The sequence below is a fragment of the Streptomyces sp. NPDC056486 genome (genome assembly GCF_042795295.1).
Classification (GTDB): Bacteria; Actinomycetota; Actinomycetes; order Streptomycetales; family Streptomycetaceae; genus Streptomyces.
Map to the genome: position 1 here is coordinate 1 of NZ_JBHTSF010000033.1, position 55987 is coordinate 55987.

At 69.5% G+C, this 55987-nt stretch carries 51 protein-coding genes, 2 pseudogenes and 1 riboswitch (1 of these 54 cut by a window edge); of the genes and pseudogenes, 14 read left to right on the forward strand and 39 right to left on the reverse strand.

Features of this window, described 5'->3' with window-relative positions; genetic code table 11:
- Positions 1 to 102: 102 nt before the first annotated feature.
- The 4 genes from ACFQ7F_RS15830 (at position 103) to ACFQ7F_RS15845 (ending at position 3929) form a co-directional block, all read left to right on the forward strand.
- Positions 103 to 933 carry an ABC transporter ATP-binding protein gene (locus ACFQ7F_RS15830; protein ID WP_383270723.1) on the forward strand — a complete coding sequence of 277 codons (831 nt, stop codon included), beginning with the start codon at positions 103 to 105 and terminating at the stop codon, positions 931 to 933.
- Positions 915 to 2081: a hypothetical protein gene (locus tag ACFQ7F_RS15835; RefSeq protein ID WP_383270724.1), complete on the forward strand. Its 1167-nt coding sequence runs from the start codon at positions 915 to 917 to the stop codon at positions 2079 to 2081. Before ACFQ7F_RS15830 ends, ACFQ7F_RS15835 begins: the two co-directional genes overlap by 19 nt.
- A 180-nt stretch (positions 2082 to 2261) precedes the next feature.
- Complete coding sequence (locus ACFQ7F_RS15840) at positions 2262 to 2666, forward strand: VOC family protein (RefSeq protein WP_383270725.1); 405 nt, start codon at positions 2262 to 2264, stop codon at positions 2664 to 2666.
- A gap of 78 nt (positions 2667 to 2744) precedes the next feature.
- Entirely contained in the window at positions 2745 to 3929 is a 1185-nt protein-coding gene (locus ACFQ7F_RS15845) for an LOG family protein (protein ID WP_383270727.1), read from the forward strand.
- 160 nt (positions 3930 to 4089) lie between these two features.
- On the opposite strand, the gene ACFQ7F_RS15850 is transcribed toward ACFQ7F_RS15845, so the two are convergent.
- From ACFQ7F_RS15850 to rlmN, 4 genes are all read right to left on the reverse strand, one after another.
- Positions 4090 to 5148, reverse strand: coding sequence for an ABC transporter ATP-binding protein (locus tag ACFQ7F_RS15850; RefSeq protein WP_383270729.1), 1059 nt, complete (start codon positions 5146 to 5148; stop codon positions 4090 to 4092).
- Positions 5148 to 6833 carry an ABC transporter permease gene (locus ACFQ7F_RS15855; RefSeq protein WP_383270810.1) on the reverse strand — a complete coding sequence of 562 codons (1686 nt, stop codon included), beginning with the start codon at positions 6831 to 6833 and terminating at the stop codon, positions 5148 to 5150. Before ACFQ7F_RS15855 ends, ACFQ7F_RS15850 begins: the two co-directional genes overlap by 1 nt.
- Positions 6809 to 7924 (reverse strand): thiamine ABC transporter substrate binding subunit, encoded by a 1116-nt coding sequence (locus ACFQ7F_RS15860; protein WP_383270731.1) that lies wholly within the window; start codon positions 7922 to 7924, stop codon positions 6809 to 6811. The genes ACFQ7F_RS15855 and ACFQ7F_RS15860 overlap by 25 nt, the downstream gene beginning before the upstream one ends.
- An 82-nt stretch (positions 7925 to 8006) precedes the next feature.
- Positions 8007 to 8123, reverse strand: a riboswitch (TPP riboswitch).
- Positions 8124 to 8143: 20 nt separating this feature from the next.
- Positions 8144 to 9250, reverse strand: coding sequence for a 23S rRNA (adenine(2503)-C(2))-methyltransferase RlmN (gene rlmN, locus ACFQ7F_RS15865; protein ID WP_383270732.1), 1107 nt, complete (start codon positions 9248 to 9250; stop codon positions 8144 to 8146).
- A gap of 123 nt (positions 9251 to 9373) precedes the next feature.
- Between rlmN and ACFQ7F_RS15870 the strand changes: the two genes are divergently transcribed.
- From ACFQ7F_RS15870 to ACFQ7F_RS15880, 3 genes and pseudogenes are all read left to right on the forward strand, one after another.
- Positions 9374 to 9613, forward strand: coding sequence for a hypothetical protein (locus ACFQ7F_RS15870; RefSeq protein WP_383270734.1), 240 nt, complete (start codon positions 9374 to 9376; stop codon positions 9611 to 9613).
- Between the two features lie 64 nt (positions 9614 to 9677).
- A pseudogene (locus ACFQ7F_RS15875) lies at positions 9678 to 9887 on the forward strand (hypothetical protein); the annotation flags it as partial.
- The gene (locus ACFQ7F_RS15880) at positions 9884 to 10330 is read left to right on the forward strand and encodes a hypothetical protein (protein ID WP_383270736.1); all 447 of its coding nucleotides are present in this window, start codon (positions 9884 to 9886) and stop codon (positions 10328 to 10330) included. The pseudogene ACFQ7F_RS15875 and the gene ACFQ7F_RS15880, both read left to right, overlap by 4 nt.
- Before the next feature lie 234 nt (positions 10331 to 10564).
- Here ACFQ7F_RS15880 and ACFQ7F_RS15885 read toward each other — a convergent pair whose 3' ends face one another.
- The 5 genes from ACFQ7F_RS15885 to rpsB form a co-directional block, all read right to left on the reverse strand.
- Positions 10565 to 11632, reverse strand: coding sequence for a phosphatidate cytidylyltransferase (locus ACFQ7F_RS15885; RefSeq protein ID WP_383270738.1), 1068 nt, complete (start codon positions 11630 to 11632; stop codon positions 10565 to 10567).
- 34 nt (positions 11633 to 11666) lie between these two features.
- The gene (gene frr, locus ACFQ7F_RS15890; protein WP_351165429.1) at positions 11667 to 12224 is read right to left on the reverse strand and encodes a ribosome recycling factor; all 558 of its coding nucleotides are present in this window, start codon (positions 12222 to 12224) and stop codon (positions 11667 to 11669) included.
- 149 nt (positions 12225 to 12373) lie between these two features.
- Entirely contained in the window at positions 12374 to 13135 is a 762-nt protein-coding gene (gene pyrH / locus ACFQ7F_RS15895) for a UMP kinase (RefSeq protein ID WP_383270740.1), read from the reverse strand.
- 185 nt (positions 13136 to 13320) lie between these two features.
- Complete coding sequence (gene tsf / locus ACFQ7F_RS15900) at positions 13321 to 14157, reverse strand: translation elongation factor Ts (RefSeq protein WP_383270741.1); 837 nt, start codon at positions 14155 to 14157, stop codon at positions 13321 to 13323.
- Positions 14158 to 14251: 94 nt separating this feature from the next.
- A complete protein-coding gene (gene rpsB / locus ACFQ7F_RS15905) occupies positions 14252 to 15214 on the reverse strand; it encodes a 30S ribosomal protein S2 (RefSeq protein ID WP_383270742.1) in 963 nt (320 codons plus the stop codon).
- A gap of 291 nt (positions 15215 to 15505) precedes the next feature.
- On the opposite strand from rpsB, the pseudogene ACFQ7F_RS15910 reads away from it, so the two are divergent.
- A pseudogene (locus ACFQ7F_RS15910) lies at positions 15506 to 16138 on the forward strand (peptidoglycan DD-metalloendopeptidase family protein); the annotation flags it as partial.
- A 190-nt stretch (positions 16139 to 16328) separates the two neighbouring features.
- Here the strand turns inward: ACFQ7F_RS15910 and ACFQ7F_RS15915 are convergent.
- The 18 genes from ACFQ7F_RS15915 to proS all read right to left on the reverse strand — a co-directional run bounded on the left by ACFQ7F_RS15915 (position 16329) and on the right by proS (position 31053).
- The gene (locus ACFQ7F_RS15915; RefSeq protein WP_383270812.1) at positions 16329 to 16886 is read right to left on the reverse strand and encodes a TetR/AcrR family transcriptional regulator; all 558 of its coding nucleotides are present in this window, start codon (positions 16884 to 16886) and stop codon (positions 16329 to 16331) included.
- 132 nt (positions 16887 to 17018) lie between these two features.
- A complete protein-coding gene (gene whiG, locus ACFQ7F_RS15920) occupies positions 17019 to 17861 on the reverse strand; it encodes an RNA polymerase sigma factor WhiG (protein ID WP_383270743.1) in 843 nt (280 codons plus the stop codon).
- A gap of 328 nt (positions 17862 to 18189) precedes the next feature.
- A complete protein-coding gene (dprA, locus tag ACFQ7F_RS15925; protein ID WP_383270744.1) occupies positions 18190 to 19362 on the reverse strand; it encodes a DNA-processing protein DprA in 1173 nt (390 codons plus the stop codon).
- Positions 19359 to 20978, reverse strand: a complete 1620-nt coding sequence (locus ACFQ7F_RS15930; protein WP_383270746.1) for a YifB family Mg chelatase-like AAA ATPase — start codon at positions 20976 to 20978, stop codon at positions 19359 to 19361. Before ACFQ7F_RS15930 ends, dprA begins: the two co-directional genes overlap by 4 nt.
- Positions 20978 to 21355: a YraN family protein gene (locus tag ACFQ7F_RS15935; protein WP_383270747.1), complete on the reverse strand. Its 378-nt coding sequence runs from the start codon at positions 21353 to 21355 to the stop codon at positions 20978 to 20980. Before ACFQ7F_RS15935 ends, ACFQ7F_RS15930 begins: the two co-directional genes overlap by 1 nt.
- Positions 21356 to 21477: 122 nt before the next feature.
- Entirely contained in the window at positions 21478 to 21786 is a 309-nt protein-coding gene (locus tag ACFQ7F_RS15940; RefSeq protein ID WP_003965949.1) for a DUF2469 domain-containing protein, read from the reverse strand.
- Between the two features lie 55 nt (positions 21787 to 21841).
- Entirely contained in the window at positions 21842 to 22339 is a 498-nt protein-coding gene (locus ACFQ7F_RS15945) for an NUDIX hydrolase (protein ID WP_383270749.1), read from the reverse strand.
- Complete coding sequence (gene lepB, locus ACFQ7F_RS15950) at positions 22329 to 23096, reverse strand: signal peptidase I (protein ID WP_383270750.1); 768 nt, start codon at positions 23094 to 23096, stop codon at positions 22329 to 22331. Before lepB (ACFQ7F_RS15950) ends, ACFQ7F_RS15945 begins: the two co-directional genes overlap by 11 nt.
- An 80-nt stretch (positions 23097 to 23176) precedes the next feature.
- Positions 23177 to 24148, reverse strand: coding sequence for a signal peptidase I (gene lepB, locus ACFQ7F_RS15955; protein WP_383270751.1), 972 nt, complete (start codon positions 24146 to 24148; stop codon positions 23177 to 23179).
- Entirely contained in the window at positions 24033 to 25118 is a 1086-nt protein-coding gene (gene lepB, locus ACFQ7F_RS15960; protein ID WP_383270753.1) for a signal peptidase I, read from the reverse strand. Before lepB (ACFQ7F_RS15960) ends, lepB (ACFQ7F_RS15955) begins: the two co-directional genes overlap by 116 nt.
- On the reverse strand, positions 25111 to 25830 hold the full coding sequence (lepB, locus tag ACFQ7F_RS15965) for a signal peptidase I (protein ID WP_383270755.1): 720 nt from the start codon (positions 25828 to 25830) through the stop codon (positions 25111 to 25113). Before lepB (ACFQ7F_RS15965) ends, lepB (ACFQ7F_RS15960) begins: the two co-directional genes overlap by 8 nt.
- 45 nt (positions 25831 to 25875) lie before the next feature.
- Complete coding sequence (rplS, locus tag ACFQ7F_RS15970) at positions 25876 to 26226, reverse strand: 50S ribosomal protein L19 (protein ID WP_160507458.1); 351 nt, start codon at positions 26224 to 26226, stop codon at positions 25876 to 25878.
- Positions 26227 to 26358: 132 nt separating this feature from the next.
- Positions 26359 to 27180, reverse strand: a complete 822-nt coding sequence (gene trmD / locus ACFQ7F_RS15975) for a tRNA (guanosine(37)-N1)-methyltransferase TrmD (RefSeq protein WP_383270757.1) — start codon at positions 27178 to 27180, stop codon at positions 26359 to 26361.
- Positions 27180 to 27743, reverse strand: a complete 564-nt coding sequence (gene rimM, locus ACFQ7F_RS15980; RefSeq protein ID WP_383270759.1) for a ribosome maturation factor RimM — start codon at positions 27741 to 27743, stop codon at positions 27180 to 27182. Before rimM ends, trmD begins: the two co-directional genes overlap by 1 nt.
- 132 nt (positions 27744 to 27875) lie before the next feature.
- A complete protein-coding gene (locus ACFQ7F_RS15985) occupies positions 27876 to 28115 on the reverse strand; it encodes an RNA-binding protein (protein ID WP_030361979.1) in 240 nt (79 codons plus the stop codon).
- A gap of 2 nt (positions 28116 to 28117) precedes the next feature.
- Positions 28118 to 28555, reverse strand: coding sequence for a 30S ribosomal protein S16 (gene rpsP / locus ACFQ7F_RS15990; RefSeq protein ID WP_344525346.1), 438 nt, complete (start codon positions 28553 to 28555; stop codon positions 28118 to 28120).
- 209 nt (positions 28556 to 28764) lie between these two features.
- On the reverse strand, positions 28765 to 29361 hold the full coding sequence (locus ACFQ7F_RS15995) for a hypothetical protein (RefSeq protein ID WP_365864749.1): 597 nt from the start codon (positions 29359 to 29361) through the stop codon (positions 28765 to 28767).
- A 261-nt stretch (positions 29362 to 29622) separates the two neighbouring features.
- A complete protein-coding gene (gene proS / locus ACFQ7F_RS16000) occupies positions 29623 to 31053 on the reverse strand; it encodes a proline--tRNA ligase (RefSeq protein ID WP_383270760.1) in 1431 nt (476 codons plus the stop codon).
- A gap of 216 nt (positions 31054 to 31269) precedes the next feature.
- Here proS and ACFQ7F_RS16005 point away from each other — a divergent pair, with 216 nt between their 5' ends.
- On the forward strand, positions 31270 to 32133 hold the full coding sequence (locus ACFQ7F_RS16005; protein WP_383270762.1) for a class I SAM-dependent methyltransferase: 864 nt from the start codon (positions 31270 to 31272) through the stop codon (positions 32131 to 32133).
- Positions 32134 to 32318: 185 nt separating this feature from the next.
- On the opposite strand, the gene ftsH is transcribed toward ACFQ7F_RS16005, so the two are convergent.
- From ftsH to ACFQ7F_RS16035, 6 genes are all read right to left on the reverse strand, one after another.
- Positions 32319 to 34253, reverse strand: coding sequence for an ATP-dependent zinc metalloprotease FtsH (gene ftsH, locus ACFQ7F_RS16010; RefSeq protein WP_383270764.1), 1935 nt, complete (start codon positions 34251 to 34253; stop codon positions 32319 to 32321).
- A gap of 116 nt (positions 34254 to 34369) precedes the next feature.
- A complete protein-coding gene (gene ffh, locus ACFQ7F_RS16015; RefSeq protein ID WP_383270765.1) occupies positions 34370 to 35935 on the reverse strand; it encodes a signal recognition particle protein in 1566 nt (521 codons plus the stop codon).
- A gap of 223 nt (positions 35936 to 36158) precedes the next feature.
- A complete protein-coding gene (locus ACFQ7F_RS16020) occupies positions 36159 to 38657 on the reverse strand; it encodes a [protein-PII] uridylyltransferase (RefSeq protein ID WP_383270767.1) in 2499 nt (832 codons plus the stop codon).
- Positions 38658 to 38731: 74 nt separating this feature from the next.
- On the reverse strand, positions 38732 to 39070 hold the full coding sequence (locus tag ACFQ7F_RS16025; protein WP_249587501.1) for a P-II family nitrogen regulator: 339 nt from the start codon (positions 39068 to 39070) through the stop codon (positions 38732 to 38734).
- On the reverse strand, positions 39067 to 40434 hold the full coding sequence (locus ACFQ7F_RS16030; protein ID WP_383270769.1) for an ammonium transporter: 1368 nt from the start codon (positions 40432 to 40434) through the stop codon (positions 39067 to 39069). Before ACFQ7F_RS16030 ends, ACFQ7F_RS16025 begins: the two co-directional genes overlap by 4 nt.
- 300 nt (positions 40435 to 40734) lie before the next feature.
- Positions 40735 to 42210: a hypothetical protein gene (locus ACFQ7F_RS16035; RefSeq protein ID WP_383270770.1), complete on the reverse strand. Its 1476-nt coding sequence runs from the start codon at positions 42208 to 42210 to the stop codon at positions 40735 to 40737.
- 422 nt (positions 42211 to 42632) lie between these two features.
- On the opposite strand from ACFQ7F_RS16035, the gene ACFQ7F_RS16040 reads away from it, so the two are divergent.
- A complete protein-coding gene (locus ACFQ7F_RS16040) occupies positions 42633 to 43295 on the forward strand; it encodes a bifunctional DNA primase/polymerase (protein ID WP_383270772.1) in 663 nt (220 codons plus the stop codon).
- A 107-nt stretch (positions 43296 to 43402) separates the two neighbouring features.
- Here ACFQ7F_RS16040 and ftsY read toward each other — a convergent pair whose 3' ends face one another.
- The gene (gene ftsY, locus ACFQ7F_RS16045; protein ID WP_383270774.1) at positions 43403 to 44611 is read right to left on the reverse strand and encodes a signal recognition particle-docking protein FtsY; all 1209 of its coding nucleotides are present in this window, start codon (positions 44609 to 44611) and stop codon (positions 43403 to 43405) included.
- A 211-nt stretch (positions 44612 to 44822) separates the two neighbouring features.
- On the opposite strand from ftsY, the gene ACFQ7F_RS16050 reads away from it, so the two are divergent.
- A complete protein-coding gene (locus ACFQ7F_RS16050; protein WP_383270776.1) occupies positions 44823 to 46280 on the forward strand; it encodes a purine-cytosine permease family protein in 1458 nt (485 codons plus the stop codon).
- A 123-nt stretch (positions 46281 to 46403) separates the two neighbouring features.
- A complete protein-coding gene (locus ACFQ7F_RS16055) occupies positions 46404 to 47384 on the forward strand; it encodes an LLM class flavin-dependent oxidoreductase (RefSeq protein ID WP_383270778.1) in 981 nt (326 codons plus the stop codon).
- 44 nt (positions 47385 to 47428) lie between these two features.
- Here ACFQ7F_RS16055 and ACFQ7F_RS16060 read toward each other — a convergent pair whose 3' ends face one another.
- From ACFQ7F_RS16060 to ACFQ7F_RS16075, 4 genes are all read right to left on the reverse strand, one after another.
- A complete protein-coding gene (locus tag ACFQ7F_RS16060; RefSeq protein ID WP_383270780.1) occupies positions 47429 to 48853 on the reverse strand; it encodes a sugar porter family MFS transporter in 1425 nt (474 codons plus the stop codon).
- A 230-nt stretch (positions 48854 to 49083) separates the two neighbouring features.
- Positions 49084 to 52656 carry a chromosome segregation protein SMC gene (gene smc, locus ACFQ7F_RS16065; RefSeq protein WP_383270781.1) on the reverse strand — a complete coding sequence of 1191 codons (3573 nt, stop codon included), beginning with the start codon at positions 52654 to 52656 and terminating at the stop codon, positions 49084 to 49086.
- A 336-nt stretch (positions 52657 to 52992) separates the two neighbouring features.
- Complete coding sequence (locus ACFQ7F_RS16070; RefSeq protein ID WP_383270783.1) at positions 52993 to 53196, reverse strand: hypothetical protein; 204 nt, start codon at positions 53194 to 53196, stop codon at positions 52993 to 52995.
- Positions 53197 to 53578: 382 nt separating this feature from the next.
- Entirely contained in the window at positions 53579 to 53860 is a 282-nt protein-coding gene (locus tag ACFQ7F_RS16075) for an acylphosphatase (protein ID WP_383270784.1), read from the reverse strand.
- A 131-nt stretch (positions 53861 to 53991) separates the two neighbouring features.
- Between ACFQ7F_RS16075 and ACFQ7F_RS16080 the strand changes: the two genes are divergently transcribed.
- Complete coding sequence (locus ACFQ7F_RS16080) at positions 53992 to 54930, forward strand: CAP domain-containing protein (RefSeq protein WP_383270813.1); 939 nt, start codon at positions 53992 to 53994, stop codon at positions 54928 to 54930.
- A gap of 36 nt (positions 54931 to 54966) precedes the next feature.
- Here the strand turns inward: ACFQ7F_RS16080 and ACFQ7F_RS16085 are convergent, their stop codons facing one another.
- Positions 54967 to 55566 carry a flavodoxin family protein gene (locus ACFQ7F_RS16085; protein WP_383270786.1) on the reverse strand — a complete coding sequence of 200 codons (600 nt, stop codon included), beginning with the start codon at positions 55564 to 55566 and terminating at the stop codon, positions 54967 to 54969.
- 131 nt (positions 55567 to 55697) lie between these two features.
- Here ACFQ7F_RS16085 and ACFQ7F_RS16090 point away from each other — a divergent pair, with 131 nt between their 5' ends.
- A protein-coding gene (locus tag ACFQ7F_RS16090; RefSeq protein ID WP_383270788.1) for a winged helix-turn-helix transcriptional regulator crosses the window boundary here: on the forward strand, positions 55698 to 55987 show its 5' portion. 124 nt of this gene lie beyond the right edge of the window; 290 of the gene's 414 nt are visible here — the first part of the coding sequence; its start codon is at positions 55698 to 55700; its stop codon lies off the right edge, out of view.

Below are 55987 nucleotides of genomic sequence, written 5' to 3' on the forward strand. Positions count from 1 at the left end.
AGGCAGCGCTGCCTGGATCCCTAGCGTGCCCAGTGACCGATCGGCCCCGCCTTCGTTCCCCCGTACGGGGGAGGCAAACTGATCTGAACCGAGGTGTACGTGATGGTGGCCCCGCCGGACAACGACGTGCTGTGGGCACGCGCCCTGCACATCACACACAGCGGCTCGCCCGCGCTCACCGGCGTATCGCTGGGCGTGCGCGAGGGCGAGATCCTCGCCGTCACCGGCCCACGCGGCAGCGGCAAAACGACTCTCCTGCGCTGCCTCTCCGGCCAGCTCCTGCCCGAGCGCGGCGAGGTCTGGTTCAACAGCACGCCGGTGCACACGATGAGCCCGGCGGTCCGCGAGCGCCTGCGCCGCGACCGCTTCGGCTGGATCGACCCGGAGCCACACCTCGTGCCCGAGCTCACCGCCCGCGAGAACGTCGCGCTGCCGCTGATGCTGCGCGGCGCGGCGCACCGGACGTCCAAGACAGCCGCCCAGGAGTGGCTCGACCGCCTCGACATCGGCGACTGTGCCCGTAAGCGGCCGCACGCGCTGCTCCAGGCCCAGCGCCAGCGCATCGCCATCGCCCGCGCCCTGGTCACGATGCCGTCCGTGATCTTCGCCGACGAGCCGACCGCGCCGCTGTACCGCGCCGACCGCGCCCACGTCCTTCGTACGCTGACCACCGCGGCCCGCTCGCACGGCATCACGGTCGTCCTCGCCACGCACGACGCGGAGGTCGCCGCCCTCGCCGACCGGACGGTCACGCTGCTCGACGGGCGGCGCGTGAACACGGTGCATCTGCCGGGGGCGGGCGGCGAGCCCGCTGCGGACGCCGGTGCCGCCGCCGACGGCCCTTCCGCCGATGGCCCTTCCCCCGATGATGCTTCCGCCGACGGCGACAGCGACGACGCGGAAGGCCGGGCCGCGTGCTCGCTCTCCGTCTAGCCCGCGGGGCCCATCCCCTGGTCCAGCTGCGCAGGCTGCTCGTCGCCGCCGCTTCGGCGGGCACCGGCTTCCTGCTCCTGTGCACGCTGGGGTACGCGATGGGACACCCGGACGCGTCGGGCGGGGCCCTGCTGCGCCTTGCCTGGTGCGTCGCGCCGATCGCCGCCACCGTGTACTTCGCCGTCACCGTCGCCCGTACCGACCCGGCGACCCTGCCGCGCTCCGGGCTCTCCGCGGTGGGCCTCGGCCCGGCCAAGCTCACGGTGCTCGCCGCGATCTCCACGGCCGTGGCGTGCACGCTCGGCTCGATGGTGGCGCTCCTGTTCTTCCTGCACCTGCGCGGAGATCTGAGCGGCCTGCCGTTCGACGGCGCCGCGGCCGAGCTGCTCGCCGCCGGGTACCCGTTGCCCCTCGCCGCGGCGCTCACCCTGCTCGCCATCGTCCCGCTGACCGCCTCCGCGGCAAGCGCCGCCGCGCTGCGGCCCCGGACGCCCAAGCCGCGCGACGAGCAGGACGGACCGGCAAGGCCCGGGGCACCGGCCGCGCCGCCGAGCGGGCTGCCCTGGGGGGTCGCGCTCCTTGCGGTGGGCCTCGCCGTCGAGACGTACGCGAGCCGTTCCCCCGGCGCCTCGGACCTCACGATGCCGGGCGGCCTGACCGGCAGCCCCGCGGGCGTGCTCGCCGGGTGGACGCTCACGGCGATCGGGCTCGCGCTCGCGGGTCCCGGCCTCACGTTTCTGTGCGGGCGGATCCTGCAAGCGGTGCGGCCGGGCGCGATGCGGCTGCTCGCCGGGCGCGGGCTGCAGGAGGACGCACGGCGGATCGGGCGCCCGCTCGGGGTGCTCTGCGCGGTGGGCTCCGGGGCGTACGCGGCGCTCACGCTCTACTCCGGCGACCGCCCCGCCATCGGTCCGCTGACCATGCTCGGCTCGCTGCTCGTCGCGGGCTGCGCGGCCCTGACCGTGATCACGGTGGCGATCGAGGCCAAGCACGCGCGCGCGGACACGACGTCCGCGCTGCTGCAGCTCGGGGCGCCGACGTCGATGCTGCGCGGCACGGCGGCGCTGCGGGCAGGCGCACTCGCGGCCATGTTCGGGCCGCTGACCTGGGTGGTCGCGGAGTTGGCGGCGCTGCCGCTCGTGGGGTGAGCGGTCTGGTGGGCGGTCTGGTGAGGGGCCTGGTGAGCGGTCTGGTGACAGCCCCCGCCGAACTCGCGGGAAGAAAATCCGCGACGGGCGATGAGTTCTGCGTCGAACGTATGTCTACCCCTCCGTAAGGCGCGAACGCACACGCCACCACGCAGGACTCACCGCAACGGGAGACACCTCATGTACCAGCAGATGATCTTCGTGAACCTCGCAGTGAACGATGTCGACAGCTCGAGGAAGTTCTTCACGGAGCTCGGCTACACGATCAACCCGCAGTTCTCGACGGACGACTGCGCCTGCGTCGTGATCAGCGAAACGATCATCGCGATGCTGCTGAGCAAGCCGCGCTACCGGGACTTCACGGAGAAGGAGATCGCGGACTCGACGACGACCAGCGAGACGCTGCTCTGTCTGAGCGCCGAGAGCCGCGAGAAGGTCGACGAGCTGGTGGACAAGGCCGTGGCGATCGGTGGCACGGCGGGCCAGACGCAGGACCACGGCATGATGTACGGCCGCGCTTTCGACGACCTGGACGGCCACACCTGGGAAATCATGTGGATGGACCCGTCCGCGGTGCAGGGCTGAGGGCGTCGGCCCCTGGGCTGAGGGTGTCGGCCCAGGGCTGACGGCCGTCGCGCCGCACGGCCTGCTTAGCATGGGCGGATGCAGCCGACTCCCGAATCCGCATCCGTATCCGCATCAGCCGCCGAGCCCTCGCCCCGACTCCCGGGCGGCGACCGCGAGATCGAGTCGCTCGAGGAGTTCGACGAGATCACCGCACACGGTTCGCTCGCCGGGTGCCGCGTCCAGGCGATAGACCTGACGGGGCGTACGTCCTCTCTGCGGGACTGCGACGCCACGGGCGCGGTGTTCCTCGGCTGCGCGATGGAGCAGGACGCGGTGGACGCGGTGCGGGCCGCCGGAGCACTGGTCTTCCCACCCGTTCCCGGCCTGCCGTTCGACCCGTACCGCGCTCTTCTCCACACGCCGGAGGAACTGTTCGCGGGACTCGCCGAGGGTGGGTACGAGGCGACTCCTGACGCCCGCGCCTACGCCTGGTTCCAGGAGACCAAGGCCGACGGCGACGTCTTCTCCTCGATGCTCCGGTCGATCCACGACGACTCGGTCTCGGACGCCCTCGACGAACTCCTTGTCAGCGCGCGGGTGGTCGGTGTCATGGGCGGGCACGCGATGGCCCGCGGCACGGACGCGTACGAGGGCGCCGCCCGGCTCGGCCGCTCGCTCGCCCGCGCCGGGTTCACGGTCGCCACGGGCGGCGGCCCCGGCGCGATGGAGGCGGCGAACCTGGGGGCGTACGCGTCCGTCTTCCGCGACGAGATGCTGGACGAGGCGCTCGAACTCCTCGGCAAGGCGCCGTCCTTCACCCCGTCGATCACCGAGTGGGCGCGGGCCGCCTTCGACATCCGCGAGCGCTGGCCGTCCGGCGGCGCGTCGGTGGGCATCCCCACCTGGTTCTACGGCCACGAGCCGCCGAACGCCTTCGCCACCCACCTGGCCAAGTACTTCGCCAACGCCACCCGCGAGGACGGCCTGCTCGCGCGCTCGAACGCGGGCATAATCTTCCTCCCCGGCGCGGCGGGCACAGTCCAGGAAGTCTTCGACGCGGCGACGCCGAACTATTACGAATCCCGGGGCGAGCCGGCCCCGATGGTCCTGGTGGACCGCGCCCACTGGACGGAACACCTCCCTGCCTGGCCGCTGCTGCAGGCGCTGGCTCGGGGCCGGTCGATGGAGTCGAGGATCGCGCTGGTGGACACGGTGCAGGAGGCTCCGGACGCGCTGGCATCCCTCTCGTCCGGCGGGCAGTTCAGCCCGTCCGGCGCTTGAGGACGAACTCGGCGAAGCCGGTGACGACGGCACCCCCGGGCCCCCGCGCCGGAGCGGGTTTTCGGGAAGGGGCGGGGTTGGGGAAATTCCACCCACCCGACGCCCGCTCCAGCCAGAAATCCGGCAACCCCCGCTCCCCAGCACCACGGCATCTGCCAGGTCAGCCCAGCACCACGACATCCCCCACATCGAACGCGACCCCCACCGTCTCCCCCACCCCGGGCGCGTCCCGCAGCGCACACGCCGCCTCAAGGCGCGGCCCCGACCGGGGCTCCAGATGCACGGCGACATGCGTGCCCCGGAAGGTGCGCGCCGTCACCACGCACGGCACCCCCTCATCGACAGGCACGAGCCGCACTCCGGCAGGCCGCACCAGGAGTCGGCACGGCCCGTCCTGCGCGCCGTCCGGCACCGGAACCTTCCCCCAGACGGTGTCCGCCACGTCACCCACGACCGTCGCGTCGACGACGTTGTCGAAGCCCAGGAACCGCGCCACGAACTCGTCCGCCGGATGCCGCCAGACCTCAAGAGGCGTACCGGACTGGGCGATCCGTCCATCGCGCATCACCACGACCCGGTCCGCGAGCGCGAACGCCTCGCCCTGATCGTGCGTGACCGCGAGCACGGTCGTACCCAACTCGTCGAAGAGTTGCCGGAGTTCGACGACGAGCCGCTCCCGCAGCGACCGGTCGAGCTGTCCGAGCGGCTCATCGAGCATCAGCAGGCGCGGCCTCGGTGCGAGCGCCCGCGCAAGAGCGACCCGCTGCTGCTCGCCGCCGGAGAGCGAGGCGACGGCCCGCCGCTGCGCACCCGGAAGGCCGACAAGGTCGAGCAACTCGGCTACCCGGTCGGCCTGTTCACCACGCGACGCCCCGTGCATGCGCAGCCCGAAGGCAACATTGCCCGCCACGTCGCGCTGCGGGAAGAGCTGATGATCCTGGAACATCAGGCCGACCCCGCGCTTGTGCGCGGGCACGCCCCGCTGGTCGCGGCCGTCGAGCAGCACCTGCCCGGCGTCGAGCTCCTGGAGCCCGGCGACCGCACGCAGCAGCGTCGACTTGCCGCTGCCGCTCGGCCCGAGGACGCACACGATCTCGTGCCGCGCGACCTCCAGACCGACCCCGTCAAGGACGGCCCGCGCCCCGAACCGCACGGTGGCATCCGCCAACGTCAACAGACCCGCACCCGCACCTGCGCCCACACTCACACTCACACCCATCAGAACTCCCCGGTCGTGCGGTCGGTACGGAGCCGTTCGAGCAGCAGCAGGGACACCGCGCACACCACCATCAAGATCGTCGAAAGTGCCATCGCCTGGCCGTAGTTGAGCTCACCCGCCCGCCCCAGGAGCCGTGCCACGGCGACCGGAAGCGTCGGGTTGTCCGGCCGCGCGATGAACACGGTCGCGCCGAACTCCCCCAGGGACACGGCGAACGCGAACCCGGCGGCGATGAGCAGCGCACGCCGCACCATCGGCAGGTCGACCTCCCGCCACGCCCGCAGCGGCGACGCCCCGAGCACGGCCGCCGCCTCGCGCAGGCGTCCGTCCACCGCGCGCAGGACGGGAAGCATGGTGCGTACGACGAAGGGCACGCCCACCAGGGCCTGCGCGAGCGGCACCAGGATCCACGTGGACCGCAGGTCCAGGGGCGGCTTGTCCAGCGTGATCAGGAACCCGAAGCCGACGGTCACCGCGGAGACCCCGAGCGGCAGCATCAGGAGCGCGTCGAAACCGCGCACCAGGCGACCAGCCTTCCGGGTGAGCGCCGCCGCCGCGAGCCCGCCGATCACCAGGGCGATGGCGGTGGCGGCGAGCGCGTACTGGAGCGAATTCCAGACCGCTTCGATCGGCGGTACGAGGAACGCCCCGCCTTCCGCCGACGTCAGCTCCTTGAAGTAGGTGAAGCCGTAGCCATCGGGCCCGCTCAGCGAGCGCTCGATCAAGACCCCGAGCGGCAGCAGTATCAGCACAGCGATCGTGACCATGACCCCGCCGAGCAGCGCCCACTGCCCCGTGCCGCGCGGCCGCCGCGCCACAGCGGATGCGTCGACCAGCTTCAGCGCGGTTTCGCGCCTGCGCACGGTCCACGCGTGCACGGCGAGGATCACGCCCACCGCCGCGAACTGCACGATCGTCAGGACGGCGGCCGTCGACAGGTCGAGGAGTTGGGCGGTCTGCCGGTAGATCTCGACTTCGAGGGTCGAGTACGCGGGCCCGCCGAGGATCTGCACGACGCCGAAGGAGGTGAACGTGAACAGAAAGACCATGAGGGACGCCGCGGCGACCGCAGGCCCGAGGGCGGGCAGCGTCACCGTCCGCCATGCCCGCCACCGCGAGGCGCCGAGCATCCGCGCGGCTTCCTCCTGACGCGGGTCGAGCTGCGACCAGAGCCCGCCGACGGTCCGTACGACGACCGCATAGTTGAAGAAGACGTGCGCGAGCAGAATCGCCCACACGGTCGTGTCGAGCCGCACGCCCCACATTTCATCAAGAAGACCACCCCGCCCGAGCAGCGCGAGGAACGCGGTCCCGACGACGACCGTCGGCAGCACGAACGGCACCGTGACGACCGCCCGCAGAACCTGCTTGCCCCTGAACTCGAAGCGCGCGAAGACGTACGCGCCGGGGAGCGCGATGAGCAGCGTGAGCGCGGTCGACGCGAGCGCCTGCCAGGTGGTGAACCAGAGCACGTGCCGGACATCGGACTGCGCGAGGACATCGACAACGCGCCCGAACTGCCACTCCCCTCCGACCTTCAGGCCGCGCGCGACGATCGCGGCGACCGGATAGGCGAAGAAGAGCGCGAAGAACGCGACGGGCACGGCCATCAGACCGAGCCGAGCCGCGCTCCCGCGCGAGAGCCCCTTACGGGGCTTGCTTACTTCAGTACGAGCGAGGTCCACGACTTGACCCACTGCTCGCGATTGTCGGCGATCTTCTTCGGTGCCAGGGTCTCCGGCTTGTCGATCTTCACGCCGTGCTTGACGAACAGCTCGGGCAGCTCGGCGGTCTCCCGCACCGGGTTCACGAACATGTTCAGCGGCATGTCGTCCTGGAACTTGGTGCTGATCAGGAAGTCGAGCAGCGCCTTGCCGCCCTTCTCGTTCTTGGCGTTGCTGAGCAGGCCCGCGTACTCGACCTGCCGGAAGCAGGTGCCGGTCGCGACGCCGGTCGGCGCCTCCTTGGGCTGCGGCTTCGCGTAGAGCACCTCGACGGGCGGCGACGAGGCGTACGAGACGACGAGCGGCCGTTCCCCCTTGGCCTTCTTGCCTCCGGCGGACCCGGAGAACTCCTCGTTGTAGGCCTGCTCCCAGCCGTCGACGACCTTGACCCCGTTGGCCTTGAGCTTCTTCCAGTACCCCTCCCAGCCTCCATCGCCGTACTGGGCGGCGGTGCCGAGCAGGAACCCGAGCCCGGGAGAGGAGGTCGAGGCGTTCTCGGTCACGAGCAGGTTCTTGTAGGCGGGCTTGGCCAGGTCGGCAAAGGACTTCGGCGGCGCGAGCTTCTTGTCGGCGAAGTACTTCTTGTCGTAGTTGACGCAGATGTCGCCGCTGTCGACGGGCGTGACCCGATGCTTGCTCTGATCGACGCGGAACTGCGAAAGAACCTGATCCGAGCCCTTGGCCTCGTACGACTGGAAGAGATCGTTGTCCAGCGCGCGAGAGAGAAGCGTGTTGTCGACACCGAAGAAGACATCCCCCTGCGGGTTGTCCTTGGACAGGATCGCCTTGTTCACGGCGGCACCCGCGTCGCCGTCCTTGAGGACGTTGACCTTGTAGCCGGAGCTCTTCTCGAACGCCTTCAGTACGTCCTTCGAGACGTTGAAGGAGTCATGACTGACAAGCGTGACGCTCTTGGAATCGGCCTTGTCACCGCTGCCCGACGAGCTGCCGCAGGCGGAGAGTGCGACGAGCGAGAGGCCGACCGCAACGGCGGTGACGGTGACCTTCTTAGTGGTCCTCACCTTGGTGGTGCTGACTTTGGTGATGCTCACTGAATTGATTCCTCCTGGAGTGACCAGGAAGAGACGCGGCCCTGCCCACAGCCTTGAAGGGGCTGCGGGCAGGGCGCAACAGCTTGAGTGATGTCCGAACTTCCTACCCGGAATGACCCGGGCAAGGTTCAGAGGGTCTGCGGCCAACCTGTCCTTGGTGCCGCACTCTCAGCGCTGTGGCGCTCCCCTGTCGGAATATGAAGATGTGTTCCGGCCAGACTAACGCTCGGACGCGGCGAGCTGACCGCACGCCCCGTCGATCTCCTGACCACGGGTGTCACGAACCGTGACAGGCACCCCATGAGCGGCAATGGCGTCCACGAAGGCCTTCTCGTCCTCCGGCCGCGATGCGGTCCACTTCGAGCCCGGCGTCGGGTTCAGCGGGATCAGGTTCACGTGCACGGGCTTGTTCTTGAGCAGCCGCCCGAGCCGGTCACCGCGCCACGCCTGGTCGTTGATGTCCCGGATCAGCGCGTACTCGATGGAGAGCCGGCGCCCGGACTTGGCCGCGTACTCCCAGCCCGCCTCAAGGACCTCCCGCACGTTCCACCGCGTATTGACGGGTACGAGGGTGTCGCGCAGCTCGTCGTCGGGCGCGTGCAGCGAGATGGCGAGGCGGCACTTGAAGCCCTCGTCGGCGAACCGATGAATGGCGGGGACCAGACCAACGGTCGACACGGTGATCCCACGCTGCGAAAGACCGACACCATCGGGCTCGGGATCCGTGAGCCTACGAATGGCACCGGACACGCGGTTGTAGTTGGCGAGCGGCTCGCCCATCCCCATGAAGACGATGTTGGAAAGCCGTGCGGGCCCGCCCGGAATCTCCCCATCCCTGAGCGCCCGCATCCCATCGACGATCTGGTGCACGATCTCGGCGGTCGTCAGATTCCGGTCGAGACCGGCCTGCCCCGTCGCGCAGAACGGGCAGTTCATCCCGCACCCGGCCTGCGACGAGATACACATCGTCACGCGGTCCGGATAGCGCATGAGCACGGACTCGACGAGCGTCCCGTCGAAAAGGCGCCACAGCGTCTTGCGGGTGGTGTCGTCGTCACAGCTGATGTGCCGCACCACGGACATCAACTCGGGAAGCAGCGCCTCTTGCAGCTTGGCGCGCGAACCGGCGGGGATGTCGGTCCACTGCTCCGGGTCGTGCGCGTACCGCGCGAAGTAGTGCTGCGAGAGCTGCTTGGCGCGAAACGGTTTCTCGCCGACAGCTGCGACGGCTTCCTTGCGCTCGGCGGGCGTGAGGTCGGCGAGATGCCGCGGCGGCTTCTTGGCTCCGCGGGGCGCGACGAAGGTGAGTTCTCCGGGTACAGGCATGGTTCTTCCAGTGTCGCAGACGGTTGGGGCCCGACCGGGCCACCGCCTGTCGGTGACGGTCGCCGCTGGCCCGGCATGCGGCTCACTTGCGCAAGTATTCGAACACGTGACCTAATCAGCTTCATGGCGCCGACCCCCTTCCCCAACGACCTGATCGAGCTCCAGACCGCCTGGACCCGCACGTACGAGGCACTGTCCGCTCCGCGACCGGTTCACCCCGCGAGGCTGCGCCGCACTCTGCAGCAGCTCTCCACTCGCCTGATGTGGCACCCGTACTGGTCCACCGAAGCGGGCAGGTCACCGGCGGCCCGGGTGGAGCTTCGCCGCCTGGCCTGCGCACGCGAGGAAGGGCACACGTCATGAGCGAGGCTTCTGTAACCTGTCGTCGCTTGTACGCCGGGGGGAGCTGACCGTGGAGACCGTCCTGCCCGGGGACAACGAGCTGGCGGGGCGGATGCAGGAAGCGCGCTCAACCCTGTACCTACTGTGCGCCGACGACACCGTAGAGCTCGCCAATGCTCTCGCTCCAGCAACTCCGGCGAGAGATCGCCAGCTCGTAGTCCCCGTCGCCGGACGGGCGGATGGTCGCGGTTTTCTCACGCACCGCGTACCGGCACTGGGAAAATGCCGGCTATGAACGCCTGGGGGACACTGCTCGCGACCATCGTCGGCGCTGCCATCGCGCTCCTGGGACAGCGCCTCGCAAAACGCGCTGAGGACAAGGCGCGTCTGTCGGAGTTGCTCATGGAACAGTGCGCCTTGATCGCCTCCTCTGTGACGGACTTCGAGGATCGGATCTGGGAGGAGCGGGTCCTCGGCATGGAGGGCCGCGTCAGTGGCTACGACCTCCCCGCCCACGTGCTGGCTTCTGTTCGGCTACGGATCCTCACTCGGGACGCCGCCTTGCTCGCGGCACTCGATGAGTTGGACACGGCAGGAAAGGAGCTGGGGAGCTACTGGAGGCAGGGCCGCGTGGACGATGACGCGTACACCAGGCTTTGGACCCGACATCACAAGGCCATACCCAAGTTCATCAACGCGAGCGGCGAGGCGGTCCGCCGCCGCCTCGCATCGGCCTAGCTCCGCACCCGCGTATCGAGGAGACCGAGCTCACGGCCCGACAAGCGCGGCCTGAACTACGTCCAGTCGGCCAGGTCGCCGTACAAGGCAGGCAAGGCGCACTCGGTTCCGCACGGCAACGCGGTCGAGTGGAGCAAGCCGGGGCGAACACCGGGCCCGAACAACTGCAGAGCCGGATACGAAAGGGGCCCGCCGCCCCATGGACGACGAGCCCCTCACGTACAGATACGCAGGTCAGCCGGACCCCACGAAGACGACCAGCAGCAGCCACACCACCGGCGCCGTCGGCAGCAGGGAGTCGAGGCGGTCCATGATGCCCCCGTGGCCGGGGAGCAGCGTGCCCATGTCCTTGATGCCGAGGTCACGCTTGATCATGGATTCGCCGAGGTCACCGAGCGTCGCGCTCGCGGCGACCGCGAGGCCGATGAGCAGCCCCTGCCACCAGGTGCCGCCGTCTATCAGGAACTCCATGCACAGCGCGCCCCCCGCCATCGCGAACGTCACCGCGCCGACCAGGCCCTCGCGGGTCTTGCCGGGGCTGATGCGCGGGGCGAGCTTGTGCTTGCCGAAGCGCCAGCCGATCGCGTACGCCCCGGTGTCGCTGACCACGGTCAGGAGCAGGAACGTGAGCACCCGCATCGCGCCGTCGTCAGCGGTGAGCATCAGCGCCACGAACGTGGCGAGGAACGGGACGTAGAACGCCGCGAAGACGCCCGCCGTGACGTCCTTCAGATAGCCCTCGGGGGGCTCGGTCATCCGCCAGACGAGCACCGCGAGCGCGGTGAGCGCCATGGCGACCCAGGCACCCTCGGGCCCGCGGACATATCCGGCGACGACCATAGCCGCGCCGCCCACCGCCAGCGGGACCAGCGGTGCCTTGATGCCCTTGCGCTCTTCGAGCCGCGAGGTGAGCTCCCAGAGGCCGACCACGACGGCGACCACTATGACGCCGATGAAGACGGCCTTCACGATGAAGAGCGACGCGACGACCGTCGCGCCGAGCCCCACGCCGACTCCTATGGCCGCCCCGAGGTCACGGCCCGCGCTCTTCTTCTGCGGCGCTTGAGGCGCACGCGGCGTCTCAGGGGCGGGCTGTGATGCTGCGCTGGGCATGGGCTCCTGGGGTACTTCAGGTACGTCAGGCATGTCGGGCACGATGGGCATGGGCTGCGTCTCTGATGGATACAGGGCGTCATGCGCATCGTACGCGGGACCTGCCGGGGCAGCCCCTTGAGCAGGGCCCTGGTCGGGCGGCCCCCAGTACCCGGCTCTGGGAGGCGCCCCCCAGGAAGAGTCGTTCACGGATCGGATTCCTCAGTCCTCAGACCACGAGCCCTCAGACCTCGAGCAGCTCGGCTTCCTTGTGCTTGAGCAGCTCGTCCACCTGGGCGACGTACTTCGCGGTGGTGTCGTCGAGCTCCTTCTCCGCGCGACGGCCCTCGTCCTCGCCGATGTCGCCGTCCTTGATCGCCTTGTCGATCGATTCCTTGGCCTTGCGGCGGATGGAACGGATCGAGATCTTGGAGTCCTCGGCCTTGGTCTTGGCGACCTTGATGTACTCCTTGCGACGGTCCTGCGTCAGCTCGGGGAACGTCACCCGGATGATGTTGCCATCATTGCTGGGATTGACGCCGAGGTCGGAGTCGCGGATCGCCTGTTCGATGTTGCGCAGCGCGCTCTTGTCGAACGGGGTCACCACGGCCATCCGCGGCTCGGGCACCGAGAACGAGGCCAGCTGATTGATCGGCGTAAGGGCGCCGTAGTAGTCAGCCACGATCTTGTTGAACATCGCCGGGTGCGCACGGCCTGTGCGAATCGCGGCGAAGTCCTCCTTGGCGACCACGACGGCCTTCTCCATCTTCTCCTCGGCCTCGAGGAGGGTCTCTTCGATCACCACTTGCTCCTGGTGTTGTGAGTGGGCTGCGGGCGCCCCCACACGGTGAAGTAGGGGGAGTCCATGGGGTGTCGGCTGCGTCGCGTCTCTTTCCCTGCACCGTGTCCGACCGGCAGGGCTTTGTCCATCCCCCGGGGGCGTCCCCGGGATCAGGCGCGGGTACCCCCGTCGCCCACGAGTGTGCCGATCTTCTCACCGTTGACGGCACGGGCGATATTGCCGGTGGAGAGCAGCTCGAAGACCAGGATGGGCAACTTGTTGTCGCGGCACAGGGTGATCGCGGTCATGTCGGCGACCTTCAGGTCGCGGGTGATGACCTCGCCGTAGCCGAGCGCGTCGTACTTGACCGCGTCCGGGTTGGTCTTGGGGTCGGAGTCGTAGACCCCGTCGACGCCGTTCTTGCCCATGAGCAGGGCCTCGGCGTCGATCTCCAGGGCGCGCTGCGCCGCGGTCGTGTCGGTGGAGAAGTACGGCATGCCCATACCGGCGCCGAAGATGACCACACGGCCCTTCTCAAGGTGCCGGACGGCGCGCAGCGGGATGTACGGCTCCGCGACCTGGCCCATCGTGATGGCGGTCTGGACGCGGCACTCGATGCCTTCCTTCTCCAGGAAGTCCTGCAGGGCCAGGCAGTTCATGACCGTGCCGAGCATGCCCATGTAGTCGGAGCGCGCCCGGTCCATGCCGCGCTGCTGCAGCTCCGCGCCGCGGAAGAAGTTGCCGCCGCCGATGACGGCCGCGATCTGGGCACCGTCGCGGACGACCGCGGCGATCTCCTTGGCGATCGCGTGCACCACGTCGGGGTCGACGCCAAGGCCGCCCCCGCCGGCGAATGCCTCACCGGAGAGCTTCAGCAGGAAACGACCGGCGACCTTGTCGTCACCACTGTTTGTGTCGGCCTTGGTGGTCATGGAGTTCTCGCTTCTTTTTGCTCGGCGCACATACGAAGAAGGCCACTGCCGGTGGGGTGTCGTTCGCATCCCATGCTCGGCAATGGCCTCCTCGTCAGATCCTGCGGTCGTACGTCGCGTACTGCGTGGTACGCGGGCGACCGCTGTCGACCCTAGCGGGGTCTACCGTCGATCGCGGTACGGACTCAGATGCCGACCTTGATGCGCGAGAAGCGCTTCAGGGTGACACCGGCCTCGTCCAGGACCTTCTGAACGGACTTCTTGTTGTCGAGCGCGTACGGCTGACCGAGGAGGGTGGCCTCCTTGAAGAAGCCGTTGACGCGACCCTCGACGATCTTGGGCAGCGCGGCCTCGGGCTTGCCCTCGGCGCGGGTGGTCTCCTCGGCGACGCGACGCTCGGACTCGACGACCTCGGCCGGGACGTCCTCACGGGAGAGGTACTTCGGCGCGAAGGCGGCGATGTGCTGCGCGATGCCCTTGGCGAGGTCGGCGTCGGCCTTGTCCAGCTCGACCAGGACACCGATCTGCGGGGGCAGGTCGGGCATGGTGCGGTGCATGTACGCGGTGACGAAGGCGCCCGAGAACTGCGCGAAGCGGTCCAGGACGATCTTCTCGCCGAGGTTGGCGTTGGCCTCGTCGACGTACGCCTGGACGGTCTTGCCGGACTCGATCTCGGACGCGAGCAGCGCCTCGAGGTCGGCCGGGGACGTCTTGGCGATGTGCGCGGCGAGCGAGTTCGCGACGGCCTGGAACTTCTCGCCCTTGGCGACGAAGTCCGTCTCGCACTTCAGCTCGACGATCACGCCGGAGGTGTTGTCGTCAGCGATGAGGGAGACCACGGCGCCGTTCTCGGCGGAGCGGCCCTCGCGCTTGGCGACGCCCTTCTGGCCCTTGATGCGCAGGGCCTCGACGGCCTTGTCGACGCTGCCGTCAGCCTCGTCGAGCGCCTTCTTGCAGTCCATCATGCCGGCGCCCGTGAGCTCACGGAGCTTCTTGACGTCAGCGGCGGTGTAGTTCGCCATGATCCTGAAATTCTCTTTCGAAGGTCTGAAAGATCTACGGGTGAACGGCGGGGGCCTGTTGGGCCCCCGCCGTCAACTACCGAACCTGTGAAGGTCAGGCCTGCTCGGTCTCCGTGGCGGGGGCCTCGGCGGCGGCAACCTCGGCGGGGGCCTCGGCCTGCTCGGCGTCGGCGGCCTTCTCCGTCTCGGCGGACTTCTGAACCTCGGCCTCGGCCTCAGCCTCGTCGGCCTTCGGCTCGTCGGCCTTGGCCTCCTCAGCCTTGGGCTCGTCGGCCTTCTTCTCGCCCTCGAGCAGGTCGCGCTCCCACTCGGCGAGCGGCTCGCCGGCGGCCTTCTCGCCCGGCTTCTGGTCGCCGGTGGCGACGCCGGAACGGGAGATGAGGCCCTCGGCGACGGCGTCGGCGATCACGCGGGTGAGCAGGGTGACGGAGCGGATCGCGTCGTCGTTGCCCGGGATCTTGTAGTCGACCTCGTCGGGGTCACAGTTCGTGTCGAGGATCGCGACGACCGGAATGTTGAGCTTCCGGGCCTCGCCGACAGCGATGTGCTCCTTCTTGGTGTCCACGATCCAGACGGCGCTGGGCACCTTGGACATCTCGCGGATACCGCCGAGGGTCTTCTCCAGCTTGGCCTTCTCGCGGGAGAGGACGAGCAGCTCCTTCTTGGTGAGGCCGGACGCGGCCACATCCTCGAAGTCGATCTGCTCGAGCTCCTTCAGGCGCTGCAGGCGCTTGTAGACGGTCGAGAAGTTGGTGAGCATGCCGCCCAGCCAGCGCTGGTTCACGTAGGGCATGCCGACGCGGGTCGCCTGCTCGGCGATGGCCTCCTGCGCCTGCTTCTTCGTGCCGACGAACATGACCGTGCCGCCGTGGGCGACGGTCTCCTTGACGAACTCGTAGGCGCGGTCGATGTACGACAGCGACTGGAGCAGGTCGATGATGTAGATGCCGTTGCGCTCCGTGAAGATGAAGCGCTTCATCTTCGGGTTCCAACGACGGGTCTGGTGACCGAAGTGGACGCCGCTTTCCAGCAGCTCCCGCATCGTGACGACGGCCATGGCCGTACTCCTAGGTGTTCTCGGTTGTGCCGCGTCCGCCGGATGACGGTCGCGCCTGACGCCCGCGATTGCGCCGTGCCACAAAGGACCGAGAGGCGCTGGCACCTGGCTTTTGATGGCCTGGTGTCGGGGCGTGCGAAGTCGACCCGGTGACCCGGATCGCCACAAGAAGTGTACGGGACCCGCGAGGCAGCGGGTGACGCCGCTGTCCACAAGCGGCTGGTCATCCACAGATCCGGGCCATGATCCCTACGGGCGGGCCCGGCGCGGGACGGTTCTGGCATGTCTCACATGCGACGAGAGCTGCGACGAATGCTTCGACGAGAACTGGGTCCGGTGCTGTTGACGCTGCTGACCGTGGCGCTGATCGCGGCGGTTGCGCCGCCTGCTGGTGCGGCCGGTGGACCGGTGGCGAGCGTGGGCCGGGGAGAGCCGGTGCCGAAGGTGGCGGGCGCGTGGCCCGTCGGAGTGCGTCCCCCGGTCGTACGGGGCTGGGAGCCCCCGGCGACGGAGTACGGCCGGGGGCACCGGGGCGTGGACCTGGCGGCGTCGCCGGGCGCCGTCGTTCGGGCGGTGGCCCCGGGCAGGGTCTCCTTCGCGGGCCGCGTGGCGGGCCGTGGAGTGATCGCGGTGGAGCTGGCGGGCACGGGGGATCCGCCCCTGCGCACGACGTACGGGCCGGTGCGGGCCACGGTCAAGAAGGGCGCCGAGGTGACGACGGGCGAGGCACTGGGAGTACTGGAACCACCCACGGCACCCACGGCACCCGTGCCACCCACGACACTCACGGCCCACTGCCCGAGCAGCTGCTTGCACTGGGGCCTGCTGAGGGCGGATGCATACCTGAACCCACTGTCGCTGCTGCCACCGTGGCTCCTTGGACGCGGGGCGTCCCATCTGCTGCCGGTGATCGACGTGCCGCTCTTGCGGCTGCTACCGCTCCCGCTGCCGCTGCGGTTCCCACCGTGGGCAGGCGCCCCGCTGACAGAGGGCGACGCGGGAGTCGAAGCTGGGGTCGACGCGGGAGACGAAGCAGGGGTCGACGCGGGAGACGAAGCAGGGGTCGATGCGGGAGACGAAGCAGGGGTCGATGCGGGAGTCGTAGAACGAGGCCTCAGCCCCGCACGCCCCGCAGTGCCATGACTACGGCCGCCTCGGTGATGGCGGACGGGTCCTCCGCGGCGCCCAGCTCGATCCGCCGCACAGCCGCGTCCACGACACCCTGCAGAAGCATCGCCGCAAGCCGGGGCTCCGCATGCCCGAGCTCGCACAACGCCTCGCCGATCATGGCGACAAGCCCACCGTGCGCGGCCCGGATCTTCTCCCGCGCCCCCGCGTCCAACTCGGCCGCGGAGATCGCGACGACGGCCCTGTGCCGCCGGTCCCCCACCAGGTCGAGCTGCCGCCTGACATACGCCTCGACCTTGCCCTCGGCGGTCTCCGCCCGCTCCATCGCGACGGAGACCTCCGCCGCCCAGACGGGGAAGTCGACCTCGCACAGCTCCTCGACGACCGCGGCACGCGACCGGAAGTACTCGTACACGGAAGACCGCGCGAGCCCCGTGCGCTCAGCGAGGGCAGGGAAGGTCAACGCCTCCGTACCGCCCTCGGACAGCAGGGACCGCGCGGCGTCCAACAGGGCGCCGCGCTGCATCGACCGGTGCTCGGCCACAGAGGCCGCTCGAATCCTTGGCACGCTCTCCACTCTACGGACGTGACCGCCGGGGCGGGAGTCGTTCCACCTCGCGGAACCCCACACCCGCGCCCCACGGCACCGGCCGGGGGCAGGGACGATTCAGCGCGCTCAGCGGCCGAAACTCGCCAGCTTCGCCCGCAGCTGGAGCACCGATTTCGTGTGGATCTGGCTCACCCGGCTCTCCGTCACGCCGAGCACATTGCCGATCTCGGCGAGCGTGAGACCTTCGTAGTAGTAGAGGGTGACGACGGTCTTCTCCCGCTCCGGCAGCGTGTTGATCGAGCGCGCGAGCAGCCTTCGCAGCTCGCGGTCCTCGGCGACCTCCACGGGGTTGTCGGCCGCGGTGTCCTCGAGCGTGTCCATCAGGCTCAGCCGGTTGCCGCCCTCGCCGCCGACGTGAAGCAGCTCCTCCAGGGCCACCACGTTCGCCAGCGACAACTGGCTGAAAACAGCGTGCAGTTCCTCGATCGCGACCCCCATCTCGTGGGCGACCTCGCTCTCCGACGGCGTACGCCGCAGCTGCGCCTCCAGCGTGGCGTAGGCCCGCTCGACGTTGCGCGCCTTCTGCCGCACGGACCGGGGGATCCAGTCGAGCGCCCTCAGTTCGTCGATCATCGCGCCACGGATACGAGTGATCGCATACGTCTCGAACTTGATGGACCGCTCGATGTCGAACTTCTCGATCGCGTCGATCAGACCGAACACCCCGGACGAGACGAAGTCCGCCTGCTCGACGTTGGGCGGCAACCCCACGCTGACCCGGCCCGCGACGTACTTCACCAGTGGCGAGTAGTGCAGGATCAACTGCTCGCGCAGCCGCCCGTCCCCCGTCTCCTTGTACGACCGCCACAGCTCGTCCAGCGACGAGGGTGCGGGGGGCCGCTCCCGCTCGCCGCTACGGGCGGCGGGGGGAGCTGCCGCCCGATCGGACCCTGAGGTGTGCTGGGGCATTCGTTGCCTTGAGCCGTTCTGCCGTGAACCGGTGAGGTCGTGCGAGCCGATGGATTCGCCCGCACCCGCGAGGTGGTGATCTTGCGTGAAGTGAATGAGGTTGTCCGTCTGCTTGCCCGTGGTTGCCTGTCCGCGTCGGAATCCTTGTGAGCGTAGCGTGACTGAAGTGTCGCAGTGTGCGAACAGTAGGGGATCCCGCGTACGCAGACACGTTCCGCTGAGCCCTCCACCGAACCCCTCTCGTCGCCTTCCGTGACGACCGCAGAGCGCCAACTGCGCTTTTATGCGGGGCCATCGGGGGTTCATCCAGACGGCCGAACACGCTCGGTCACGAACCCCCTCCCGCCGGGAAGACCGACACAATCGCCTGGCGTGTCAACTGCCACCCGTCGCCATGTCGTTCGACGAACCCCAGTGAGCGCAACTCGTACAGTCGACCGACTGCTTCATCGATCACCGTGCCCGCGCCGAGTGCGATGTCCCGGGCCGTCGCACTCCCCCGCGCGGGCAGCGCCGCCAGGACTCGCGCGGCGTCCGGGGCGAGCAGATCGCGTGGCACGACGGGGCCCCGCCGCTCCGGGGCCAGCTCTCCCATGTCGCCGACCAGCTCGACGACTTCCGCCGCGTCGGTCACCAGAACGCCGTCACCGCGCAGGAGCTCATGCACCCCGGCCGACAGCCCGCTGGTAGCGGGGCCCGGCACCCCCATGGTGAAGCGGCCGAGCTCCCGCGCGCTGCGCGCCGTGGCGAGCGCACCACTGCGGTACGCGGCTTCGACGACGACGCTCCCCCGGGTGAGGGCGGCGATCACGCGGTTCCTGAGGATGAATCTGCTCGGTGTCGGATGGTCTCCCGGCGGCAACTCCCCCACCACAAGACCCTGTTCCGCGATCCTCCTGATCAACTCGGCGTGTCCTCTCGGATAGGCCCGGTCGACCCCGCAGGCGAGTACCGCGACCGTGGCCCCACCAGCCCCCAACGCTCCCCGGTGCGCGGCCCCGTCCACCCCATAGGCGCCGCCCGACACGACCACCCAGCCCCGCTCGGCGAGCCCCGCCCCGAGGCCGGCCGCCATGTGCGCCCCGTACTCCGTGCAGGCCCTCGCGCCGACCACCGCCACCGATCGGAGCGCCCATATCCGCAGGCTGGGCCGCCCCCGCACCCACAGCCCCAACGGCCGCGCGTCCCCCAGATCGTCCAACTGGAGGGGCCACTCCGCCTCCCCCGGGCACACGAACCGCATCCCCGCGTCCCGCGCCACCGCCAGGTCCTGCTCGGGCCGCGCCTTCCCTGCCCGAGCCCGCAGCCCTTCCCATCGCGCCGGCGTCACCCCGTCAAGACGCTCCTCCCCCTCGGACAGCCGCCGCACCACTTCGACGGCCCCGGTCTCCCGCAACCACCGCCCTCCCACCTCGTCCCCCGGTTCGAGGATCCGGGTCAGGGCGGCCCTCGCCATCCGCTCCTCCTGCGGGTCGGGTCCCGAGCCGAGGGCCGAGGTCATGTCAGCGCCCCGATCGCCATCGGCACGCCCCGCGACACCCCCGTACGCAACTGCAGCGCCAGGGCTACATCCTGCGCGGTAGGCCGGTCACGGCCTGCGAGGTCCGTGACGGTCCAGGCGACCCGCAGGACACGGTCGAGCCCTCGGGCGGTCAGGAAGCCCCGCTCCAGGTCGAGTTCGGCGGCGTCCAGGGCGCCCGACTCGGCGGGCCACCGCGTCCGCAGCGCGTGTCCCGGCACTTCGCTGTTCGTCCGCCAGCCGGTACCGGTCAGCCTGGCCGCCGCTCTCTCCCGCGCGGCCCGCACCCGGTCGGCGACCGTCTGTGTGGAGTCGCCCCGCGTGCCGTACCCGGCAAGCTCGGATCGTGTGACGGGCTCCACCCCGACTTTCAGGTCGACCCTGTCGAGCAGCGGGCCCGAGAGCCGCGCCTGGTAACGGCGGATGACGGATGCCGGGCATTCACAACCGTCGCCAAGGAGCGTGTGCCGACCGCAGGGGCAGGGATTGGCCGCGAGCACCATCAGGAACCTCGCGGGAAGCCGTACCACTCCCGCGCTGCGAGCGATCACCACATGGCCCGATTCCAGAGGCTGCCGCAAGGAGTCCAGGCTCTGGCTGCTGAACTCCGGCGCCTCGTCGAGAAAGAGCACGCCACGGTGGGCCAACGACACCGCCCCCGGCCGCGCGACTCCCTTGCCGCCGCCCACGAGCGACTGCATCGTCGCGGAGTGGTGCGGCGCGCAGTACGGCGCGACGTCCACCAGGGGCTTGCCCGGTGGGAGCATGCCCGCCACGGAGTGGACAGCGGTCACCTCCAGGGACTCCTCCCGGGTCAGCCGGGGCAGGATCGCCGGCAGCCGTTCCGCGAGCATCGTCTTCCCCGCGCCCGGCGGGCCCTGCAAAAAGAGGTGGTGTCCGCCCGTCGCCGCCACCTCCACGGCGGTCCGGGCCGATGTCTGTCCGACGACATCGGCGAGGTCCAGGGCATGAGCGTCGTCCAGACCGCCGCTGAGCCCCGCACCCATGCCCGTTCCGGGCACACAGAGCCCCGCGAGCATCGTGTCGGGCCGCCCCGGCTCGTCCGGCTCCTCCTCAGGGACCGGCTCATCGGTCAGTACGGCGATCAGCTGCCGAAGGCTGCGCACCCCGAGCACCGAGACTCCCGGCACCAGTGAGGCCTCGGCCGCCGTGCACTCCGGGACGACGACCTGCTCATAGCCCGCGTCCGCCGCCGCGAGGACTGCGGGCAGCACGCCCCGGACCGGCCGCACCCGCCCGTCGAGCCCCAGCTCGCCGATCATCACGATGTCGGTGAGGGTCCGCGGATCGATCCGCTCCGCCGCGCCGAGCACCGCGCAGGCGATCGCGAGATCGAAGCCGCTGCCTCCCTTGGGCACCGACGCCGGGCTGAGGCCCACCGTGAGCTTTTTCTGGGGCCATTCCCCACCCGAGTTGACCACCGCGGCCCTGACCCGGTCCTTGCTCTCCGTCAGGCTCTTGTCCGGGAGCCCGACCAGGGTGAACGCCGCGACGCCCGGCTCCAGATCGGCCTGCACCTCGACGACCACGCCCTCGACGCCCACAAGGGCCACGGAACACGTACGCGCGAATCCCATCAGGCCACCCCTCGCGCGTGCTCCACGACGGGGGCGCCGCGGCGCGGGACGAGCACGCCGACGAGGTCGATCCGCACCCCGCCCGGCGGTGGACCGCCACGCTCCTCGATCCAGCGCTGGGCCAGGCGCCGCAGCCGCTCCGCCTTGGCCCGGTCCACGGCCGCCATCGGATGCTGATAGATGACGGAGCCCACCGGACCCGCTCTGCGTGTTTTGACCTCACAGACGACCAGCGCTTCGCCGTCCATGGCCACGATGTCGATCTCGCCGGTTCTGCCACCGCGCCAGTTGCGCTCAAGAACCGTCATTCCGGCTTCGCCGAGCCGCCGCGCGGCCAGATCTTCGCCGTACCGCCCGAGTGCCCCCCGTGCGTTCATGTCGGCACCACCTCCGACACCCACACTGGGGCCCGGCCCCGAACGTTGTGGATCTTGGTGGACGAGTCACACTTTGTGGATAACTCGCTCACCCGCGCCGGTGAACCCGGCAGCCTCCGGACTCAGCCTCCCGGCAGCTCGAGGTCGCTCTTGTTGAGCTCCTCGATGTTTACGTCCTTGAACGTCAGGACGCGTACCTGCTTCACGAACCGTGCGGGCCTGTACATGTCCCACACCCAGGCGTCCGCCATGGACACCTCGAAGAAAACCTCACCCTGGACCGAGTGGACCTGCATCTCGTAGTCGTTGGTGAGGTAGAAGCGCCGTTCGGTCTCGATCACATATTTGAACAGACCGACGACATCGCGGTACTCCCGGTAGAGCTTCAGCTCCATCTCGGTCTCGTACTTCTCGAGGTCCTCGGCGCTCATGGCATGTTCCCCTTCAGCCGTGCGTCCCCCTATTGTGCGTCAGCCCCTGGAGCCTCTACACGATTTCCGTGTCGAGGGTCTCGGGCCGGCTCGGAGGACCCTCGTCGAGCAGCCTGCGAAGCAACTCGGCGAGCCTGGTCGGATACACCGTCTCATGTGCCTCGGTCAGTTCCTGGCACGTCCACCAACGCGCTCCCGCGACAGTCCGCCGTTCAAGCTCCGTCAGCCCCGTGGCCTGCGTGGACGTCTGCGACGTACGCGCGAGGAAGTACCGCTCGTCCTGGTCCCAGCGCCGTCCGGCGAAGGGGAACGAGCAGATCCGCTGCCACAGGGCGGGGCCGAGCTCGACCTCGGTGATGCCCGTCTCTTCCATCAGTTCACGCAGTGCGGCCTGTTCATGCGTCTCGTCGCCCTCCAGACCGCCGCCCGGCGTGAACCACCAGTCGTCCGCCGTGTTCTCCGGCTCGTGACCGTGCAGCAGCAGGATCCGGTCCCTCGGGTCGAGCAGGATGACCCGCGCGACCTTGCGCAGCGGCTGCGACTCAGCCGGCACTGGCGCCCGCTCCAGCGCGATCGCGGCTCTGCGGACGCTCACGTCTGCGCCCCAACCGCTTGGCCACCGGGCCGTACGCGGCGCCGCCCATGACCAGGACCGCACCGACCACCACCGCCCACACCACGAGCCGCACGGGCCCCGGCTCGGAGATGCCGCCCGGCATGTCGGCGAAGCCCACAGGGCGCTCGAGGGTCCCGAACTTGTCCATCGGCCAGGCCACCGCGTCGACCCGCCCCTCCACCGCGCTGCGCGGCACGGAGCCGTGGTTGGAGTCGCCCAGGTGAACGCTGGAGTCCAGGGAGCCACTGCGCTCGTCACCGAGCATGAAGAGGTTGCCCTCGGGGACCGTGGTGGCCGGGATTCCGGTGGCCGAGGCGCCCGCACCCTCGGGAAGATACGGTTCTGCGACCTGCTTGCCGTTGACCATCAGCTTGCCGTCCGTGCAGCAGGAGATCCGGTCACCGCCGACACCGACCACACGCTTGACCATCGGCAGGTCGCCCCAGCTCGCCTGCCTGAAGACGACGACATCGCCCCGGCGCACCTCGCTGCCGTCTATCCGCTCGGCCAGGACCCGGTCGCCCGCGCCGATCGTCGGCGTCATCGACCCCGTGGGAACGGTGTACGGCTGGTACAGGACGGCGCCCCAGATGAAGCCCCCCAGGAAGAGCACACAGCCGAGGGCCACGGCAAGGCCCGACAGCACGCTGCCGAGCCGCCCGCGGCCCTCGTCCGTACGTTGTGTCCTGCTCATCCCAGTGCTCCCCCATATCGGAGACGACCCCACGCACCTACGAACAGGCACGCGGAAGATCGACGATCTGGGACGGCACCCTACCCGGCAGTACCTCCGCCAGAAACCCTCGCGGTCTGGGCAGCGGCCACCGTGAGCCGACGCCTGCGCCAGAGCACGACCGGAACCGCTCCCGCGAGTCCGAGGGCTGCGGGCGCCGCGCTCATCGCGGTGTTGATGCCCTGCTGGTCGAAGGTGTCCGGCTTGGGCAGCGTCGCCCAGCGGGTGGGCGGCCAGGCGATCACGATGGCGCGGCCCACGACGTTGTCCACGGGGACGGCGCCGCCGCCGGGCTGGTTCTGGTGGTAACGGGAGTCCAGCGAGTTCTGCCGGTGATCACCCATGACCCAGATTTTGCCCGCGGGCACGGTGACCTTGAACTGGCCGCCCTGGTCGTCGACGCTGCAAGGGGTGTTGCCCTCGAAGACGTACGGCTCGTTCAGCGTCTTGCCGTTGACCTTCACCGGACCGGTGCCCTTGCACTCCACCGTGTCGCCGCCGACCCCGATGACGCGCTTGATCAGGTCCTTCTCGTCGGCGGACGGCATCAGGCCGACCCAGCCGAGAACTCGCTGAATCGGGTTCGGGTCGGGCGTCGGCTCACCGTCGAGCCAGTGGCCGGGATCCCTGAAGACGACGACCTCGCCGCGCTCCGGCTCCGAGCCGAACCACGGTGTCAGCTTGTCGACCAGGACGCGGTCGCCCTTCTGGAGCGTGTTCTGCATCGAGTCCGAGGGAATCGAGAACGCCTGCACCAGGAAGGTCTTGATCACCAGTGCCAGGACGAGCGCGATGCCGATGAGGAGCGGCAGCTCCTTCCAGAAGGAGCGGGGCTTCTTCGCCCCCTTCGCCGGCTTTTCGTCCTGCTCACCGGGTGCGGGGCTGGCACCCGCGGTGTCACTCCCGGGGTTCACGCCGTCCGCCGCGGCTGCGCCCTCCGGCTCGTCTGATCGCCCTGGCTGCTCCTCGGGCCCACCGTGTCCGGACCGTGCGCCGACCGCCACATCCCCCACATCCACTCCTCAGTCCGTGCCGCTGCCCGCTCTTGATGCGATGCAGGCCCACCACTCCCATAACGAGCGGGAGTTCCGCAGGGGTCGGGAGTCCGGTCGATCCGTATCGATCGCCGAGTGCCACCCTATGCGACGGCCCGACGGCGCTGTCCGACGCCGCTCGCGCGTCGGGCACGGACGCGTACGTGTCGGGCTCCTCCAGCTTGCGCCAGTGACCGAAGGGCCAGGCGATGACGAGCGCGCGCCCCACCACGCTGTCCTCGGAGACGGTGCCGCTGAACTTCTCGGTGCGGTGGAAGCGGGAGTCGGCCGAGTCGGAACGGTGGTCGCCCATGACGAAGAGGCGCCCCTTGGGGACCTTCACCTCGAACTCGAAGGACGAGGGATCATCACCCGGATTGATGTAAGGCTCGGTGAGCGGGACGCCGTTGACCGTGAGTTTCTTGTTCTTGTCACAGCACTTCACGGTGTCGCCGCCGACGCCGACCACGCGCTTGATCAGGTCCCGTTCGTCGTCGGACGGCAGCAGTCCGATGAAGGTCAGGCCTTCCTTGACCTGCTTGACACCTACGGGGTCGTCCTTCTTCTTGGACTTCTCGTCCTCGAGCCAGTTGCCGGGGTCCTTGAAGACGACGACGTCGCCGCGCTCGGGCTTGGCACCGAACCACGGGGTGAGCTTGTCGACGAGAACGCGGTCGCCGATCTTGATCGTCTGCTCCATCGAGCCCGAGGGGATCACGAAGGCCTGCACCAGGAAGGTCTTCAGGACCAGGGCTATGAGGAGCGCGACGCCTATGAGGAGAGGTATCTCCTTGATCGCCGAGCGCCGCCTGCGCCGCTTGACCTTCCGCGCGAGCTTGCGCCGCTCGGCCCTTCCGGGCAGCACGGGGCCGCTGGTGGGCCGGGATCCGGTGGGCAGCCGGGTGTCGGCCCGGTGACTGGCGTCGCGCGTCCGTCCGCGGTTACCCATGCGCGCCGCCTGGTGCCGGCACGCGCGCGTAGCCGTCGGGACGCTCCAGGGAGGTCCAGTGGCCGACGGGCCAGGCGATCCAGTCGGCTCTGCCGATCACCGAGTCGACGGGGATCATGCCGCCGCCGGGCTGACCGAGATAGTCGCGGGAGTCACGGGAGTGGCTGCGGTGGTCACCGAGGAGGAACAGGCTGCCTTCGGGGACGACAGCGACGAAGCGCACCTTCGAGGCGGCGTCCCCCGGGTACAGGTACGGCTCGTCGACGGGCTCGCCGTTCACCTTGATCCTCCCCCGCTCGTCGCAGCAGACCACCCGGTCTCCTCCCACCCCTGCGACCCGCTTGATGTAGTCGGCATCCCCGAAGTAACCGCTGCCGTCGAAGACGACCGCGTCACCTCGCTGCGGCTCGGAACCGAAACGGTACGCCAACTTGTTGACCAGTACCCGGTCTCCGACCCGGAACGCGGGCTTCATGGAGCTGCTCGGGATCTGGAACGGCTGCATCACGAAGGTGCTGACGAGCAGCAGGGACACCATGCAGATCAGCAGCGTCAGGGTCACTCTGCCGCCGGGCACCCAGGACACGAGCGACAGAAAAGCGGAGCGCGACCGGCCCTCCGGCCCCTCGGACTCACCCTCGCGCTCGGCGCTCGGGGAATCGGTGGGTGGGGAGGAGCGGTCGCGCTCCGTGTGCTGTGCTTCGGTGTCCATCGGGGCCAGATGCTATCCGGCCCCGCTGTGGACCCGTGCGCGAGCTCAGTTGTCGCGCTTCTCCTTGATCTTCGCGGCCTTGCCGCGCAGCTCACGGAGGTAGTACAGCTTCGCGCGACGCACGGCGCCGCGGCTGACGAGCTCGATCTTCTCGACGATCGGAGTGTGCACCGGGAAGGTGCGCTCCACGCCGACGGAGAAGGAGACCTTGCGGACCGTGAAGGTCTCGCGCACGCCGGCACCCTGGCGGCGGATGACTACGCCCTTGAACTGCTGCACACGCGAGCGGTTGCCCTCGATGACGCGCACGTGGACGTTGACGGTGTCACCCGGGCGGAAGGCCGGGATGTCGGTGCGCAGCGAAGCGCTGTCGACGGAGTCGAGCAGGTTAGCCATGATCGTCTGCTTTCTTCACTGATGCCACAGGTCATCAGCGGTAAGTTCGTGATGAGGATTCGATAGCTGTTCGCGTCGGGCGGGCGTCGTTCCCCCTGTGGCAGGGGCGCACGCTGGACGTACAGCAGCGACCTATTGTTCCACGGCCTCGGGGTCTCGCCCAAATCGGCCGTCGGGGCCCGGCCGCCACCCCAGGATCGAGAGCATCTCGCGGTCCTTCTTGTCGAAGGCCGCGGGGTCGCAACGCTCGATCAGATCGGGCCTGTTGCGGACCGTGCGCCGCAGCGCCTCGTCCCTGCGCCAGCGCGCGATCTTGCCGTGGTGGCCGCTGACCAGCACGTCGGGGATGCCGTGACCGCGCCACTGCGGCGGCTTGGTGTAGACGGGACCTTCGAGGAGGTTCGCCATGGCGCCCGGCGCGAAGGAGTCGTCGCGGTGGGACTCGGCGTTGCCGAGGACTCCGGGCAGGAGCCGGGCCACTGCCTCGGTGACGACCAGGACGGCAGCCTCGCCGCCCGCGAGGACGTAGTCACCGATCGATACTTCGTAGATGGGCATCCGGGTCGCGTACTCGTCCACGACGCGACGGTCGATGCCTTCGTAGCGTGCGGGCGTGAAGACCAGCCAGGGCCGCTCGGAGAGCTCGACGGCGAGTTCCTGGGTGAAGGGCCGCCCGCTGGGCGTGGGGACGACCAGGACGGGCCCGTGGGCGCCTGCCTCGTACCCGTCGGCGAGCACGTCGTCGAGCGCCGCGCCCCAGGGGTCGGTCTTCATGACCATGCCCGGGCCGCCGCCGTAGGGGGTGTCGTCGACCGTGTTGTGCCGGTCGTACGTCCACTCCCTGAGGTCGTGCACGTTCACGTCGAGCTGTCCACGCGCGCGTGCCTTGCCGACGAGGGAGACGTTCAGGGGTTCCAGATACTCGGGGAAGATCGTGACGACGTCGAGCCGCATCAGGCGTCGTCTCCCGAAGGACCCTCGTCGTCCCTGGTGGAGACGGTCTCCGCGCGGTCGTCGATCAGGCCGGGCGGCGGGTCGATGATCGCCCGCTGCTCCTCCAGGTCGATCTCGGTGACGATCTCCTCCACGAAGGGGATCATCACCTCGCTGCCGTCGGGCCGCTCCACGATGAACAGGTCCTGCGAGGGCAGGTGCGAGATCTCCGTGATCCGGCCGACCTCGAGCCCCTCCGTGGTGACGACGTCGAGGTCCATCAGCTGATGGTCGTAGTACTCGTCCTCGTCCTCCGGAAGCTCTTCCGGGTCGACCTCCGCGATCAGCAGCGTGTTGCGCAGCGCCTCGGCGCCCGTGCGGTCGCGCACGCCTGCGAAGCGAAGGATCAGGCGGCCACTGTGCACCCGGCCGGTCTCGATGGTCAGCGGCCCTGTGGAGGCGGGGTCGGTGGCGAGGACGGCGCCGGGCCCGAGCCTCAGCTCCGGCTCGTCGGTACGCACCTCGACGGTGACCTCGCCCTTGATGCCGTGGGCGCGGCCGATCCGCGCGACTACCAGCTGCACTGCTCTCTCCTGTCGTGTGCCTACGGAAGGGGGTCCGTAAGCGTCTGCGGACGTCTGTGGGTGCCCGCAGACGACTACGGGCCGAGGAAGGCCCAGAAGCCCTCCCCGGCCCGTGCCGGTGCTACCTGTGGTTCAGTGAACCTGGTCCACGTCGACGAGGTCGACGCGGACACCGCGGCCGCCGATGGCGCCCACGACGGTCCGCAGAGCGCGCGCGGTACGGCCGTTGCGGCCGATCACCTTGCCGAGGTCATCCGGGTGGACCCGGACCTCGAGCACACGCCCCCGGCGCAGGTTGCGCGAGGCGACCTGCACGTCGTCGGGGTTGTCGACAATGCCCTTCACGAGGTGCTCGAGAGCCTCCTCGAGCATGCTCAGGCCTCGGTCGACTCGGTGGGCGCGGCCTCGGCCGCGTCCGCCTTCTTGTCAGCCTTCTTGGCCTTCTGGGTGATGGCCTCACCCTTCACTTCGTCGCCCTCGAGGCCCTTGGTGAAGGCCTCGAACGCGGCGCGCTTGTCCTTGGGCTCCGCGACGAGCAGCGGCGCGGGGGCCGGAAGGCCCTTGTGCGCCTGCCAGTCACCGGTGAGCTTCAGGATCGCCATGACCGGCTCGGTCGGCTGCGCGCCGACGGAGAGCCAGTACTGCGCGCGCTCGGAGTTGACCTCGATGCGCGAGGGGTTCTGCACCGGGTGGTACAGACCGATCTCCTCGATGGCCCGACCATCACGGCGGGTACGGGAGTCGGCGACGACGATGCGGTAGTGAGGCGCGCGGATCTTGCCCAGACGCTTCAGCTTGATCTTGACTGCCACTGGAGTGGTGTCTCCTGGTCTTGACGTGGTTGGGCACAACGAGATGCCACGTGGGGTTGCGGTACTCGGGGTGCCCGATGGACGCGTCAGCCGGAGGCGAGAGGGTTCCTATGCGGCTGTCGAGTACAGCGACCTATTGTGCCATACGTCGCCGGGGCGCCTTGACCCGGTCCGGGCGCCCCGACCAACACTGTGGCGGCTCGGCCCCGTCATCCGGCGGCGGCGCCGACCACTTCCGGGATACGGAAGGGCTTGCCGCAGCCGCCGCAGACGATGGGCGCCTGGGCGAGCACCGACGGGACCACGCGGACGTTGCGCCCGCAGTCGCAGACCGCCTTGACGCGGACGCCGCCTCCGGAGGAGCCGTGCCGGGCGGCCGGGCCCCGGAAGCTGCGTGCCGTGTCGGCGGCGGTCGCCGCCGTGTGCGCCTTGAGGGCGCGCTGGAGCCGCTCGATCGTCGGGCGGTAGCGCTTCCTCGCCTCGGGGTTGAGCGTGACCAGCGAGAAGCCGCTGCTGGGATGCGGCTCATCGGGGTGGTCAAGGCCAAGCTCCTCGGCGATCGCGAGGAATCTGCGGTTGTGATAGCGGCCCGCACGTGAGGTGTCGCGTACGCCGCGAGACGCGGCGATGCCATGGACTGCCTCATGGAGCAGTCGCTCGAAGGAGAGCTCGGCGCCGCAGGCGGACGACGACTCTCCGATCAGGGATTCGGGCGCGGCAAGATCGGGCAGCTCGGGGTGGTGCCGCTGAATATCGGCCCACGCCTGTGCCAGCTCTGCGGCGAGAACAGGTGGTGTCGTGCTCACGTCGTGAACAACGAGCCGGGACGCCCAGGGGTTCCATTCCGGGGCATCCCAAATAATTTGCACGTACCCGTCAGTTGCCGTTGATGCGTCCGGACGAGGGCGGGTGCGCTGATCTGCGCAGAAGCCTCGCAGGTCGTGGCAAGCCGGTACGTAGTGGCGCGTACGCCCCGGCGCGTAGAAGAACCGCTCGCACCGGAGCTTGTGTTGCCTGGGCAGGCGTGCGAGCCGGGAACGAGCGCGCTGGTACCGGAGGCGCGCTCGTCAGTAAGCGCGGGCCACCAAAGCGACGTTACCCGGGGTCTCATCGGCGTCCGGCACCGCCCCGTCCTCCGCGACCAGACACCGTACGGACACGGAGTGCTCGGCCAGCTTCGCCTCGCCCTCCGGGCCGAGCGTGGCCCAGGGGATGCGCGCCCAGCCGCCGGCGGCCGTGGCCTCCACGGCCTGGTCGACGGTGGTGACGTCCGATGTACGGGACTCCCGGCGCTCGCGGGCCTGGTCCAGGAGCAGCTTCTGGTCCTCTTCGAGGACGGTGGGCAGCAGCGCCGCCAGGGAGTCGATCGCGACCGGCTCCTTGCCTCCCCCGCTGTGCTCGTCCACAATCCGGCGGGCCAGCATCGCGGTGCCGTTCGCCAGGTCGCGCGGGCCGACCTCGACGCGGACCGGCACTCCCTTGAGCTCCCAGTCGACGGCGCGGCGCCCGAAGGGGATGTCCGTGCGGTCGTCGACCTGGACGCGCACGCCCGCGGCCTTCAGGCGGTCGCCGATCTCGCGGACCTTGGCGAGCACGGCGTCGTCGCCCTTGATGGCGAGGACGACGGCCTGGATCGGTGCGAGGCGCGGCGGGACGCGCAGGCCGCTGTCGTCGCCGTGCATCATCACCAGGGCGCCGATCATCCTTGTCGTACTGCCCCAGGAGGTCTGCCAGACGAGCTCCTGCTTGCCTTCCTTGGAGAGGTACCGGGTGTGGAAGGCCTTGGCGAAGTTCTGGCCGAGCTCGTGGCTCGTGCCGAGCTGGAGGGCTTTGCCGTCGCCCATCATGCCTTCGAGCGTGAGGGTGTTGATGGCGCCCGCGAAGCGCTCCTTGGCGGTCTTGCGGCCCAGGACGAAGTCCATCGCGAGGACGTCCCGCATGAAGGCTCCGTAGACATGTCGGTGAATGCGGGCCGCGAAATCGCGTGCTTCTTCGTACGTCGCGTGGGCCGTGTGACCCTCCTGCCAGAGGAATTCCGACGTACGCAGGAAGAGCCGGGGGCGCAGCTCCCAACGGACCACGTTGGCCCACTGGTTGATCAGGAGCGGCAGGTCGCGGTAGCTCTGCACCCATTTGGAGAAGTACTCGTTGACGATTGTCTCCGAGGTGGGGCGGATGACGACCGGCTCCTCCAGTTCCTTGCCGCCGCCGTGCGTGACGACGGCCAGTTCGGGGGCGAAGCCTTCGACGTGCTCGGCCTCCCTGGTCAGATACGACTGGGGGATGAGGAGCGGGAAGTACGCGTTCTGGGTACCCGTCTCCTTGATGCGCGCGTCCATGTCCTGCTGCATGCGTTCCCACAGGCCGTAGCCATACGGTCGGATCACCATCGTGCCGCGCACCGGGCCGTTGTCGGCCAGCTCGGCCTTGTTGATCAGGTCCTGGTACCAGCGCGGAAAGTCTTCCGCGCGGGGCGTGAGAACGGGTGCCTTAGCCATGGCGCGCATGGTACGGCGGGCCCCCTGAGCGCGTGAATTGAATTCCTTCAGGGGGCGCACAACGGTGGCACGCAAGCATTGCCCCACAACCTCTGGACGCCGCGACGGATGCGGAGTTCTCTGGCATACGGGGGGAGTGCGAGCGCACTGCACGGGGGCGGACGAAACGTTTGAATACGACACTCCAGCAACTCTCGGCGGATTGGGGCGCTTTCGATGACACCTACACTCGCGCAGCCGCACCTCCCCCGCGCGGGCACGACCCCCCGTGGCGTGGACCGGTGCGCACGCGCGCGTGACTGGGCGGAGATCCAGGAACGGATGCTCGTTCCGCTCTATGAAGCGGTGTACGAACGACTCGAAGTAGGCAGCGGAACAAGGCTTCTCGGCCTCGGCTGCGGATCCGGCCTTGCCCTTCTGATGGCGGCGTCACGGGGCGCGTCGGTCACCGGTGTGGACCCCTCGGCTCCCGAACGGCTCGCCCTGGCGCGTGAACGCCTGCTGCCCGACGCGAGCTGGGGCGAACAACCGGACGGCGACGCCCGGCTCGTGGAGGGCGACCCCGCAGACGTCGCGGGGCCGGACGTACCCGCGTTCAACATGGTCACCGCGTTCCAGCCGATCGGCTGCGTGGCGGGCGACTCCGAAGGCCTCTCCGGCCTCCTGGAGTCCACCGTCCCACTGGCCGGGCGCGGCATTCCCGTGGTCCTCGCCGGATGGGGTCCGCCGGAACGCTGCACGACCTCTTCTGTACTGAGGGTGGCGACCAAGCTCGCCGAACCTCTCCGTAGTACGGGAAGTTGGCGTCCCGCGCTCCGTGACGATCTGGAGGAGGTCGCCCAGCGGGCGGGCCTCAAGCCGGACGGCTCGGGACGCGTCGCGTGCCCCTTCGGGTACGCGGATACGGACAGCGCGGTCCGCGGTCTGCTCTCGACGGGCCTTTTCGACGCGGCGGTGGGCGCGACGGATCAGGTACAGGTCGACAAGGAGCTGACGGAGGCCCTGCACCCGTACAAGCGGCGGGACGGGACCATCTGGATGCCGAACGTGTTCCGGTACTTGATCGCGCGTACGCGGTAGCGGGCTTCGGTTCTTGATCGCGCGTACGCGGTAGCGGGCTAGCTTCCGCCAAGGGCTGTCCGCAGCCGGTCGAGCAGCACCCTGGCCGCCGGGCTCGCGGGCCCGTCCGTGCGCCAGGTCAGGGCGATCCGGCCCCGGGGCCGGGGATCCGTGATCTCCAACGTCCGCAGTCCCGTTGAAGAGGTCTAGTCGGCGTCCTTCGTGAGTCGCGTGATGCCCGCGATCCGGTACGCCGCTTCCTCCTCCAGCGTTTCGTTCTCCAGGAGCGCGGCGGCCAGGGCGTCCAGCTGACCCCGGTGCTCCCCCAATTGCAGGCACGCGTTCTCGTAGCAGGCGTCGACGATTCGCCGCATCTCGTGGTCGATCGTGTCGAGTGTGACCGGGGCCGCCGAGAGCCCGTAGGCCTGCTGGGCGTCGCTCGGCAGCGCGGAGAGCCGGCCCACGCGCTCGCTCATGCCCCAGCGGCCGACCATGCCGCGGGCGATGTTGGTGACCTGTTCGAGGTCGCTCTCGGAGCCCGTGGTGATGACGTCGAAGACGACGTGTTCGGCCGCCATGCCGCCCAGCGCCCCGACGATACGGCCGCGCAGATACTCCTCCGTGTACGCGTACTTGTCGGAGTCCGGAGTCGAGAGGGTCACGCCCAGGGCGCGGCCCCGGGGCACGATGGTGATCTTCCGGACCGGGTCGGCGCCGGGCTGCAGCATGCCGAGCAGGGCGTGCCCGCTCTCGTGGTACGCCGTGCGCCGCCGCTCCTCTTCGGGCATGACCAGCGGTCGCTCCGCGCCGAGCTGGACCTTCTCCAGGGCTTCGGAGAGGTCGGCCTGCGTCACTTCCTTCTGCCCCCGCTTCACGGCGAGCAGAGCGGCTTCGTTGGCGAGGTTGGCGAGGTCCGCGCCGGTCATCCCCGGTGTCGTACGGGCGACCTGGGCGAGGTCGATGTCATCCGCCATCGGGATCTCACGCGTGTGGATCTTGAGGATGGCCTCGCGTCCGCCGCGGTCGGGCGGACTGACGGTGACCACCCGGTCGAAGCGTCCAGGGCGGGTCAGGGCGGAGTCGAGGATGTCGGCGCGGTTGGTGGCCGCCAGGACGATGACGCCCTCGGAGCCCGAGAAACCATCCATCTCGGTGAGGATCTGGTTCAGCGTCTGCTCACGCTCGTCGTGCCCGCCCATCCCGCCGCCGCCACGCGCCCGCCCGATGGTGTCGATCTCGTCGATGAAGATGATGGACGGCGCGACCTTCCTGGCCTCGGCGAAGAGTTCGCGTACGCGCGAGGCGCCGACGCCCACGATCATCTCGATGAACTCCGACGCGGAGGCCGAGAAGAAGGGCACCCCGGCCTCACCGGCGACGGCCCGCGCGAGCAGCGTCTTGCCGGTTCCCGGCAGGCCCGCGAGCAGCACGCCTCGCGGCATCTTGGCGCCCATCTCGCGATAGGCGTCGGGGTTCTTCAGGAAGTCGACGACATCGCTCAGCTCGCCCTCGACCTCGTCGATGCCCGCCACATCCTCGAACGTGGTGCGCTGGTCGCCGGGTTCGAGCTCCACCGGCTTCGGCGGCGCCTTGCGGCCCAGCATGCCGCCCGCGCCACCCATGCCCGAGCTCATCCGCCGGGCGATGAAGATCCACAGGAAAACCAGGAGCAGCATCGGGGCGAGCGAGATGAGCAGGTTGGAGAGGAAGCTGCGCTCCTGGACGACCGGCTCGGCGGTGACGGTGACGTCGTGCTTGGTGAGGTCGTCCCAGAGCTTGTCGTCGGCGAAGGCGGGCCGCTGGGTCGTGAACTTGGTGTACTTCCCCTTCTCGTCGCCCGGCTTCTCCTGCTCCTTCTTGAGCTGCCCCTGGATCGCGTCGCCCTTGGCGTAGATCTTGGTGACGTTCCCGGAGTCGACCTGCTTGCTGAACTCCGTGTACGAGATCGTCGGCTCGTCGCCCTCGTTGAAGAAGGAGAGGACGAGGTTGGCGATGAGATAGACGATGAGCGCGGTGAGGATGAGCCCGCCCCATCCGCCCGGCATCTTCTTCTTCGGCGGTGGCGTGGGCGCGGGCGGGGGTGCGCCCTCGGAGCGCCATGGCTTGTCGGGCGCCCGGCGCGGCGGCACAGGGTTGCTCATATTCGGACGTTACGACACAAACAGGGGCGGGGCACCTGCTCATATTCGCTACGAAAACGCCTGGGGCGCCCCACTCTGCAGTGGGGCGCCCCAGGCGGCGTACGAGATGCGAGGCGTCAGCCCATGAACTTCTTGAACTCGTCCGGCAGCTCGAAGTTCTGCCCCTGCTGTCCCGCGGGGAGGCCGAAGGCGCCGCCTTCCTGACCCGCCTGACCCGCCTGCTCGCGGCGGGCGGCGGCCTCCTGCTCCTCCTGCTGGCGCTTCATCGGGTTGCCCGACTTCCGCTTGCCCTTGGCCTGCTTCTGCTTCTTCTTCTGCTTGCCGGGGCCACCACCCATGCCCGGCATCCCGGGCATACCCGGCATTCCGCCGCCCTGGGCCATCCGCGACATCATCTTGCGGGCCTCGAAGAAGCGCTCGACCAGGTTCTTGACCGCGCTGACCTCGACGCCGGAGCCCTTGGCGATACGAGAGCGGCGCGAGCCGTTGATGATCGCCGCGTCCGCCCGCTCGGCGGGCGTCATCGACTTGATGATGGCGGCGGTGCGGTCGACGTCCCGCTCGTCCAGGTTGTTGATCTGGTCCTTGATCTGCCCCATGCCGGGCATCATCCCGAGCAGCTTGCTGATGCTGCCCATCTTCCTGACCTGCTCCATCTGGGCCAGGAAGTCGTCGAGCGTGAAGTCCTTGCCGCCCTTGCTGCCCTGCAGCTTGGCGGCCATCGCCTCGGCCTCTTGCTGGGAGAAGGTCTGCTCGGCCTTCTCGATCAGCGTGAGCATGTCGCCCATGCCGAGGATGCGGGACGCCATGCGGTCCGGGTGGAACGCGTCGAAGTCGTCCAGCTTCTCGCCGTTGGAGGCGAACATGATCTGGCGGCCCGTGACCTGCGCGATGGAGAGCGCGGCGCCACCGCGGGCGTCACCGTCGAGCTTCGACAGGACGACGCCGTCGAACCCGACGCCGTCGCGGAAGGACTCCGCCGTGTTGACGGCGTCCTGACCGATCATGGCGTCGACGACGAAAAGGACCTCGTCAGGGCTTACGGCGTCGCGGATGTCCGCGGCCTGCTGCATCAGCTCCTGGTCGATGCCGAGGCGCCCCGCGGTGTCGACGATGACGACGTCGTACTGCTTGGTCTTGGCGAACTCGATCGAGTCCTTGGCGACCTGGACCGGGTCGCCGACTCCGTTGCCCGGCTGCGGGGCGTAGACGCCGACGCCGGCGCGCTCGCCGACGACGGAGAGCTGGTTCACGGCGTTCGGCCGCTGCAGGTCGCACGCCACCAGGAGCGGCGAGTGGCCCTGCCCCTTCAGCCAGAGGCCGAGCTTTCCGGCGAGGGTGGTCTTACCCGCACCCTGCAGCCCGGCGAGCATGATGACGGTCGGCGGGTTCTTGGCGAACCGCAGGCGTCGCGTCTCGCCGCCGAGGATGCCGACGAGCTCCTCGTTGACGATCTTGATGACCTGCTGGGCGGGGTTCAGGGCCTGGGAGACCTCGACCCCGGCGGCGCGCTCCTTGACCTGCTTGATGAAGGCACGGACGACAGGGAGGGCGACGTCCGCCTCGAGCAGGGCGATGCGGATCTCGCGCGCCGTGGCGTCGATGTCCGCCTCGGACAGGCGGCCCTTGCCCCGGAGGTTCTTGAATGTCGCTGCGAGGCGGTCGGAGAGAGTGTCGAACACGGCGGTCGCGAATCCTCGGGTCGAAGGGGGCGCCCCCTGCTCGAGCGAAGCCGAGAGCTTGGGGGAGGGCGGATAGGTCGCCCTCCAGGGTATCTGGCTCGCCGGGGGTACGGGTGCGCAGTATCCGGGCCTGAGTTCCGCACCCCCCTGCGGGGTGACGCCCTCGCCTGTCATGCCCCACCAGCGGACAGCGAGGAGGACATACCGGCGCGGCCCCGCCCCCCTACCCCCGCAACGCCTCCTCCACAGCCCGAGCCACCCCCACAGCCCGCTCCCCCGACAGCGGCGTCGGTGTCTCCGGCTTCGGTTCCGTCACGTAGAACGCGTCCACCGCGTTCGCACCCAGCGTCGACACATGCGCACTGCGCACCACCACCCCCGCCGATTCCAGCGCCCGCCCGATCCGGTGCAGCAGGCCCGGTGCGTCCTGGGCCCGTACCTCGATCACCGTCGCCAGGCGGGAACCCGCCGATGCCACCGTCACGCGGGGCGGCGGCGCCACCACTCCCCGGCGCCTCGGGTACGCCGCGTCCCGTTCCGCGAGCCTCGACGCGATGTCCAGGGAGCCGTCAAGCGCCCGCACCAGGTCCGCCCGCAGCCGCGCGGCCTGCGGCAGAGAGCCGTACTCCGCGGCGACCCGCCAGTTCAGGAGCAGGACCGAGTCCTCAAGGCCGGACGGCAGTCCGACCCCCCGCAGCTCCGCCGTCCGCACCGCGAGCCGGTGCACGGCAAGGACCCCCGCGACAGCGGACAGCACACCGGGCTGGTCCGGCACCGCGATCACCAGCTCCACGCCCAGCGGCTCGGGATCCCCGGCCGCCTCATCCCCCGAACCCGAACCCGAAGCAGAAGCAGAAGCAGAAGCGCCAACCCCCTCCGTCTGCGCCCGCAACGCAAGGACCGGCCCACCCGTACGGAACGCCTCCACGGCGAGCCGCTCCTGCTCCGCAGTAGGAGCGACGTCCTCCGCTCCCTCCGGCTCGTCCCCCGAGAGCACCGCCCCCACCCGCTTCACCAGGTCGGCGACGAGCGAACCCCGCCAGGCGGACCAGGCCGCGGGACCGGTGGCGAGCGCGTCCGCCTCCGTCAGCGCGTGCAGCAGTTCCAGCGTGCCCTGCGCTCCCACCGCGTCCGCGACGGCCCGCACCGTGGCCGGGTCGTCGAGGTCCCGCCGCGTCGCCGTCTCGATGAGCAGCAGGTGATGGCGTACGAGAGTGGCCAGGACAGCGACATCCGCCCGGTCGAAACCGATCCGCGCGGCGACGTCCCTGGCGATGATCTCCCCGGCCACGGAGTGATCGCCCGGCCAGCCCTTCCCGATGTCGTGCAGCAGTCCGGCCACCAGCAACAGGTCGGGCCGTCCCACGCGCCGGGTCAGCTCCGATGCCTGCACCGCCGTCTCCACCAGATGCCGGTCGACCGTCCAGGTGTGCACGGCGTTGCGCTGCGGCCTGCACCGCACCCGCTCCCAGTCGGGAAGCAACCGGGTGATCAGCCCTTCGGCCTCCAGCGCCTCCCACACCTGGACCGTCGGCCGCCCCGCGCCGAGGAGCGTCACCAACTGCTCCCGGGCCTCCGCGGGCCACGGCGTGGGCAGCGGCCGTACCGCCGCGGCCATCCTGCGCACCGCGTGCAGCGAAAGCGGCAGCCCCGCCTGGGCCGCGGCAGCCGCGGCCCGCAGCGGAAGCACCGGGTCCCGCTCGGGCTTGGCCGCCCGGGCGAGGACGACTTCCCCGTCCTGCTCCACCACTCCCTCGGCCAGCGGCGACCGCTCGGCCGCCGCCCCCTTGCCGCCGCCCAGCATGGCCCGCAGCCGAGGCCGCACGGACCGGGACCGCAGCACCCTGCTCACCTCGCGCCACGTCACGTCACTCGCGTACGAAACGGTGCGCGCGGCCTCGTACACCTGGCGCAGCAAGGTGTCCGCGTCAAGGAGCCCCAGCTCGGCGGCGACCTGGTCCTGCTCCTGCAGGGCGAGCCGGTCGGTGGCACGCCCCGTGGTCAGATGCAGCGCGTCCCGTACGTCGAGCAGCCGCCGCCGGGCGTCGGAGAGACCCTCCCGCGGCGCGTCAGCCAGCCACGAGGCGGCGACGGCCCGCAGCGCCGTCGCGTCCCGGAGTCCGCCCCTGGCCTCCTTCAGGTCCGGCTCCAGGAGATAGCTCAGCTCACCCTGTCGCTCGGCCCGTTCCTCGCACAGCTCCCGCAGCTCGGGCAGCTTCTTCGGCGCGAGGTTGCGCCAGTCGGCGAGCACCGCCGTGCGCAGCCCGGCGGTGAGACCGAGGTCGCCCACGACATGCCGGGCGTCGAGCAGCCCCAGCTGCACCTTGAGGTCATCGCCCGCCGTCTTTCGGGCCTCCACCGGCGTCCGCACCGAGTGGTCGAGCGCGAGCCCGAGATCCCAGATGGGATACCAGACGCGGTCCGCGAGGGCCGCCACCTCACCGGCGTCCGCGCTGCCGTCGTGCAGCAACAGCAGATCGAGGTCGCTGCGCGGCGAGAGCTCGCCCCTGCCGTAGCCGCCCACGGCGACGAGCGAGGCCCCGCGCGGCGCGTCCGCGGCCGTGAAGAGTCCGGTCAGCCAGTCGTCCGTGAGGTCGGCCAGGGCCGAACGGCGCGGCGGCCCGGACTGCGCCTCCCCTTGAAGGAGGCGCAGCCGGGCCGCCGCATAGCCGCTGGGTCCGGAGTCTTCCGAGTCCGAGTCCGATTCAGTACGTTCGTCCATACTCGTCACCCAGCAGCTCCTGTCAGTCCCGCTCAGTTCCGCTCGTCCCGCTCAGTTCCGCTCCGCCGACCCGCTCAGAGCGCATCGGGGCCGCGTTCGCCGGTCCGCACCCGCACCGCCGTCTCGACCGGAACGCTCCAGACCTTGCCGTCCCCGATCTTGCCGGTTCGGGCGGCCTTCACCACGACATCCACGAGCTGTTCGGCGTCGTCGTCCTCGACCAGGACCTCGATCCGGATCTTCGGTACGAGATCGACGGTGTACTCCGCGCCACGGTAGACCTCGGTGTGGCCGCGCTGCCGGCCGTAGCCGCTGGCCTCGGTGACGGTGAGGCCCTGGACGCCGAAGGCCTGGAGGGCCTCCTTGATCTCGTCGAGCCGGTGCGGCTTGACGACCGCGGTGATGAGCTTCATGCGTCCACCCTCTTGTTCTTGCCGGTCGCAGCCTTACCGGCGTCCTGGTCCTGCGGGCTCGGCGCGGCGGCGGTGCGGGGCGCGGTGCCACCGCCCGCTCCGCTGTAGTCGTACGCGGTCTCGGCGTGCTGCACCTGGTCGATGCCGCCGACCTCCTCGTCCTCGCTGACCCGCATCCCGATGGTCTTGTCGACCAGGAGGGCGAGGATCGCGGAGGCGATGAGGGAGTAGGCGAGGACCGCGCCGACACCGGCGGCCTGCTTGCCGAGCTGGTCGAGGCCGCCGCCGTAGAAGAGGCCCTTGGCGTCGGACTGGACGCCGCCGGTGGCGAAGAAGCCGACGAGCAGCGAGCCGACGACACCGCCGACGAGGTGGACGCCGACGACGTCGAGGGAGTCGTCGTAGCCGAACTTGAACTTGAGGCCGACGGCCATGGCGCACAGCAGACCGGCGATGGCGCCGACGGCGATCGCACCGAGCGGCGAGACGGAGCCGCCGGACGGGGTGATGGCGACGAGACCGGCGACGGCACCAGAGGCGGCGCCGAGCGTGGTGAACGCGCCGTGCCGGATCTTCTCGTAGGCGAGCCAGGCCAGCATGGCCGCTGCGGTGGCGACCTGCGTGTTCAGGAACATCATCGCGCCGACGCCGTCGTCGTTGCCCAGCCACGATCCGGCGTTGAAGCCGAACCAGCCGAACCACAGGAGTGCGGCGCCGAGCATGACGAGCGGCAGGCTGTGCGGCCGCATCGGGTCCTTCTTGAAGCCGACGCGCTTGCCGATGACCAGGATCACGCCGAGCGCGGCGGCACCGGCGTTGATGTGCACGGCCGTACCACCGGCGAAGTCGATGACGCCGAGCTCGAAGGCCCAGCCGCCCGTGCCCCACACCCAGTGCGCGACGGGGAAGTAGACGACCGTGGCCCAGAGCGCGACGAACAGCGCCCAGGCGGTGAACTTCACGCGGTCGGCGAGCGCACCGCTGATCAGCGCGGGCGTGATGATCGCGAACATCAGCTGGAAGACCGCGAAGACATAGACCGGGATGGTGTAGCCGTCCCAGAGCTCGGTGAGGCCTATGCCGCTCAGGCCGACGTAGTCGGACGACCAGCCGAAGAGGCTGCCGTGGTCGGTGCCGAACGCGATGGAGAAGCCGTACAGCACCCAGAGGATGGTGACGATCCCCAGACTGATGAAGCTCATCATCAGCATGTTCAGGGTGCTCTTGACGCGGACCATGCCTCCGTAGAAGAAGGCGAGTCCCGGCGTCATGAGCATCACCAGGGCGGAACAGATGAGCATGAACCCGGTGTTGGCGGCAGACAGCTGCGGGGCGTCTGCGGCGATCGTGATGCCTGGGGGCATCGGCGTCTCCTCGTCGTCGTATGCGGCCCGTGCGGGCGGGGCAGAGGCTGTGGGCCGTTATGCGCCACGAGATTGGCGCAGCGCCGTTTCCGGGGGCGCCCCTCGGTGTTTCGCCGCAGTGACGAAGAGGTCGTACGTGTTACGCGTCCATGAACTGCCGGGTCAGGCGGGGCGCGATTTCATACCCTGCGCACAGCACGAGAACCGGCCGCGGCGGCCATCCGGTTGACCTGGCGTGGGGGAGCCTAGTCGGGCAGTTCGGGATGGACCGGCCACGGCCGGAGTCTTGGTGGGGCGCTGTCAGACCGCCTCCGCGGTTTCCGGCATGTCGACGGCCAGCTGGTCGGTGAGCTGCACGACCTCCGCGGTGTCGCCGAATTCCCGCACGGCGGTGTCCACGGTTTTGCGCAGCCGGGTGTTGACCCGCTCGGAGCGGACCTTCTTGGCAATGGTGAGGGCCTGGCCCGCCAGGATCGTGCTCTGCTCGGGCTCGCGCTGGAGCAGATGGACCGTGGCCATCCCGATGAGGTTCAGTGCGTACGAACGCTGGTGCTCGGAGTCCTTGCCGAAGAGGTGGACGGCGCGCTCCATGACGGGCTCGGCGAGCGAGGCGTACGTGGGGCTGCGGCCCGCGACATAGGCGAGGTCACGGAACGAGTGGGCGTTCTCGCCGTTCAGCTCGGCCTCGGAGAAGAAGCGGATCCAGTCGGGCTCGGGCTCGTCGCAGTCGGCAGCGTCGGCGAAGGTGTCCTCGGCCATGCGCACGGCTCGTTTGCACTTGCCGGGCTGGCCCATGCTGGCGTAGGCGCGGGCCTCCATCGCATACAGCATGGCCTGGGTGCGCGGGCTGGCGCAGTCTCGGCTGCCGTACTGCGCGAGGTGGATGAGTTCGAGCGCGTCGTCGGGCCGTCCGAGGTGGATCATCTGGCGGCTCATGCTGGAGAGGATGTACGAACCGAGCGGCTTCTCGCCCGCTTCCTTCGCTGCGTGCAAAGCGAGCACGAAGTACTTCTGGGCGGTGGGCTGAAGCCCGACGTCATAGCTCATCCAGCCGGCCAGCTCGGCCAGTTCGCCCGCGACCTTGAAGAGCCGCTTGGACGTGGCATCGGGCTGGGGCTCCTGCAGCAGGTCCGTCACCTCGTGCAGCTGGCCGACGACCGCTTTGCGCCGCAGCCCGCCACCACACTGCGCGTCCCACTGCCGGAACATCACGGTCGTGGACTCCAGGAGGTCCAGCTCCGGTTTGGAGAGCCGTCCCGGCCTGCGGGACGGCGCGGCCGGCTCGGGGTCGCCGGCCGGTGTCGTCGGCCCCGGGACCAGCCAGCGCTGCATGGGTTCGATGAGGGCGGTGCCCGCGGAGAGCGCGAGCGAGGTGCCGAGGAAGCCGCGCCGGGCCAGCATCAGGTCGCTGCGCGAGAACTCACTGATGAGCGCGACGGTCTGGGGTCCGGTCCAGGGCAGGTCGACGCCCGAGACGGAGGGCGCCTGGTGCGCGGCGCGAAGGCCGAGGTCCTCGACCGCGACGACGCAGCCGAACCGCTCGGAGAACAGCTCGGAGAGGATGCGCGGGATGGGCTCGCGCGGGTTCTCGCCGTCCAGCCAGCGCCGCACCCGCGAGGTGTCCGTGGAGATGTGGTGCGCACCCAACTGCCGCGCCCTGCGGTTCACTTGGCGCGCCAGCTCGCCCTTCGACCAGCCGCTGCGCACGAACCAGGAGTTGAGCAGTTCGTTGGGGCGCTTATCAGCGTTCGCACCACTTTCGCCGTTGCCGCCCACTAGAACGCCCCCATCCCTCAAGACACTTACGCGCGGTCTCATGCCAAGCCTTACCAGAATGCCGCGCGTTGCGGCTCTCCGCCCGGAGGGCGTCACCCGTCGAACAGGGGACCGAGTTGCCTCCGGCATACCCACGATTGCACAACACTTAGGGTCCGTGCACTGAAAGTAATCCTACGATCACCCCTCCGGCGAGGGCGATCGCGGAAACGCCACCATTCGCCACCCCTTCGAATGAACTCCCGCCGCACCACAAGCGATTCACTTGACAGTGGACGTCCGAAGGTGGGCGGAAGGGAGCACTTAGGGGCGCACATTACCGAGCGCACCCCCTTTGAGCCCCCGGGCGCCCGCACAAGAGCACAGGGTAACGATCCGATTCCGTCACGTAACCACACCGCGCTCGACCCGTTGGAGGGGGCATGGGCTTCACGATCGGCGGCATCCGGGGAAACGAAAAGCTCCGCACCGGTTCACGTCGGCGCGGTCGCACCTCGGACTGCACCGCGGTGGCCGAGTACACCGGACTGTGGGGATGGGCCGCGGTTCCCGGCGCACGCGCCCTGGAGGGCCGCTGCTCCTGCGGCGTGGCCGCCTGCGCGGCCCCCGGCGCCCACCCCCTGGAGTTCGCTCCGGAGGTCCCCGCCGGGGCGACACTCGACGAAGTGACGGAGGCCTGGGCGCAGTTCCCCGGCGCCGCCGTGCTGCTGCCCGTGGGGCGCGCCTTCGACGTGATCGAGGTGGCAGAGGCGGCAGGACGCAGGGCGCTGGTCCGCCTGGAGCGCATGGGCCTGCCGCTCGGCCCGGTGGCGGCCACTCCGGAGGGCCGCGCGCACTTCTTCGTCGCCCCCGGCGCCGCCGCCGAACTCCCCCAGCTGCTCTACCGCATGGGCTGGGACGACACCGGCATCGACCTGCACGGCCTGGGACCCGGCACCCACATCACGGCCCCGCCGTCCGACCGCGGGGGCCTCGGCCCGGTCCGCTGGCTCCGCGCCCCGGACCTGGACTCGGCGACGCATCCGCCGCAGGCGCGGCTGGTTCTCGGGACCCTGGCGTACGTGGCACACCGCTCACCCGCGTAGGCACCGGCACCGCCCGCACACGGAAATGCCCCACCCCGGCTGCACCCCGGGGTGGGGCATTTCTTTCGTACGCGGCAGACGCGGACCGGGCGGACCGGGCGGAGTACCTACTCCCCGATCAACGCGTCGACGAACGCCTCGGGCTCGAACGGCGCCAGATCATCCGCCCCCTCGCCAAGACCCACCAGCTTCACCGGCACACCCAGCTCCCGCTGAACGGCAACAACGATTCCGCCCTTGGCGGTGCCGTCCAGCTTCGTCAGGACGATGCCGGTGATGTCGACGACCTCGGCGAAGACCCGCGCCTGCACCAGGCCGTTCTGTCCGGTCGTCGCGTCCAGGACGAGCAGCACCTCGTCAAGCGGCGCGTGCTTCTCGACGACGCGCTTGACCTTGCCGAGCTCGTCCATGAGGCCGGTCTTGGTGTGCAGCCGGCCCGCGGTGTCGATGAGGACGACGTCGGCGCCCTCCGCGATGCCTTCCTTGACCGCGTCGAAGGCGATCGACGCCGGGTCGCCGCCCTCGGGGCCGCGCACCGTGCGCGCGCCGACGCGCTCGCCCCAGGTCTGCAGCTGGTCGGCTGCGGCGGCGCGGAACGTGTCGGCCGCACCGAGGACCACCGAGCGTCCGTCGGCGACGAGGACGCGCGCGAGCTTGCCGGTGGTGGTGGTCTTGCCGGTGCCGTTCACGCCGACGACCATCACGATGCCGGGCGTCTCCAGGCCCGACTCGGTCTTGACCGTGCGGTCGAGCTCCGGGCCGAGGAGCGTGAGGAGTTCCTCGCGCAGCAGGGTGCGCAGGTCGTCCGGGGTACGGGTGCCGAGCACGCGGACGCGCTCGCGAAGGCGCTCGACCAGTTCCTGAGTGGGGGCCACGCCGACGTCGGCGGTGAGGAGCGTGTCCTCGATCTCCTCCCACGTGTCCTCGTCCAGGTGCTCGCGGGAGAGGAGCGTGAGCAGCCCCTTGCCGAGTGCGTTCTGCGAGCGGGAGAGCCGCGAGCGCAGACGGACCAGGCGACCTGCCGTGGGCTCCGGGGTCTCGATCTCCGGTGCGGCCGGCTCTTCGACGACCACGGGGGCCGACGCCGACGGCTCGGCGAGCGGGAGTTCCACCTCCTCGATAGTGCGGCGCGGTTCGTCGCGCGGCGTCTCGGCCTCGTCGCCGACATGCGGCTCGGCCGGAGGGGCGGTGATGGTGGGCGTGGACGACGGGGCCTGCGGCGGCAGCTGCTTCTTCTTGCGGCTGCCGATCACGAGCCCGCCGAGCGCGCCGATCACGACCACGGCGATGACTACAGCAAGGATGACGATTTCCATAACTCACCCAGTATCAGCCATGGGGGCAACACGGGCCCAAGCTGTAACTTCCTCCAAAGAACATAAGCTAATAGAGGGCACTACTCGGACTAAAGTACGATGGAGCTCTCCGTATCAACGCGCGTAGAGTCCAACCCGATCACCCCCACACGGACGGATCACGGACGGATCGCGGCGTTGCGATCCGAGCGAGAGGCACGGACCCCACCCCATGAGCACCACCGCCACCGCCGAAACCGAAGGCGCCCTGGAGACACGCGGCCTCGAGCCCGTCCCCGACTCCGAGCGCACGGGCCGGACCCGCGAGCTGTTCCCCACCTGGGTGGCGGCCAACATCAGCGTCCTGCTGCTCACCATGGGCGCCGGCCTCATCGTGACCAACGGCCTCAACTTCTGGCAGGCCCTGGTCGTCGCCCTCGTATCGCCCCTTCTCAGCTACGGCCTGGTCGGTCTGATCTCGATCGCGGGCAAGCGCGGCGGATCCCCCGGCATGACGCTCTCGCGTGCCGTCTTCGGCCAGCGCGGCAACCTCTTCCCCGGCGCTCTGATCTGGGTCGCCCGCTGGGGCTGGGAGACGATCAACGCGGTGACGGGCGCGTACGCGATCATCACCGTCCTGGACATCTGCTTCGGCGTGAAGTCCAGTACGTGGCTCACCGTCGTGACGCTGGTCGCCTTCGTCGCCTGTACGTTCCTCATCAGCGGCCTCGGCCGCAAGGTGCTGCACATCTGCAACACCTGGGCGACGTACCTCTTCGGCGCGTTCAGCGTCCTCGTCCTTGTCTACCTGGTGGCCAACACCCCCTGGTCGGACGTCTTCTCGCGGTCCGCGGGCTCCACCGCCGCGATGATCGCGGGCATCGGCACGATCGCCGCGGGCGGCATCAGCTGGGTCCCGACGGGCCCGGACTTCACGCGCTACCTCCCGCGCAAGGCCTCCAGCAAGGCCCTGGTGGGCAACGCGGTCGGCGGCGCCGGGATCGTCGTCGTACCGATGGTCCTGATGGGCGCGGTCATGGCGGTCAGCGTGCCGAGCCTGTCGAACGCCTCGGACCCGGTCTCCTTCGTCGGCCAGCTCCTGCCGACATGGATCGCCGTGCCGTACCTCCTCATGGCCCTGATCGGCATGCTCCTGATCAACTCGATGTCGATGTACTCCGCGGGCTTCACCGCGATGACGCTCGGCATCAAGGTCCCGCGCACCTGGGCCGTGAGCATCAACGCCGTCATCAGCCTGATCTTCGGCTACCTCCTGATGAACGTGGCCACCAGCTTCATCAGCTCGTTCGTCTCCTTCCTGACCCTGCTCGCGGTCGCGTTCTCCGCCTGGATCGGCGTCTTCGGCATCGACATGCTGAGCAGGAAGACGTACGACGCCGATGCGCTGATGGACACCAAGCGCACCAGCGCCTACTGGTACAGGGCGGGCTTCGCCTGGCAGGCCATGACCGCGTGGGCGATCGCCCTGGTGATCGGTCTGCTCTTCACGAAGGTCGACTGGTTCAGCGGCCCGCTCGCCTCGTCCTGGATCGGCCGCAACGGTCTGGGCTGGCTCGCCACGATCGTCGTAGCGGCCGTGCTGTACGCGGTACTGCCGAGGGACCCTGCCGTCGAGACTCCCGAGGGCGAAGACAAGGGCAAGGGCGAGACGGAGCTGGTCTCGGCCTGATCCAGTCCCGGTCCGCTTCGGACCCGGTCTGATCCGGAACAACTCCCCCCACACACTGGCCATCTGACACGACGTCATCTAACGTCCCTCTTCGCCCGCCCACGGTGAAGGGGGACGTTTTCCATGCCCGTCACAGTCGTACGTTTCAACCTCGTCGATCCGGATGCCACGCCCACCTCGCTGAGCGATCGCTACAAGGCCGCCCTGGAGATGGCCGCCTACGCGGATGACCGGGGCATCTCCACCGTGCAGACCGAGGAGCACCACGGCGTCGAGAACAACTGGCTGCCCTCGCCCTTCACTTTCGCGGGCGCGGTGTTCGGCGCGACACGGCGCATCGCGGTGACGGTCTCCGCGATCATCGGCCCGCTGCACGATCCGCTCCGGCTCGCCGAGGACATCGCCGTACTCGATCTGCTCAGCGGCGGCCGTCTGGTGACGGTGGCGGGGATCGGCTACCGGCCCGCCGAGTACGAGGCGTTCGGCGTCGAGTGGAAGCGGCGCGGCAAGCTCCAGGACGAGCTGCTCGAAACGCTCCTGATGGCGTGGACCGGCGAGCCCTTCGAGTTCCGCGGCCGCACCGTGCGCGTCACCCCGCGACCGTTCACCCGGCCGCACCCGCTGCTCCTGGTCGGCGGTTCGTCCCAGGCGGCGGCCCGCCGCGCGGCCCGGCTCGGCCTGCCGTTCTTCCCCAGCGCCCATCTGCCGGACCTCGAGGCGTACTACAACGAACGCCTCACCGAGTACGGCACCGAGGGCTGGACCATGATGCCCGCGGCCGAGACCCCGCTCCTGCACATCGCGGACGACCCGGACCGCACTTGGGCCGAACACGGCGAACGCTTCCTGCACGAGGCCCGCACCTATGCCTCCTGGCAGTCCAAGGACATCCGCTCGGCGGTGAAGTCCGCCGCCACGACGGTCGAGGAGCTGCGCGCCGAGGGCGTCTACCGCGTCCTCACGCCCGACGAGTGCGTGGCGTACGTACAGGGCGGCGCCGCCAATCTCGTACTGCACCCGCTCTCGGGAGGGATGCCGGTCGACGAGGGATGGCGCAGCCTGCATCACTTCTGCGAAAACGTACTGCCCCGGCTCAAGGAATAGGTCCTTGAACCGGGGCAGCTTCCTCAGAGGAGGGGCAGCGGGGACTAGCCCATCTCCTCCAGGGTCTTGCCCTTCGTCTCCTTGACGAACTTCATGACGAAGGGGATCGAAAGCACGGCGAAGGCGCCGTAGATGATGTACGAGCCGGTCAGGCTCCACTCGGACATGCTCGGGAACGTCTTGGTGATCGCGAAGTTGGCGAGCCACTGGGCCGACGCGGCGACACCGAGGGCCGCCGCACGCAGCCGGTTCGGGAAGATCTCGCCGAGCAGGACCCAGACCACCACGCCCCAGGAGAGGGCGAAGAAGAGCACGAAGGCGTTGGCGGCGATGATCGCGGTCAGGCCCTGCGCGTTCGGCAGCGAGACGTTGTCGCCGGTGCCGGTGCGGTACGAGAACGCCCAGGCGCAGGTGAAGAGTGCGAGCGCCATGCCTGCGGAGCCGATGATGGCAAGGGGCTTGCGGCCGATGCGGTCGACGAAGATCATCGCGATGACGGTGCCGATGATGTTCACGATCGACGTCTCGAACGAGTACAGGAACGAGCTGCTCGGGTCCTTGCCGATCGACTGCCACAGCTGGTTCGAGTAGTAGAAGATCACGTTGATGCCGACGAGCTGCTGGAACACCGAGAGGCCGATGCCGATCCAGACGATCGGCAGGAAGCCGACCTTGCCGAGCAGGTCCTTGAACGAGGACTTGTGCTCGCTGCGCATGCCGTGCTCGATCTCGGCGACGCGTCCGTCCAGGTCGATCTCGGTGCCCTCGACCTCGCCGAGCACCTTCTTCGCCTCGACGTTGCGGCCGACCGAGATCAGGAAGCGCGGCGACTCGGGGATGGCGAAGGAGAGCAGGCCGTAGATGAGGGCCGGGATGACCATGACGCCGAGCATCAGCTGCCAGGCCTCGAGGCCGAGGAGCTTGCCGCGCTGGTCGCCGTCGGCCATGTTCAGGATGCCCCAGTTGACCAGCTGGGAGACGGCGATGCCGGTGACGATCGCGGCCTGCTGGAACGAGGCGAGGCGGCCCCGGTACGCGGGCGGTGCCACCTCGGCGATGTAGGCCGGGCCGATGACGGAGGCCATGCCGATGCCGATGCCGCCGATGAAGCGCCACATCGTCAGGTCCCATGCCGCGAACGGCAGGGCGGAGCCCACGGCACTCGCGGCGAAGAGGAGGGCGGCGATCTGCATGCAGCGGATGCGGCCGATGCGGTCGGCGATGCGCCCGGCGATCGCGGCACCGACGGCACAGCCGAGCAGTGCGGTGGCGATGATCCAGCCGAGCATGTTCGCGTCTACGTCGAAGCGGTGCTGGATGGCGACGGTGGCGCCATTGATCACCGAACTGTCGTAGCCGAAGAGGAAGCCACCCATCGCGGCGGCGGCCGTAATGAAGATGACATGGCCGAGATGGTCCGGGTGGGCCTCTCTGCCTCCGGGCTGCGGCGCCTTCGTTGTGCTGGTCACATGGACTCCTCGGGCCACCGGCAACATCGCCGGGGGTGGGGGTGAGCACTTCAAGTGGCGCACAACTTCGCGCCGCCCACCACCTGAAGGTAAAAGCAACGTTGCAGAGACTATGCCTTCAAGTTTCGAAGTCAATACCTGGGTTCTTGTGAACTTCAGGCATGCATGAGGCTCGCTTCGTTCAAGTCTTGAAGTTAATGAGACGGACCGGTGAAGGCCGCCGGTAAGGGCTATCGAAGCCGCTGGCTAATCACCTTGGAGACGCCATCGCCCTGCATGGACACGCCGTACAGCGCGTCCGCGACCTCCATCGTCCGCTTCTGGTGCGTGATCACGATGAGCTGCGAGGCCTCCTGCAGCTCCTCCATGATGCGGATGAGCCGCTGCAGGTTGGTGTCGTCGAGCGCGGCCTCGACCTCGTCCATCACATAGAAGGGACTCGGCCGTGCCTTGAAGATCGAAACGAGCAGCGCGACGGCCGTGAGGGACCGCTCACCGCCGGAGAGCAGCGAGAGCCGCTTGACCTTCTTGCCCGGTGGGCGCGCCTCGACGTCGACGCCCGTGGTGAGCATGTTGTCGGGGTCGGTCAGGATGAGCCGCCCCTCGCCGCCGGGGAAGAGCCGCGAGAAGACGCCCTCGAACTCACGGGCTGTGTCCCGATAGGCCTCGGTGAAGACCTGCTCGACGCGCTCGTCGACCTCCTTCACGACTTGCAGGAGATCGGCCCGCGTCTTCTTCAGGTCCTCGAGCTGCTCGCTCAGGAACTTATGGCGTTCCTCCAGAGCGGCGAACTCCTCAAGGGCCAGCGGGTTCACTTTCCCGAGCTGCTGGTACGCCCGTTCGGCTGACCTCAGCCGCTTCTCCTGCTCACCGCGTACGTACGGCACGGGCCTGTTGCGCGGGTGCTCCGGGTCTTCGGGGAGCTCCTCGCCCTCGGCCGCGGGCGATGGCGGCACGAGCTGGTCGGGGCCGTAGTCGGAGACGAGGCCTGCCGGTTCCACACCGAGTTCCTCCAGTGCCTTGGACTCCAGCTGCTCGATCCGCAGCCGCTTCTCGGCACCGAGTACCTCGCCGCGGTGAACTGAATCCGTCAATTTGTCGAGCTCAGCCTTGAGGTCGCGCCCCTGGCTCCGCTCAGCGGTGAGATCGCGCTCCCGCACCTCCTTGGCGCGCTCGGCGGCGGCACGTTCCTCCTGGGCCCGTACGAGAGAGACCTCGACGTGCGCGAGCAGCTGCCGCGCACCACGGGCGACGGCTTCGGCGACCGCCGCTTCGTGCCGCATCCGGGCCTTGCGCTGCTCGGCACGCGCCCGTGCCTCGCGTTCGGCGCGGGCGCCCCGGTCGAGCGAGTCGGCACGTCCCGCGAGACCCTTGACCCGCTCCTCGTGCGTACGCACCTGGAGCCTGGCCTCCATCTCGGTCTGCCGGGCATTGGCCCCGTCGGCGGCGAGCCGGTCCCGCGCGGCGGCGTCGGGCTCCTCATCGACCGGAGCCTCCTCCGCCACGGCAAGACGCTCGGCCAGCTCTTCGGCGTCCTCGACCGCCTTGTCGAGCGCCTCCTGCGCCTTGGCCGCGGCGGCCGCACTGCGCTCGGCCTCACCCACCGCGCCACGCGCCTGTCCGGCGAGGGCGCCGAGCTGCTGGGCCACGGACGACTTCTCCCGGTCGGCGGCTCGCCTGCGCTCCCCCAGCTCTTCGACAAGCGCGGCGGCCTCCTTGCACCGCTCACCCGCCTCCTGCTGCGTGCGCGCCAACTCGTCGCACTGCTCGGCGAGTTGTTCCAGCTCGGCAGCCGCCTCGTCCACGGAGGCCTGTACTTCGAGAAGGCTCGGCGCCCCCGCGGACCCGCCCTGCGCGAAGTGCGCCCCGAGCAGGTCACCTTCGGCGGTGACGGCGGTGAGCTCCGGGTGGGCATAGACGAAGTCCTCGGCGTCCTCAAGCGTGCCGACGGCGACCATCCCCCGCAGCAACCGGCGCACCGAGGGCATCAACTCCTCTGGCCCGCGCACCAGTTCGGCCACCAGAGGCGGCCCGTCGGAACCCTCCGGCCTTACGTCACCTGAGGCACCGCCCGTTCCCTCCGGCGCCCCCGCGAGCAGCAGCGCGGCCCGGCCCGCGTCCTGCTTGCGCAGCAGCCGGATGGCCTCCGCCGCCGATGCCGGAGTGGACATCGCGATCGCGTCCGCCGCCGCGCCGAACGCCGCCGCGATCGCCACCTCGTACCCCGGAGCGATCGAGAGCAGCTCGGCCGCCGGACCGAGCAGCCCCGTCAGGCCGTCCTTGGCGGCGAGCAGCGCACCCGTTCCGTCCTTGCGCCGCAGGCCGAGCGCGAGCGCCTCGTGACGTGCGGAGACGGCGGCCCGCTTGCGCTCGGCCGCGGTGGCCGCCTCTCGTGCCGCGGTCAGTGCGCCGTCGGCCTCCGCGAGGAAACGCTTCGCCTCTTCGTGCCGCTCGCCGAGCTCCGCGTCACCGGCGTCGAGTCCTTCGACCTCGGCCTTCAGCTGCTCGTACTCCTCCTGGGCGGTGACCGCCCGCTCCCCCGCCTCGTCACGCGCCACGGCGAGCCGGTCGATCTCGGCCTGCGCGGATCCCGCCCGCGAACGTGCCGCGTTGACCTGGCCGTTCAGCCTCGCGAGCCCCTCACGCCGGTCGGCGATGGCCCGCGCCGCGTCCTTGAGGCGGCGCTCCTCGACCGCCAACTCCCGCTCGAGATCGGCACGGTGGCCGACGGTGTCCTCAAGCGCGTGTTCGGCCGCTTCAAGGGCGGCTTCCAGCTCCGCCTCCTGCTCGCGGATCCGCGCGGCCTCGCGCTCCATGTCCTCGGGGTCACGGCCGCGCCGCTCCTCGGGGGGCGCGGCGGTCGCACTCTTGACCCGGGCGTCGGCGAGGGACACCGTTCCGCGCACCCGCTCGGCCAGCTGCGAAAGCTCGTACCACGTCTGCTGCGCCCGCTGGAGCCGTGGCGTGAGGCGCCGCACCTCGTCCTCGAGCTCGTTCTCCCGCTGGAGCGCCTTCTTCAGCTCGGCCTCGGCACTGTCCTTGCGCTGCTTGAGCGCGGCTTCGTCGGCGACCTCGGTCTGCAGCGCGCCCCGCAGGCGTACGAGATCGTCGGCGAGCAGCCTCAGGCGGGTGTCGCGCAGATCGGCCTGGATCACGGCGGCCCGGCGCGCGACGGCGGCCTGCCGACCGAGGGGTTTGAGCTGGCGCCGCAGTTCGTCGGTCAGATCCTGTACGCGCGCGAGGTTGGCCTGCATCGCGTCGAGCTTGCGCAGCGCCTTCTCTTTGCGCTTGCGGTGCTTGAGGACGCCCGCGGCCTCCTCGATGAAGGCACGGCGCCCCATGGGGTCGGCGTGCAGTACGCCGTCGAGCTGGCCCTGCCCGACGATGACGTGCATCTCGCGCCCGATGCCGGAGTCGGAGAGCAGTTCCTGGATGTCGAGCAGGCGGCAGGTGTCGCCGTTGATCTGGTACTCGCTGCCGCCGTTGCGGAACATGATCCGCGTGATGGTGACTTCGGCGTACTCGATGGGCAGAGCGCCGTCGGAGTTGTCGATGGTGAGGGAGACCTCGGCGCGGCCGAGCGGCGGGCGCCCGGTGGTGCCGGCGAAGATGACGTCTTCCATCTTGCCGCCGCGCAGCGACTTCGCACCTTGCTCGCCCATGACCCAGGACAGCGCGTCCACGACATTGGACTTGCCGGAGCCGTTCGGTCCGACGACGCAGGTGATGCCCGGTTCGAACTTCAGCGTCGTGGCGGACGCGAAGGATTTGAAACCGCGCAGTGTCATGGCCTTGAGGTGCACGCGGACGCACTCTACCGCCCACCCGTCGCCCACCACCGCCCTTCCAACGGGGCGCTGCGCGCCGCACCTCCCCCTTCTCCGTTTCACCCAGGAAGATGCAGGGCACATCAGACGGTAAAGGAAGCGCCGAACGCGGCGGCAAGAGAGACAAGAGAGAAGGGACGCCGAAGCGTCCCTTGCAGATATGGACAAGCGGCTGACTTGGTCAGCCCGACCACGTGCGTGAAGAGGCAGCTCACACGGCGCGCAGAACCTGACACTGAATGATCGTTACGCAGTGAATGATCGTTACGCAGGTCCTGCGGGTGCAGCGCCTTTACTCGGTGATGGCAGTGGTCAGGTGAGCGCAGGCTCCGCCTGGGGTACGTCGATGCCCTCGAGGAGCGATTCGTGAGAAGCGGCGACCGCAAGCGCGTCGTTCTCGGCCTGGATCTTTACGAGCTCAGATTCCAGGTCCTGGACACGCTGCTGGAGCCGTCGCATCTCGGCGAGAAGTCGCGGGTCAGAGCCGCCGACGTAACCGAGAAGCGCCTTTGCCATGATGGATGGTCCTCCACAATGAGTGACCGACCGAAGCGGTGTGGGTCGTGAGGGATTCGCACCCGCGGTGCTTGGCACTCGTTGTTCTTGCTGGGTCTTGCTGCCGTTCTCACATGCCAAACAGCTAAGGTGCGCGGGGCTTTCAGAGTCTCACCAAAAAGTTTGACGGTCAACACGATCACGCCCCGTATTGGCGGACAACCCGGGGGCCTGCGGCCGTACGAACGGCGGCGCTGCCTCTGCTGCGGGGCCCTGGGGGCGTGTCGATCATCCTTCACCCGGGAGCCTGCCACGACGGGCGGTTCTTGGCAACCACCAGGCGTTTCCTGCCTCGGGCAGTTGCCGTGACCGCACCCGCACCGGTACTCCGGACAGCTCTTCGTCAGCGAATCGCGAACGTGTCGTAGATGCCGCGCGGAGTGTCCCAGATCTCAGTGACGCCGTCGACGCGGCCGGGTGTGTCGCCCTCGCGGAGCCAGTCGAGCAGTCCCTGGGCGCCCGCGCGGGCGCCCTCGGCGACGACTTGCACCCGGCCGTCCTCCAGATTGAGAGCAAAACCACTCAGGCCCCCGATCTCCAGAGCCTTGGCCCGCGTGAACCAGCGGAAACCCACGCCTTGCACCTGGCCACGCACCCAGGCCGTGAGTCTGACTTCTTCGTTCATGGGTGCACGCTAACCGGCCAATTGCTCTCGGAGCACTTCGTCCCCATGCGCCATCGCGTACAGTCCCGACTCGATGAGCCTCACTCGTATGGGTGAGCCACTTTGACCGCCAGGACGAGGAAGGCCAGGAGATGGGACGCCACCGACGCTCCGGCGCAGGGGCAGCCGCCACCGGCCGCGCCACTGGGGTCTCCGACAGACACGCGGGCGAGCACGCCGGCGTCCCGGAGCCCCGCCCCGCCACCGTGTCACACCGTCGCAGGGGCCGCGCCACACCCGTGCGCACCGGCCTGCTCGGTGTGTCGGCAGCCGTCGCGATGGGCGCCGTGGCGGTCGCGTCCGGCCTGGTCCCCGGCGCCGACAACTTCTCCCTGGGCGGTGGCGGCGACTCGAACAAGGTCCGCTCCGCGGGGTCCCCCACCGAGGTGGCGCCGCAGGGCGGCGAGAACGGCACCGCCGACCGCGAGACGGCCCCGCCGAGCCGCGGCTCCGAGCGCCCCGAGGCCCCGGACCCGTCCCCCTCGCAGTCCACCGCCACCAAGAAGCCTTCGGCCGAGCCGTCGAAGAAGCCGTCGTCCAAGGCGCCCGCGCCCGAGGCCGACGAGAAGAAGAAGACGACACCCCCGAGCCCCTCGCGCACCCCCTCCGAGAAGCCGAAGGCTCCGTCGGCCCCCTCGAAGTCGCCGTCCGCCGAGAACGCCGCCGAGGCCGCGGTGCTCACCCTGGTCAACGAAGAGCGGGCCAAGGTGGGCTGCTCCCCCGTGCGCGCGGACGCTTCACTGGCCTCGCTCGCCGGAGCGTTCAGCCAGGACATGGCCGAGCGGGACTTCTTCGACCACACGGACCCGGACGGCGCGACCCCGTGGGACCGCGCCGAGAAGGCCGGGATATCGGATCTGGGCGGCGAGAACATCGCCCGCGGCCAGGCCAACGCCCAGTCCGTGATGGACGCCTGGATGAACAGCGAGGGGCACCGGGCCAACATCCTCAACTGTGACTACAAGACCCTGGGCGTCGGTGCGCACTTCGCGCCGGGCGGCCCTTGGTGGACGCAGGACTTCGGCTTCTAGGAAGCCCGCGGGGGTACGTGGGGGTATACGGGGGTATCAGGCCGCGACAGTCGCCACAGCCGCGCGGCCCGTCACGAACACCCGAGCGGTCTCCGTGACCCTGCGGCCGAGGTGCTCGGCCGTGGCGATGTCCGCCTTGTGCACTCCTTCGGGACCCTCGTCGGCGTTGGTCTGCGCGGCGGCTCCCGAGAAGAAGCCAAGACGGTTGAGGTCGTGCTCGGAACCCTGCGTGGAGTTCCAGCCCGGGGTCAGACCGAGGCTCACCCAGTGCATCGCGTGCTGCGCCGCGAGCGTCTGGAAGAACTGCAGGGTGTGCAGCTTGTCGCCGCTCTTGGAACCGGAGTTGGTGAATCCGGCGGCCAGCTTGTCGTGCCACGCCTTGGCGAACCAGCGCTTCGACGAGGCCTCCGCGAAGACGTGGAAGGCGCCGGACGCGGTACCCATGTAGGTGGGCGAACCGAAGACGATGGCGTCCGCGGCGTCGAGCAGCTCCCACTGCGCTTCGGTGATCTCGTCGACCTTGATCAGGTGCACGGTGGCGCCCGCTTCGGCGGCACCGGCGCGGACCGCTTCGGCGACGACGGCGGTGTGGCCGTAGCCCGAGTGATAGGCGATCGCGACGACAGGGCTTGTCATGGTGGGTGCTCCTCATGAGGCAGGACTCGGCAGGACCGGCCGGACGGACGCCGAGCGGTGACTGAAGGAAAGCACTAACTTTCAGTTAGCGCAACCCGCAAGCTAGCGCTGCGCAGGAGTATGCTTTCCGTATGGATTCGTGTACCGAAGTCGGCCGGGACATGGCCGCACAGGACTTGGCGTACGACGTGTTCTCCAAGCAGTGCCCCTCCCGCGGCACCCTGGAGCACGTCACCGGACGCTGGGGCGCGCTCACTCTGGGCGCGCTGTACGACGGCACGTTCCGGTTCAACGAACTGCGCCGCCGGGTCGACGGCGTGAGCGAGAAGATGCTGTCCCAGACCCTGCACGCCCTGGAGCGCGACGGCCTGGTGCACCGCGAGGCGCAGCCCACCAATCCGCCGCGCGTGGAGTATCAACT

What these genes read in the sequence shown, in the direction of transcription:
- ACFQ7F_RS15830 (WP_383270723.1), top strand. Translation starts at nt 103, where the DNA reads ATGGTGGCCCCGCCGGACAACGACGTGCTGTGGGCACGCGCCCTGCAC.
- ACFQ7F_RS15840 (WP_383270725.1), top strand. Translation starts at nt 2,262, where the DNA reads ATGTACCAGCAGATGATCTTCGTGAACCTCGCAGTGAACGATGTCGAC.
- ACFQ7F_RS15845 (WP_383270727.1), top strand. Translation starts at nt 2,745, where the DNA reads ATGCAGCCGACTCCCGAATCCGCATCCGTATCCGCATCAGCCGCCGAG.
- ACFQ7F_RS15850 (WP_383270729.1), bottom strand. Translation starts at nt 5,148, where the DNA reads ATGGGTGTGAGTGTGAGTGTGGGCGCAGGTGCGGGTGCGGGTCTGTTG.
- rlmN (WP_383270732.1), bottom strand. Translation starts at nt 9,250, where the DNA reads ATGCCTGTACCCGGAGAACTCACCTTCGTCGCGCCCCGCGGAGCCAAG.
- ACFQ7F_RS15870 (WP_383270734.1), top strand. Translation starts at nt 9,374, where the DNA reads ATGGCGCCGACCCCCTTCCCCAACGACCTGATCGAGCTCCAGACCGCC.
- ACFQ7F_RS15880 (WP_383270736.1), top strand. Translation starts at nt 9,884, where the DNA reads ATGAACGCCTGGGGGACACTGCTCGCGACCATCGTCGGCGCTGCCATC.
- pyrH (WP_383270740.1), bottom strand. Translation starts at nt 13,135, where the DNA reads ATGACCACCAAGGCCGACACAAACAGTGGTGACGACAAGGTCGCCGGT.
- tsf (WP_383270741.1), bottom strand. Translation starts at nt 14,157, where the DNA reads ATGGCGAACTACACCGCCGCTGACGTCAAGAAGCTCCGTGAGCTCACG.
- rpsB (WP_383270742.1), bottom strand. Translation starts at nt 15,214, where the DNA reads ATGGCCGTCGTCACGATGCGGGAGCTGCTGGAAAGCGGCGTCCACTTC.
- whiG (WP_383270743.1), bottom strand. Translation starts at nt 17,861, where the DNA reads ATGCCCCAGCACACCTCAGGGTCCGATCGGGCGGCAGCTCCCCCCGCC.
- dprA (WP_383270744.1), bottom strand. Translation starts at nt 19,362, where the DNA reads ATGACCTCGGCCCTCGGCTCGGGACCCGACCCGCAGGAGGAGCGGATG.
- ACFQ7F_RS15930 (WP_383270746.1), bottom strand. Translation starts at nt 20,978, where the DNA reads ATGGGATTCGCGCGTACGTGTTCCGTGGCCCTTGTGGGCGTCGAGGGC.
- ACFQ7F_RS15935 (WP_383270747.1), bottom strand. Translation starts at nt 21,355, where the DNA reads ATGAACGCACGGGGGGCACTCGGGCGGTACGGCGAAGATCTGGCCGCG.
- ACFQ7F_RS15940 (WP_003965949.1), bottom strand. Translation starts at nt 21,786, where the DNA reads ATGAGCGCCGAGGACCTCGAGAAGTACGAGACCGAGATGGAGCTGAAG.
- lepB (WP_383270750.1), bottom strand. Translation starts at nt 23,096, where the DNA reads ATGAGCAGGACACAACGTACGGACGAGGGCCGCGGGCGGCTCGGCAGC.
- lepB (WP_383270753.1), bottom strand. Translation starts at nt 25,118, where the DNA reads ATGGGTAACCGCGGACGGACGCGCGACGCCAGTCACCGGGCCGACACC.
- lepB (WP_383270755.1), bottom strand. Translation starts at nt 25,830, where the DNA reads ATGGACACCGAAGCACAGCACACGGAGCGCGACCGCTCCTCCCCACCC.
- rplS (WP_160507458.1), bottom strand. Translation starts at nt 26,226, where the DNA reads ATGGCTAACCTGCTCGACTCCGTCGACAGCGCTTCGCTGCGCACCGAC.
- trmD (WP_383270757.1), bottom strand. Translation starts at nt 27,180, where the DNA reads ATGCGGCTCGACGTCGTCACGATCTTCCCCGAGTATCTGGAACCCCTG.
- ACFQ7F_RS15985 (WP_030361979.1), bottom strand. Translation starts at nt 28,115, where the DNA reads ATGCTCGAGGAGGCTCTCGAGCACCTCGTGAAGGGCATTGTCGACAAC.
- proS (WP_383270760.1), bottom strand. Translation starts at nt 31,053, where the DNA reads ATGGCTAAGGCACCCGTTCTCACGCCCCGCGCGGAAGACTTTCCGCGC.
- ACFQ7F_RS16005 (WP_383270762.1), top strand. Translation starts at nt 31,270, where the DNA reads ATGACACCTACACTCGCGCAGCCGCACCTCCCCCGCGCGGGCACGACC.
- ftsH (WP_383270764.1), bottom strand. Translation starts at nt 34,253, where the DNA reads ATGAGCAACCCTGTGCCGCCGCGCCGGGCGCCCGACAAGCCATGGCGC.
- ACFQ7F_RS16020 (WP_383270767.1), bottom strand. Translation starts at nt 38,657, where the DNA reads ATGGACGAACGTACTGAATCGGACTCGGACTCGGAAGACTCCGGACCC.
- ACFQ7F_RS16025 (WP_249587501.1), bottom strand. Translation starts at nt 39,070, where the DNA reads ATGAAGCTCATCACCGCGGTCGTCAAGCCGCACCGGCTCGACGAGATC.
- ACFQ7F_RS16030 (WP_383270769.1), bottom strand. Translation starts at nt 40,434, where the DNA reads ATGCCCCCAGGCATCACGATCGCCGCAGACGCCCCGCAGCTGTCTGCC.
- ACFQ7F_RS16040 (WP_383270772.1), top strand. Translation starts at nt 42,633, where the DNA reads ATGGGCTTCACGATCGGCGGCATCCGGGGAAACGAAAAGCTCCGCACC.
- ftsY (WP_383270774.1), bottom strand. Translation starts at nt 44,611, where the DNA reads ATGGAAATCGTCATCCTTGCTGTAGTCATCGCCGTGGTCGTGATCGGC.
- ACFQ7F_RS16050 (WP_383270776.1), top strand. Translation starts at nt 44,823, where the DNA reads ATGAGCACCACCGCCACCGCCGAAACCGAAGGCGCCCTGGAGACACGC.
- ACFQ7F_RS16055 (WP_383270778.1), top strand. Translation starts at nt 46,404, where the DNA reads ATGCCCGTCACAGTCGTACGTTTCAACCTCGTCGATCCGGATGCCACG.
- ACFQ7F_RS16070 (WP_383270783.1), bottom strand. Translation starts at nt 53,196, where the DNA reads ATGGCAAAGGCGCTTCTCGGTTACGTCGGCGGCTCTGACCCGCGACTT.
- ACFQ7F_RS16075 (WP_383270784.1), bottom strand. Translation starts at nt 53,860, where the DNA reads ATGAACGAAGAAGTCAGACTCACGGCCTGGGTGCGTGGCCAGGTGCAA.
- ACFQ7F_RS16080 (WP_383270813.1), top strand. Translation starts at nt 53,992, where the DNA reads ATGGGACGCCACCGACGCTCCGGCGCAGGGGCAGCCGCCACCGGCCGC.
- ACFQ7F_RS16085 (WP_383270786.1), bottom strand. Translation starts at nt 55,566, where the DNA reads ATGACAAGCCCTGTCGTCGCGATCGCCTATCACTCGGGCTACGGCCAC.